Origin of the sequence: Streptomyces sp. NBC_01384, from assembly GCF_045040035.1 — a bacterium.
Classification (GTDB): Bacteria; Actinomycetota; Actinomycetes; order Streptomycetales; family Streptomycetaceae; genus Streptomyces.
On sequence record NZ_CP109560.1, the window covers coordinates 515244 to 572914 of the forward strand.

43 protein-coding genes and 6 pseudogenes (1 of these 49 only partly in view) are annotated in these 57671 nt (G+C 68.4%); 28 read left to right on the forward strand and 21 right to left on the reverse strand.

Annotated elements, in window-relative coordinates; genetic code table 11:
• The 6 genes from OG747_RS49970 to OG747_RS49995 form a co-directional block, all read right to left on the reverse strand.
• Positions 1-6602, reverse strand: the 5' portion of a protein-coding gene (locus tag OG747_RS49970; RefSeq protein ID WP_331744057.1) for a condensation domain-containing protein. It extends 55 nt beyond the left edge of the window; only the first 6602 of its 6657 coding nucleotides appear in the window; it begins with the start codon at positions 6600-6602; its stop codon lies off the left edge, out of view.
• Positions 6599-9601 (reverse strand): type I polyketide synthase, encoded by a 3003-nt coding sequence (locus tag OG747_RS49975; protein ID WP_331744055.1) that lies wholly within the window; start codon positions 9599-9601, stop codon positions 6599-6601. The genes OG747_RS49970 and OG747_RS49975 overlap by 4 nt, the downstream gene beginning before the upstream one ends.
• A 1-nt stretch (position 9602) precedes the next feature.
• Complete coding sequence (locus tag OG747_RS49980) at positions 9603-12887, reverse strand: amino acid adenylation domain-containing protein (RefSeq protein ID WP_331744052.1); 3285 nt, start codon at positions 12885-12887, stop codon at positions 9603-9605.
• Complete coding sequence (locus tag OG747_RS49985) at positions 12880-16206, reverse strand: amino acid adenylation domain-containing protein (RefSeq protein ID WP_331744050.1); 3327 nt, start codon at positions 16204-16206, stop codon at positions 12880-12882. Before OG747_RS49985 ends, OG747_RS49980 begins: the two co-directional genes overlap by 8 nt.
• 4 nt (positions 16207-16210) lie before the next feature.
• The gene (locus OG747_RS49990; protein WP_331744048.1) at positions 16211-18016 is read right to left on the reverse strand and encodes an amino acid adenylation domain-containing protein; all 1806 of its coding nucleotides are present in this window, start codon (positions 18014-18016) and stop codon (positions 16211-16213) included.
• Between the two features lie 631 nt (positions 18017-18647).
• Entirely contained in the window at positions 18648-19100 is a 453-nt protein-coding gene (locus tag OG747_RS49995) for an IS3 family transposase (protein WP_405886322.1), read from the reverse strand.
• Positions 19101-19287: 187 nt separating this feature from the next.
• Here OG747_RS49995 and OG747_RS50000 point away from each other — a divergent pair, with 187 nt between their 5' ends.
• Positions 19288-19950: a 4'-phosphopantetheinyl transferase family protein gene (locus OG747_RS50000; protein WP_405886324.1), complete on the forward strand. Its 663-nt coding sequence runs from the start codon at positions 19288-19290 to the stop codon at positions 19948-19950.
• Between the two features lie 429 nt (positions 19951-20379).
• Here the strand turns inward: OG747_RS50000 and ligA are convergent, their stop codons facing one another.
• Entirely contained in the window at positions 20380-22458 is a 2079-nt protein-coding gene (gene ligA / locus OG747_RS50005; protein WP_331744042.1) for an NAD-dependent DNA ligase LigA, read from the reverse strand.
• 407 nt (positions 22459-22865) lie between these two features.
• Here ligA and OG747_RS50010 point away from each other — a divergent pair.
• From OG747_RS50010 to OG747_RS50025, 4 genes and pseudogenes are all read left to right on the forward strand, one after another.
• Positions 22866-22988, forward strand: a pseudogene (locus tag OG747_RS50010) (XRE family transcriptional regulator); the annotation flags it as partial.
• 107 nt (positions 22989-23095) lie between these two features.
• Positions 23096-24364, forward strand: coding sequence for a hypothetical protein (locus OG747_RS50015; protein WP_331765109.1), 1269 nt, complete (start codon positions 23096-23098; stop codon positions 24362-24364).
• Between the two features lie 235 nt (positions 24365-24599).
• Entirely contained in the window at positions 24600-25244 is a 645-nt protein-coding gene (locus OG747_RS50020; protein WP_331744036.1) for a TetR family transcriptional regulator, read from the forward strand.
• A 79-nt stretch (positions 25245-25323) separates the two neighbouring features.
• Positions 25324-26880: an FAD-dependent monooxygenase gene (locus tag OG747_RS50025; RefSeq protein WP_331744033.1), complete on the forward strand. Its 1557-nt coding sequence runs from the start codon at positions 25324-25326 to the stop codon at positions 26878-26880.
• Here OG747_RS50025 and OG747_RS50030 read toward each other — a convergent pair.
• A complete protein-coding gene (locus OG747_RS50030) occupies positions 26778-27248 on the reverse strand; it encodes a transposase (RefSeq protein ID WP_331744030.1) in 471 nt (156 codons plus the stop codon). The two genes, OG747_RS50025 and OG747_RS50030, sit on opposite strands and share 103 nt — an antisense overlap.
• Before the next feature lie 272 nt (positions 27249-27520).
• Here OG747_RS50030 and OG747_RS50035 point away from each other — a divergent pair, with 272 nt between their 5' ends.
• Positions 27521-27754, forward strand: coding sequence for a hypothetical protein (locus OG747_RS50035; RefSeq protein ID WP_331744027.1), 234 nt, complete (start codon positions 27521-27523; stop codon positions 27752-27754).
• A 171-nt stretch (positions 27755-27925) separates the two neighbouring features.
• On the opposite strand, the gene OG747_RS50040 is transcribed toward OG747_RS50035, so the two are convergent.
• The 3 genes from OG747_RS50040 to OG747_RS50050 form a co-directional block, all read right to left on the reverse strand.
• On the reverse strand, positions 27926-28168 hold the full coding sequence (locus OG747_RS50040) for a hypothetical protein (RefSeq protein ID WP_405886326.1): 243 nt from the start codon (positions 28166-28168) through the stop codon (positions 27926-27928).
• 396 nt (positions 28169-28564) lie between these two features.
• Complete coding sequence (locus OG747_RS50045; RefSeq protein WP_405886546.1) at positions 28565-28885, reverse strand: integrase core domain-containing protein; 321 nt, start codon at positions 28883-28885, stop codon at positions 28565-28567.
• Positions 28885-29415 (reverse strand): TetR/AcrR family transcriptional regulator, encoded by a 531-nt coding sequence (locus tag OG747_RS50050; RefSeq protein ID WP_331765113.1) that lies wholly within the window; start codon positions 29413-29415, stop codon positions 28885-28887. The genes OG747_RS50045 and OG747_RS50050 overlap by 1 nt, the downstream gene beginning before the upstream one ends.
• 180 nt (positions 29416-29595) lie before the next feature.
• On the opposite strand from OG747_RS50050, the gene OG747_RS50055 reads away from it, so the two are divergent.
• From OG747_RS50055 to OG747_RS50070, 4 genes and pseudogenes are all read left to right on the forward strand, one after another.
• Positions 29596-29958, forward strand: a complete 363-nt coding sequence (locus OG747_RS50055) for a DUF4267 domain-containing protein (protein WP_331744018.1) — start codon at positions 29596-29598, stop codon at positions 29956-29958.
• 102 nt (positions 29959-30060) lie between these two features.
• Complete coding sequence (locus OG747_RS50060; protein WP_331744014.1) at positions 30061-30492, forward strand: ester cyclase; 432 nt, start codon at positions 30061-30063, stop codon at positions 30490-30492.
• A gap of 222 nt (positions 30493-30714) precedes the next feature.
• Positions 30715-31050, forward strand: a complete 336-nt coding sequence (locus OG747_RS50065) for an NIPSNAP family protein (protein WP_331765115.1) — start codon at positions 30715-30717, stop codon at positions 31048-31050.
• Between the two features lie 147 nt (positions 31051-31197).
• Positions 31198-32007: pseudogene (locus tag OG747_RS50070) on the forward strand (MFS transporter); the annotation flags it as partial.
• 251 nt (positions 32008-32258) lie between these two features.
• On the opposite strand, the gene OG747_RS50075 reads toward OG747_RS50070, so the two are convergent.
• Positions 32259-33269: an RNA-binding protein gene (locus OG747_RS50075; RefSeq protein ID WP_405886329.1), complete on the reverse strand. Its 1011-nt coding sequence runs from the start codon at positions 33267-33269 to the stop codon at positions 32259-32261.
• A 642-nt stretch (positions 33270-33911) separates the two neighbouring features.
• Between OG747_RS50075 and OG747_RS50080 the strand changes: the two genes are divergently transcribed.
• Together OG747_RS50080 and OG747_RS50085 are read left to right on the forward strand one after the other, a co-directional pair.
• Positions 33912-35153, forward strand: a complete 1242-nt coding sequence (locus OG747_RS50080; protein WP_331744006.1) for a glycosyltransferase — start codon at positions 33912-33914, stop codon at positions 35151-35153.
• Between the two features lie 49 nt (positions 35154-35202).
• Positions 35203-35307 (forward strand): annotated as a pseudogene (locus tag OG747_RS50085) (dipeptidase); the annotation flags it as partial.
• 495 nt (positions 35308-35802) lie between these two features.
• Here the strand turns inward: OG747_RS50085 and OG747_RS50090 are convergent.
• Both OG747_RS50090 and OG747_RS50095 read right to left on the reverse strand, forming a co-directional pair.
• Positions 35803-36498, reverse strand: coding sequence for an alpha/beta hydrolase (locus OG747_RS50090; RefSeq protein WP_331744004.1), 696 nt, complete (start codon positions 36496-36498; stop codon positions 35803-35805).
• 101 nt (positions 36499-36599) lie between these two features.
• A pseudogene (locus tag OG747_RS50095) lies at positions 36600-37091 on the reverse strand (IS5 family transposase); the annotation flags it as partial.
• 507 nt (positions 37092-37598) lie between these two features.
• Between OG747_RS50095 and OG747_RS50100 the strand changes: the two are divergent.
• The 5 genes and pseudogenes from OG747_RS50100 to OG747_RS50120 all read left to right on the forward strand — a co-directional run bounded on the left by OG747_RS50100 (position 37599) and on the right by OG747_RS50120 (position 41441).
• Complete coding sequence (locus OG747_RS50100) at positions 37599-38168, forward strand: hypothetical protein (protein WP_331744001.1); 570 nt, start codon at positions 37599-37601, stop codon at positions 38166-38168.
• Between the two features lie 181 nt (positions 38169-38349).
• Entirely contained in the window at positions 38350-38859 is a 510-nt protein-coding gene (locus OG747_RS50105) for a DinB family protein (protein ID WP_331743998.1), read from the forward strand.
• Between the two features lie 86 nt (positions 38860-38945).
• Positions 38946-39419, forward strand: a pseudogene (locus tag OG747_RS50110) (IS982 family transposase); the annotation flags it as partial.
• Positions 39420-39769: 350 nt separating this feature from the next.
• Entirely contained in the window at positions 39770-40240 is a 471-nt protein-coding gene (locus tag OG747_RS50115) for a hypothetical protein (protein WP_331743995.1), read from the forward strand.
• Positions 40241-40430: 190 nt separating this feature from the next.
• The gene (locus tag OG747_RS50120; RefSeq protein ID WP_331743992.1) at positions 40431-41441 is read left to right on the forward strand and encodes a sigma-70 family RNA polymerase sigma factor; all 1011 of its coding nucleotides are present in this window, start codon (positions 40431-40433) and stop codon (positions 41439-41441) included.
• Positions 41442-41700: 259 nt separating this feature from the next.
• Here OG747_RS50120 and OG747_RS50125 read toward each other — a convergent pair whose 3' ends face one another.
• The 3 genes and pseudogenes from OG747_RS50125 to OG747_RS50135 form a co-directional block, all read right to left on the reverse strand.
• Positions 41701-42108, reverse strand: a complete 408-nt coding sequence (locus OG747_RS50125; protein ID WP_331743989.1) for an SgcJ/EcaC family oxidoreductase — start codon at positions 42106-42108, stop codon at positions 41701-41703.
• 1519 nt (positions 42109-43627) lie between these two features.
• The gene (locus tag OG747_RS50130) at positions 43628-44977 is read right to left on the reverse strand and encodes an ISL3 family transposase (RefSeq protein WP_331743983.1); all 1350 of its coding nucleotides are present in this window, start codon (positions 44975-44977) and stop codon (positions 43628-43630) included.
• Between the two features lie 522 nt (positions 44978-45499).
• Positions 45500-45967: pseudogene (locus tag OG747_RS50135) on the reverse strand ((2Fe-2S)-binding protein); the annotation flags it as partial.
• A gap of 500 nt (positions 45968-46467) precedes the next feature.
• Between OG747_RS50135 and OG747_RS50140 the strand changes: the two are divergent.
• The 4 genes from OG747_RS50140 (at position 46468) to OG747_RS50155 (ending at position 49451) form a co-directional block, all read left to right on the forward strand.
• Complete coding sequence (locus OG747_RS50140) at positions 46468-47115, forward strand: isochorismatase family cysteine hydrolase (RefSeq protein WP_331743980.1); 648 nt, start codon at positions 46468-46470, stop codon at positions 47113-47115.
• A gap of 269 nt (positions 47116-47384) precedes the next feature.
• The gene (locus tag OG747_RS50145) at positions 47385-48143 is read left to right on the forward strand and encodes an SDR family oxidoreductase (protein WP_331743977.1); all 759 of its coding nucleotides are present in this window, start codon (positions 47385-47387) and stop codon (positions 48141-48143) included.
• 213 nt (positions 48144-48356) lie between these two features.
• On the forward strand, positions 48357-48593 hold the full coding sequence (locus tag OG747_RS50150) for a hypothetical protein (protein WP_331743974.1): 237 nt from the start codon (positions 48357-48359) through the stop codon (positions 48591-48593).
• 60 nt (positions 48594-48653) lie between these two features.
• The gene (locus tag OG747_RS50155) at positions 48654-49451 is read left to right on the forward strand and encodes a DUF6461 domain-containing protein (protein WP_331743971.1); all 798 of its coding nucleotides are present in this window, start codon (positions 48654-48656) and stop codon (positions 49449-49451) included.
• A 144-nt stretch (positions 49452-49595) separates the two neighbouring features.
• On the opposite strand, the gene OG747_RS50160 is transcribed toward OG747_RS50155, so the two are convergent.
• A complete protein-coding gene (locus OG747_RS50160) occupies positions 49596-50291 on the reverse strand; it encodes a Tn3 family transposase (protein ID WP_331743967.1) in 696 nt (231 codons plus the stop codon).
• Positions 50292-50385: 94 nt separating this feature from the next.
• Complete coding sequence (locus OG747_RS50165) at positions 50386-50994, reverse strand: TetR/AcrR family transcriptional regulator (protein ID WP_331743964.1); 609 nt, start codon at positions 50992-50994, stop codon at positions 50386-50388.
• A 46-nt stretch (positions 50995-51040) separates the two neighbouring features.
• Here OG747_RS50165 and OG747_RS50170 point away from each other — a divergent pair, with 46 nt between their 5' ends.
• Positions 51041-51505 carry an SRPBCC family protein gene (locus tag OG747_RS50170; protein ID WP_331743961.1) on the forward strand — a complete coding sequence of 155 codons (465 nt, stop codon included), beginning with the start codon at positions 51041-51043 and terminating at the stop codon, positions 51503-51505.
• Between the two features lie 437 nt (positions 51506-51942).
• On the opposite strand, the gene OG747_RS50175 is transcribed toward OG747_RS50170, so the two are convergent.
• Positions 51943-52695, reverse strand: a complete 753-nt coding sequence (locus OG747_RS50175; RefSeq protein WP_331743958.1) for a dienelactone hydrolase family protein — start codon at positions 52693-52695, stop codon at positions 51943-51945.
• A 173-nt stretch (positions 52696-52868) separates the two neighbouring features.
• On the opposite strand from OG747_RS50175, the gene OG747_RS50180 reads away from it, so the two are divergent.
• Together OG747_RS50180 and OG747_RS50185 are read left to right on the forward strand one after the other, a co-directional pair.
• On the forward strand, positions 52869-53111 hold the full coding sequence (locus tag OG747_RS50180; RefSeq protein WP_331765399.1) for a Ku protein: 243 nt from the start codon (positions 52869-52871) through the stop codon (positions 53109-53111).
• Positions 53112-53769: 658 nt separating this feature from the next.
• Complete coding sequence (locus OG747_RS50185; RefSeq protein WP_331743952.1) at positions 53770-54945, forward strand: recombinase family protein; 1176 nt, start codon at positions 53770-53772, stop codon at positions 54943-54945.
• Positions 54946-54986: 41 nt separating this feature from the next.
• Here OG747_RS50185 and OG747_RS50190 read toward each other — a convergent pair whose 3' ends face one another.
• Positions 54987-55337 (reverse strand): helix-turn-helix domain-containing protein, encoded by a 351-nt coding sequence (locus OG747_RS50190; RefSeq protein ID WP_331743949.1) that lies wholly within the window; start codon positions 55335-55337, stop codon positions 54987-54989.
• A 128-nt stretch (positions 55338-55465) separates the two neighbouring features.
• Here OG747_RS50190 and OG747_RS50195 point away from each other — a divergent pair, with 128 nt between their 5' ends.
• From OG747_RS50195 to OG747_RS50210, 4 genes are all read left to right on the forward strand, one after another.
• Complete coding sequence (locus tag OG747_RS50195; protein WP_331743946.1) at positions 55466-56212, forward strand: ANTAR domain-containing protein; 747 nt, start codon at positions 55466-55468, stop codon at positions 56210-56212.
• Positions 56213-56283: 71 nt separating this feature from the next.
• Entirely contained in the window at positions 56284-56841 is a 558-nt protein-coding gene (locus OG747_RS50200) for a hypothetical protein (RefSeq protein ID WP_331743943.1), read from the forward strand.
• A 38-nt stretch (positions 56842-56879) separates the two neighbouring features.
• Positions 56880-57374 (forward strand): hypothetical protein, encoded by a 495-nt coding sequence (locus tag OG747_RS50205; protein ID WP_331743939.1) that lies wholly within the window; start codon positions 56880-56882, stop codon positions 57372-57374.
• A gap of 98 nt (positions 57375-57472) precedes the next feature.
• Positions 57473-57628 carry a DUF6131 family protein gene (locus OG747_RS50210; protein WP_331743936.1) on the forward strand — a complete coding sequence of 52 codons (156 nt, stop codon included), beginning with the start codon at positions 57473-57475 and terminating at the stop codon, positions 57626-57628.
• Positions 57629-57671: the final 43 nt, after the last annotated feature.

The following is a 57671-nucleotide window of genomic DNA, read 5'->3' on the forward strand; positions in this document are numbered from 1 at the left end:
ACGTGCACGTTGCCAACCAATTCATCAAGAATTCCTTCCGCTGTCGTCCGTTTGTGGACGTTACTGCTGTAGTTGACCTGCATGACAAGTTCGCCGTTCACGATCGACGGCACGACGTCGAGCAGGTAGAGCCATTCACCGGTTTCGTCCTGCGGCGGCCCGTACGGCCCGCTGAAGACGTCGAAGAGCTCGGTTCCGGTCGGGGTGCCGCCGAACCCGAAGTCCCCCATGAAGTTCACACTCACCTGCGGTGGCGCGACCGCGGCGAGAGCGTCACGCACCTCGCTGTCCGGGCTGCAATACCGGAGCAGCGAATGACCGATCCCGTTCTGCCGGACGCGCGCGAGCTGGCCGCGGACGGCCTCCAGACCATCCCCTGGTGCTCGGACGAGAAGCGGGTAGTACACCTGGCACCAGCCGACGGTGCGCGACAGGTCGACATCGTCGAAGAGCTCTTCCCGGCCGTGCCCGGCGACGGCGATCGCGCAGTCCCTGCTGCCTGTCCGCTCGGCGAGCCAGCGCGCGACGATGCCGACGAAGAGGTCACCGAGCTTCATCCCGAACCCGCGGGCGACGGCCCGCAGGGCCTGGGTCTCGGACTTGCCGAGCCCGCGCCGCAGCGAGACGTAACTGCCGCAAGTGGGCCTGCCGTCCGGGAAGTCGACTGGTAGCCGCGCACCCGGGACCGCCGTCTGCTCCAGCCAGAACGGCAGCTCGGCGCGGACCTCGTCGGACGCCGCGTGCTCCTCCAGCCGGCGCGCCCACTCCTGCAGCGAGGTCGTCTTCGGCGGCAGTGAAGGCTGTTCCCCACCGGCGACCTGCCGGTAGAGCGTCTGGAGGTCTTCCAGCAGGATGCCCCGGGAGATCGCGTCGACCACGAGGTGATGCGGGACGATCAGCAGCCGTTCCCGGCCGCATTCCCCGGGCCGGAAGTGCACGGCACGGAGCACCGGGCCCTCGCCCAGGTCGAGCGAGCTCTGCGCCTGCGCGCACAGTTCTGCTATCTGGTCCTCGTCCGAAACACCGTGGCTCTCGAACGCCGGCTGCGGCGCCGCGGCGTGCTCCTGGTGCCACTCGCCCGCTTCGCTCCGGGTGAACCGCAGGCGCAGCGAATCGTGCTGCGCTGCCAGGTGTTCCAGCGCCCGGCGCAGGTGGTCGGGGTCGGCCGGTTCGCGGAGTTCGAGGTAATACGGGTGGTTGAAGTGCGCGACATTCGGGATCCCGGGGGCCACGGTCTCAAGGAACCAGCGTTGGCCCGGTGTCAGTGGAGTTGGCCCGTCATCAGGACCCTGCCCCGCAACCGTCGGCCGCGCCGCCGACGCCTCAGCCAGTGCCGCAACGGTGCCGTTCTCGAGCACCTGCCGGGGGGTCAGTGTGATCCCAGCCTGCCTGGCCAACGACACCGCCCGGATGGCGAGCATCGAATCGCCGCCAAGGGCCAGGAAATCGTCGTCGATCCCGATCCCGTCCACGCACAGCAGCTCTGCCCAGACGGCGGTGAGCCGCCTTTCGAGCTCGGTGCGCGGCGCGCGGTAGGCGACATCGGCGGCTCGAGAGCGGGCAGGGCCGATCAAGCCGAGGATCTCGCGCCCCGTGGTGGGCGTCTGGAGAGCGATCGCAACGGCGCCGGGTTCGGTCGGCGAGCCGATCGGGGGGTCGAGGTACCAGACGTGCGCCAGCAGCTCACGCAGCGCCAATGGGTCAGTGGGCAGCTCGACGCAGGGCGTCTCCGGGAACTTCTCGCGAAACGCCGCGCACGTCTCCGGGTCGGGGGCGAGCACCAGGTACTCTGCCCGGTCGCCAGTCGCGGCCAGCTCAGCGAAGTGGTCGATCATCGACAGCCCACCACGTACGACAGTGATCTCGTCCGGGTGGATCGGCAGGCGTTCGAGATTGAGCGTGCCCACATCATCCGGGGAACACAACGCCAGGGTGGCGCCGCGCCGCAAAGCTGGGCGCAGCAGGCGAAGAAGGGTGGGCTGCCAGCGCAGTGGGTCCACCACGATGGTCCGCACCGGCTTGACGAGGGCACGCCGCACGATGCGGGCAGTGACCGTGCCGAGCGCCGCGTAGAACTCCGGAGCGTACGGCATGTGACCAAGCGCGTCGGCCTCGTCGTCGTGCACATCGGTGACGTGGTACGGCTTGGCCGCGTGCGCGACTGACTCCACGATCACATTGCCGAGCCCGTCTGCGAACCGCCGCAGTCGCTCCTGGAGCACGCCGAAATGACGGTCCCAGGGGGCCGATACGAATTCCGACGACGGCGGGCAGAGCCCCACGACCAACGGCGTGGACGAGCCCTCCCGGAACGTGCGCAGCGCCGCACACAGCTCGTGCAGGCGCTGCTCGAGCCTGCTCACCGCTGCCGCGGAGGGTCGGTCATCGGCAGCTCCGTACCGCAGCCAGTCGTCCCAGCGCAGCAGGATCAGGCCGACCCCTGCAGGCGACCCGCTCAGCGCGCTGCCCGGATCGAGTAGCTGCTGGAACACCTGCCCGTACGGCGCGAACTCCAGCGCAGCCGGGATCCCGGCCATCCGCAGCCAGTGCTCGGCGGCGTCGCGCATCGGGTCCGCGGTGAATGAGCTGACCACGACGACCGGGAGTTCGTCGGCTGCCTGGACCGGCTCGGCCCTCCGCGGCGCCCAGTGTGCCGGCATCTCGATCGGCGTCAGTGCGCCGGTCCCGGCGATCGGCTGCTCCGGTCGCGCCGCCAGCTCGGCCAGCGCCTCTTCCAGCTCGGCGAGCATCCGCTCGGCGGTCGCGGCATCGAACAGGTCCGTACTGTAGGTAAGGCTCGCCGCGAGCCGGTCGCCTTCCCAGGACATGGTGAGGAAGAGGTCGAAGTCGGTGCCGGTCGCCGGCACGTCGCCGACGACGACCTCAAGCCCGTGCAGCTCTGGCACGATCTCGGGTTGGTCGAGGAAGTTGAACATGCACTGGAAGGCCGGGTGGTGGCCCGGGTCCCGGCGCCCGGCGACGGTCTCCACGATCTGGGCGAACGGCAGACGCTGGTGCTGGTAGGCCTCCACCACCCGCTGCTGGGTGCGGCGGATCTGCTCCGAGAACGAGCTCGCCCCGTCCACCGCCAGCCGCAGCGGCAGGATGTCGGTGAAGCAGCCGATCAGCGGCTCCAGCTCGGGCCGGTCGCGCCCACTGACCGGGGTGCCGACCACGAGGTCCTCGTCGAGGCTGTGCCGGCGTAGGAGCAGCGCGAACCCGGTGAGCAACGCGCTGAACAGGCTGGCATCCTCAGCCCCGCTCACCGCGCGCAGCGTGGGCCCGAGCTCGGGGGTGAACACACGCCGGCTGCGCGCCGCGTGTTCGGTGCGCACCGCGGGGCGGGCGTGGTCGGTGGCAAGGTTCAGCAACGCAGGTGCGCCGGCCAGGCGGTCGCGCCAGAACTCCTCGTGCGGCCGCGCGTTGCCGGTCAACTGCAGGACCTGCCAGGCCGCGTAGTCGGCGAACTGGATGTCCAGCGGGGGCAACGGCGACGGCTCTCCGGCCTGGAAGGCCGAATACAGCGCGGCGAGCTCGCGCAGGAAGACACCCCACGACCACGCATCGGACACGATGTGGTGCATGCCGAGCAGGAGGTGGTGCTCCTCCTCCGACACGCGAACCAGCCGGGCCAGCAGCAGGGGGCCCTTCTCCAGGTCGTAGCCCGTCTCGGCGTGTGACCGCAGATATGTATCGACCGCAGTGCCGTCGACGTCCGGTAACCAGCTCGCCATGCCCGACCGGATGACCGCGACCGGCCGGCCGTCCCGTCCGGTGAACGTCGTGCGGAGGACCTCATGCCGGGCAACGATCTCGTCGATGGCCCGGCGCAGTGCCGCGCGATCGAGCGGGCCCCGCAGGGCCAGCGACACCGTGATGTTGTGCCTGGTGGCGTCCCCATCGATCTGCGACAGCGCCCAGAGCCGCTGCTGAGTCGAGGATGGTGTCAGTTCACCGTCCCGTGCGACCGGGTCAATCCGGTCGCCGTCGTCGGCCAGCTCGACGAGCTCTGCGAGCCGCTCGATGGTCGGGCCGACCATGAAGTCTGCCAGCGACACGTGCTTGCCGAACTCCGTATGTACTCGCGACAGCAACTGCGTCGCGAGCAAGGAATGGCCGCCGAGAGCGAAGAAGCTCGTGGTGACCCCGAGTTCGTCCGGCGCCACGCCCCCGGGACAGATCAGGTCGTGCCAGAGCACGCTCAGCGCGCGTTCAGCAGGCGTCCGTGGCGGGACGATGGGCTCGTCAGCCGGGGCGACCAGGCGCGACACCGGGCGGGACAGCTCGGCGACAGTCGCCATGTCGTTGAGCCGCCGGGCGAGGTGGCCGAGCCGGTCCCCCGCGACGACGGCGGTTGCGGACTGGGCCGCGGGCCGGTCGAGTGGCCACAGCTGCTCGAGGAACCGCACGAGCCCGTCCGGTTCTTCAGGCACGGTCACGACCATGGCACCGGGCACGTCCCGCGGTTCGGGATGCAGCACGAGACAGCCTTGCCCGGCACCGTCTTCGAGTGCGGGCACGACGCGTCGGCCGTGCCGGGCCTGCTGTGCGAGGAATCGGGCCAGCGGGCCCGCCGCGTTCGTTCCCGCCCACGGCGCCGGGTCGAACACCACTGTGTCGATCGGACGGGCCAGGAACCCGTAGATCTCCCGTGCAAGCCGGGTTCCGATGGCGGCGAAGAACTCCGCCGTGTACGGAACGTGCCCGAGGTCGTCGGCCTCCGGGTCACCGACCGTCGCGGTCGGGTACCGCCGCGACCATTCGGCTGCCGGGATCACCGTGACCCCGCCAAGGGGCAGACACCGGGCGACCAGCCGGTCCTCCAGTTGCGCGAACAGCCCGTCCCACGGGTGCCCGCAGAACCGGCCGGACGCCGGAGTGACTCCGATGACCGCAGGGTCATCGGACCGCTCGCGGAACAGGGCGAGCGCGTCGAGCACGTCGTCGAGGGAGCGTTCGAGCACTGCGGCCTGCTCCGCGACGGCCAGATCGCTGCGGTGCCGCAGCGCATCCTCCCAGCGCAGCAGGACCACCTGGGGTTGCCCCGTCGACGCCCTGCTCGCGAGGTGCTGCACGACCTGGCCGTACGGCGCGATCTGGGCAGTGACGGGCTGCCGCAGGAAGCGCAGCCAGAACCCCAGCGAGTCCGCGGCCAGATCGGCGGTGAAGGTCGCCACGACCGGAATGGCACCCTGGCGCAGGCCGACCGCCTCGCGCAGCGTCACGTCCGGCGAAGCGGTCATCTCCGTCAGCACCCGCGTCAGCCCGACGAGCAGGTCATCGACCGTGTCGGGCAGGAACAGGTCGGCGTCGTAACCGACGAGACCACCGAACCGGTCGCCACGCCGGTCAAGCGCGAAGAACAGGTCGAAGTCGGACGAGCGGTTGTCGAGCGACTCGGCGGCGAACGTAGTGGAGCCGACGGTGAGCTGCTGCTCCTGGCCCGATTCGGTGACGCCCACCATGATCTGGAACAGCGGGTTGTGGCGCAGCGTCCGCGTCGGCGCCACGGCCTCGACAACCCGGGTGTACGGCACGCCCTGGTGGCCCATCGCCCACCGGAGCTCGTCGTGGACCCGGCGGACCAGCTCGCGCAGAGTGGGATTACCCGAGAGGTCCACCCGCAGCACCAGGGTATCCGCGAAACTGCCGATCAGCGGCTCAAGTTCGGCCAGGGTCCGCGCCGCCGTCGGTACGCCCAGCAGGACGTCGTCCTGGCCGGTTCGCCGCCCAACGAGCGCGGCGACCCCCGCGAGAACCACCGCGTTGAGCGTGACGCCGGTCTCCCGGGCGAACTGTATGAGACCGTCCGTGACCTGCGCCGGCGCGTCGAACGGCAGGTTGCCGCTGCGGTGCGTCTGCACGTCCGGCCGCGGGAAATCCGGGGTCACGGTGGACAACACCGGGGAATCGGCCAGCCGCTCCTTCCAGTGAGCCACCTGGTCGTCGGGCCGGCTGGACAGATGCTCGGCCTCCCACGCTGCCCAGTCGCCGAACTGCACCGGCAGCTCGGGAGGTTCCGTGCCGCCGTAAATCTCCACCAGCTCACGCACGAACAGGTCGGTGGAGCGGCCGTCGAACGCGATGTGGTGCACCGCAACGAGCAGTAGGTACTCGGCGACGTCCAGCCGGACCAGCCGTGCTCTGATCGGCGGCCCCACCGGCAGGTCGAACCGCGTGCCCGCGTGTGCCGCGGCCAGTGCGGCCAGCTCGCGGTCCGCTTGGGGCGTCCCGCTCAGGTCGACGTACGGCAGCCACACATCGGCCGAATCCTGCACCACCTGCCGGGGCTCGCCGTCGATCTCGACGAACACCGAATGCAGGACTTGGTGCCGGTCCACGACTGCGGCAAACGCACGTTCAAGTGCGCCGCGGTCGAGGCTGCCGCGTACGCGGACGGAGAACGCCATGGTGTAGGCCGGGTTCCCCGGGTCGAGGCGGTCGAGGAACAACAGGCGCTGCTGCGCTGCCGACAGCGGGGCGGCAGCCCCCGCACGCGGCGTGATCCTGCTCTTGCGCCCCTTCAGGCGGGCGAGCAGCTGACGGCGTTCCGTCGCGTTGAGACCGGCGAGACGCTGCGCCAGTTCTGAGTTCTTGGTCACCGCTGTCCCTTGCCTTCGTCTTCCAGCGCCAGATTCAGCTCCGCCTGCAGTTCCTCGGCCGACCAGCCGTCCAACTCGCCGAGCAGAGACTCCACCGAGGGCGCCAGCCCCTCGTCCACCGCTGCCGCCAGCGAGGCGATCGTCGGCGTGTCGAACAGCGCACCGGGCGGGATCTCGGCGCCGAGCGCCTCCCGCAGCCGTACGACGATCTGGGTGGCCAACAGGGAATGCCCGCCGAGTTCGAAGAAGTTCTCGTGGCGCCCGATCCGCGGGATGCCGATGTGGCGCTGCCAAACGTCGCGGATCACGCGCTCGGTGGCCGACTCGCCCGGGTCGCCCGCCGGGACCTCGGCGGCCGGACGTGCCTTCCGCACTACCGCGGCAGGGACGTCGTACCAGTGGCGCTGCCGCTCGAAGGAGTACCCGGGCAGCGCCGCCATCCGTCCCGGCTCGGTGAAACCGGCGACGTCGACAGCCGCGCCCGCCACCCATGCCCGGCCGAACGCAGCCGTCAGCGCGGCGGTATCGGTACCGGCCTCGCGCGGGTGGCGCAGCGAGCTCAGCACGACGTGACCGCCGGGCACGAGATCGTGCTGCCGTGCCAGGGTGGCCAGGGTGGTGCTGGGGCCGACCTCCAGCAGCAATCGTGATTCCCCGAGCACCGCCTGCAGTCCCTGGCTGAAACGCACCTGCTGACGGAGCTGGCTCGCCCAGTAGCCGGGATCGGTGGCCTGCTCGTCGGTCAGCGGCGCGCCCGTCACCCCGCTGACGCACTCGATCACCGGCGGACGCAACGCCACTTTGGCGACGTGCACGGCAAACTCGTCCAGGATCGGTTCCATCATCGCGGAGTGAAACGCGTGGGAGGTGCGCAGCTTCGTGGTGTCAACGCCGTCGCCGGCCAGGTCCGCGGCCAGCCGGTCGACCTCCTCCTGCGGGCCGGACACCACGCACAGCCGGGGCGCGTTGACCGCGGCCAGCCCGAGCCCGCCGGTCAGCCGCGGCGCCAGGTCGTCGGCCGGGCAGGAGACCGAGAGCATCCCGCCGGACGGCAGCGCCTGCATCAACCGCCCGCGCGTGGCGACGAGCGCGAGCGCGTCGGGCAGTTCGATCACTCCGGCCATGCATGCCGCCACGTACTCGCCGATGCTGTGCCCCACCATCGAGTCCGCGAACAGACCCCAGCTCTGCCACACCTTCGCGAGCGCGTACTCGACCGCGAACAACGCCGGCTGCGCGTACCGGGTCTGACCGACCGAGTCGGCACCGAGGATCTCGATCAGGTCGCGGTCGAGGTGGTTTCGCAGATGGCCGGCGCACTCGTCGAGATGCTCTCGGAACACGGCGTTGTCCTGGTACAGCCCGAGCGCCATCCCGGGGTGCTGCGCGCCCTGGCCAGGGAACATGAACACCACCTCGCGCCGCGCCGATCCAGCGGCGCCGGTCCAGCGCCCGTCCGGCGCGTCCGCGCCGAGGCGGGCGATGGCCTCGGCCTTGTTCTTGGCCACCACTGCCATTCGGTGCGGGAAGGCCGCCCGGCCGACGCGCAGCGTATCCGCGGCCTCGGCGAGCGGAACGTCCCGGCCGTCAAGGAACTCGGCGAGGCCCGCCGCACCGGCGGCCAGCGCCTGGGGCGACCGGGCCGAGAGCAGCAGAAGTTCCTCGGGAGCCGCGGCCCGAACGGCCTTCGCGGGCGCCGCCGGAGCCTGTTCCACGATCGCGTGAGCGTTGGTGCCGCCCATCCCGAACGCGCTGACCGCGGCCCGTCGCGGTCCGCCGAGATCCGGCCAGGGCATGGCCTCGGTGGGCACGAAGAACGGGGACCGGTCAAGTTCGAGCGCGGGGTTCGGCGTCTCGAAGTAGGGGCTCGGCGGCACGACGCCGTGCTTCACCGCGAGGATCGCCTTGAGCAGACCGGCGATCGACGCCGCCGAGTCGAGATGTCCGAGCTGGGCCTTCACTGAGCCGATCGCGCAGTAGCCGGTCTGCTGCCCGCCGTACGCGTCCGTCAGCGCGGCGATCTCTATCGGATCGCCGAGCGGCGTCCCAGTGCCGTGCGTCTCGACGTACCCGATGGTCGCCGGGTCCACGTCAGCGATCTCCAGGGCGGAGCGGATGACGGCCGCCTGCCCGGTAACGCTCGGCGCGGTGAAGCCGACCTTGCTCGCTCCATCGTTGTTGAGCGCCGTCCCCTTGAGTACCGCGTGCACGGTGTCACCGTCCGCCAGCGCGTCGGCCAGCCGCTTCAACACGACCAAACCGACCCCGGCACCCGGCAGCGTGCCCTGGGCCCGCGCGTCGAACGGCAGGCACGTCCCTTCCGGCGAACGGATACCGCCAGGTTGGTACTGGTAGCCCTCGGTCTGCGGGGGTCGCACCGAGCTGCCGCCCGCCAGCGCGATGTCGCAGTCCGTGGCAAGCAGCGCCTGACAGGCGAGGTGCACCGCGACAAGCGAGGTGGAGCACGTCGTCTGGACGGCGACGGCGGGCCCGTTCAGGTTCAAGTGGTACGCGGCTCGCGTGACGAGCGTGTCCGGCTGGTTGGCCAGCAGCAGCTCGTGCTCGGTGACGTCGCGCATCACGGCGTCGTTGGGCAGCAGGTGGCGGAGCAGGTACGTGCTGAAGCTGCTGCCCGCGTAGACCCCGACGCGGTGGTCCCCTCGGGTCCTGGCATAGCCGGCGTGCTCCAGCGCGTGCCACGAGCATTCGAGGAAGATCCGGTGCTGCGGGTCGAGCACCGCGGCATCACGCGGAGAGAGCCCGAAGAATCCGGCGTCGAAGCACTCCGCGTCGGCCAGCACACCCGCTGAACGCACGTAGCCCGGCTGCTCGTACACCTCTCTCGGCACGCCCGCTTCCGCCAACTGCGCGTCGGTGAGGGTGCTGAGGGCGGATTCGCCGCCGCGCACCAGATCCCAGTAGGCGTCGATGGAATCCGCGCCCGGGAGCCGCGCCGCCATCCCGATGACAGCGATCTCCAGACCAGTGAACTCGTCCATGTCAGGCTCCCTTCGCGCCGGGTGCGGCCCGACGTGAGCGTTCGAGTAGCAGCGCCCGGGACAGGCGGACGGGTTGCGCCGTGCGGTCGGCCAGGCCGTCGTCACCGAGGTGCTCGGCGAGCCCTCGGACGGTCGGGTAGCGGAACAGCGTGACCGCTGTAACGGTGCGCCCGACCTCCTGCTCGATCCGGCTGCGCAGTGTGGTGATGAGCAGCGAATTGCCGCCGGCGTCGAAGAAGTTCTCGTCGACGCCGATGTCGTCGGTCCCGAGGACCTGCTGCCACGCCGCGAGGATCTGCTTCTCGAGTGCGGATCCCGCAGGTTGCGCGCGGCCGTTGCTCGAGCGCACCGGCTTGTGCCGGGCCAGCGCCCGGTAGTCGACCTTGCCGTTCGGCGTCATCGGCACCGCGTCCACCCGGACGAAGGCCGACGGCACCATGAATTCGGGCAGGAACTCCCGCAGTGCGCGGCGCAGCTGCGCCGGCTCGGCCGCCTCGGCCGAGTCGGACACCACGTACGCGATCAGGCGCATGTCACTGACGGGTTCCTCAGTGATGGCGACAGCGCAGGTACGAATCCCCGGCTGGGCAAAGAGCGCTGACTGGATCTCCCCCAGCTCGATCCGCAGCCCGCGGACCTTCACCTGGCCGTCGAGCCGGCCAAGGAACTCCAGCCTGCCGTCGGGCCGGTACCGCACGATGTCCCCAGTGCGGTACATCCGGGCACCCGGCCGGTCGCTGAACGGGTCGGGGACGTACTTTTCCGCCGTCAGCTCCGGCCGGCGCAGGTAGCCGCGGCCCACCCCGGCGCCCGCGACACACAGCTCCCCGGCCGCACCGGGCTGCACGGGCAGCAGCCGCTGGTCGAGGACATAGACGTCCACGTTGGGCAGCGGGCGGCCGATCGGCACGGGATGCTCCCCGGGCACGCACACGGAATGCGTCGCCCACACCGTGATCTCCGACGGGCCGTAGCCGTTGATCAGCCGCCGCGACGCCCAGTCCGCAGCCAGCTGCGGCGGGCACGCCTCGCCGGCGACCAGCAGTGTGTGCAGGGTCGGCACGTCATCGGGTTTCATCATGGCCGCCACCGTCGGCGGCAGCACCGCCATGGTGACCCGCCCGGCGTTGATGGTCTCGACCAGGTCGGCACCCGGCTGCAGCGCCTCACGCGGCGCGAGGACCAGTTCGGCGCCGACGGCGAGCGAAAGCGCCACCTCGAACACGTACGCGTCAAAGCTCGACGACGCGAACTGGAGCACCCGGTCGTCCGGGGTCAGCCTGAACGCCTCACGCTGGGTCAGGGCCAGGTTGCGCAGACCGGCCTGCGTGAGCATCGTCCCTTTAGGGCGTCCAGTGGAGCCCGATGTGTAGATGACGTAGGCGAGATTGTCGTCCTCTGCGCGACGCGCGGGCCGTTCCGCCGATGCCCGCCGTACCTCGCCGGCCACCTCGTCCAAGCACACCGTCCGGACGGCCTGAGCCGACTTTTCGCGGAGGGCCGTTGTCGTCAGCACCATGCTCGCCTGAGAGTCGGCGACCAGGTAATCCAGCCGCTCCGCCGGGTAGGACGGGTCGAGCGGAACGAACGCTGTTCCGGCCTTCCACGCCGCCAGCGAGCACACGACGAGGTCCACCGAGCGGTCCAGCAGGATCGCCACCAGGCTGTCGGGCCCGGCACCGGCCTCGATCAGCCAGTGCGCCAGCCGGTTGGCCCGCTCGTCCAGTTCGGCGAAGCCCAACCGCTCGGCCCCGAAGGAAACCGCCGGGCCGTCCGGACGCCGATCCGCGTGCTCCTCGATCAGCTCGTGGACGAACTGGCCGCCACTGTCCATGCGTGCGCCGCGGCCCCAGCCGCGGAAGAGCCGGTCCTCCTGCTCGGCGTCGAGCATGGGGAGCGTCCATACCGGTCTGTCCGGATCGGACAGACCGGACACCAGCAGCACCCGCAGGCACGTGATCATGTCGCGCACCGTCGCGGCGTCGAACAGCAGGCTGTCGTACTCGACACTGCCGCTGATTCCTGACTCGCCCACCCTGAACGACACCGTCACGTCCAGTTTGGATGTTCCGCTGTGGACTCGCATCGGCGTCACGGTAACGCCGGGCAACTGCAGGCGTCCGGTGTCGTCCTCGGTCGTGCAGGCCACTTGGAACACGGGGTGGCGGGTGGCGTCGCGCGTCACCCCGAGCCGGCTGACCAGCCGGTCGAACGGGAGATCCTGGTGCGCCAGGCACGACGTGAGCTCGTCCCGCGTGCCGAGCACCATCTCGCGGAAGCTCGTGGTGGGCGACAATGTGCTCCGAATCGGCAGCACGTTGACGAACAACCCGACGACGTCCGCGGCCTCCTGACGCGTGCGATTCGCAACCGGCGTGCCGAGGAGCAGGTCATCGGTACCGCAGAGGCGGTGCAGCACCGCGGCGAAAGCGGCCAGCAGCACAGTGGTGCGGGTCATGTCCTCGGTCTCGCAGAAGCGTGTGAGGTCGGCGGCGAGGCTCTCCGGCCAGTCGAACCACTCCACGGCCCCCACCGCGGACACTCCGACCTGGCGGGGACGATCGATCGGCAGCTCCAGCAACTCGGGCGCGTCGGCCAGCCGTTCCGCGGCCTTTGACGCAAGCTGGTCCGGGGCGTCGCTGCGCAGCCATTCCTGGTGCGACCAGACGAAGTCCGAGTACTGCCACGACGTTGGCACCGCCGTCGCGGCATGGCCTTCGCGCCGTGCTGTGTAGAACGTGGCAAGGTCGTCGAAGACGATCCCCATGCTCCAGCCGTCACACACGAGATGGTGCAGCGTCAGCAGGAACACCGCGTCGCCCTCGGTGAGTTGGAGCAACCGGGCTCGCACCAGCGGGCTCGCGGCGAGGTCGAAGCGCCTGCGTGCCTCGTCGGCGACCAGCTCGGCGACCATCGCTTCGCGGTCCGCCGCCGCTGTCAGATCCTCGACCTCCAGCTCGATCCCGGCTTCCGGCAGCACCACCTGGAGTGGCTCGCCTTCGGCGTCGAGAAACACCGTGCGCAGCGATGCGTGCCGCGCGGTCAGGTCGGTGACCGCGCCGCGGAGCGCGTCGACGTCCAGTGGACCCCGCAGCCGCAAGGCGAACGGGACGTTGTACGGGTCCGAATCCGCGTGCAGCTGCGCCATCAGCCACAGTCGGCGCTGCGCCGACGACAGCGGGTGGATGTCGAAGTCGTTGCCCCGCTCGGCCGCCACTGAGAGCAATGCTGCCCGCTGGGTGGCACTCAGCTCGCGGAGCCGATTGAGCAGGCTTTGCTCAGTCATTGAGATCAGGCCCTGTCTGTAAGGTGCCGGAGAGGTGGTCGAGCAGGTCACCGACGTTCCGCCGGGAGCGGGTAGGAGCGGCGTCGGGCGTCGCACCACTCGCGCGCAGCCCGTCGACGGCGGCGGCGAAATCGGCGAGGACGGGGTTGTCGAACAGCGTCCGGAACGGAATCTCGGCCCCCAGCTCCGAGCCCGCCCGCAGCACCGCCTTGATCACCTTCAGCGAATGACCGCCGAGCGCGAAGAAGCTGTCATGCTTGCCGATCCGCTCGACGGCCAGCTCGTCGTACCAGATCTTCGCGATCCGCCGTTCGGTCTCGGTGTCCGGCTCGGCGCCACCGGTGCCGGCCGTCGCCCGCGGCGCAGGGTCGGGCAGCGCCCGTACGTCCACCTTGCCGTTGCTGGTCGTCGGCAGTTCGGCGAGCGTGACGAACGCGTCGGGAACCAGGTAGTGAGGCAACCGCTCGCGCAGGAACTCCCGGACCTGATCCAGCGAACCCGCCGGATCGGCGAGCACGACGTAGGCGACCAACGTCGCGCCGCCTGCAGAGTCCGCCCGCGGCAGCACGACGGCGTGGCGCACCCGGCCCGACCGCACCAGGCAGTCCTCGACCTCGGCCGGTTCGATCCGGAAGCCGCGGACCTTCACCTGCCGGTCGACGCGGCCGAGGAACTCGAGCGCGCCGTCGGAGCGGCGCCGGGCCCGGTCACCGGTCCGGTACATCGTGCCGCCGTGGAAGGGGTTTGCGACGAACCGCTCCGCGGTGAGTTCCGGCCGGTTGGCGTACCCGGCGGCCACCTGGGTGCCGCCGATGTACAGCTCGCCTGGCATGCCCTCGGCGACTGGATTGCCGCGATCATCCAGGATGTACACATTGGTGTTCGCGATCGGGTGCCCGATCGGCACCACCGGCCCCGGATCGCCCGGGTCGCACCGCCAATGACAGGCATCGACCGCCGCTTCGGTGGGGCCGTACAGGTGATGCAACGTGGCGTTTGTGGCCGCGAGCAGCCGCTGGGCGAGCGCCGTCGGCAATGACTCGCCCCCACTGGCGATGCGTCGCAGCGACGGGCAGTCGGTGACGTCGACCGCGGCCAGGAAGACCTCCAGCATCGACGGGACGAAGTGGACGGTCGTGACCCCCTCGGCCTTGATCAGCGTGTGCAGGTACGCCGGGTCCTTGTGCCCGTCCGGCCGGGCGAGCACAAGGCGGGCGCCGGTCACCAGCGGCAGGAGGAACTCCCCCACCGAGACGTCGAAGCTGTACGGCGCCTTCTGCAGCACGACGTCGGTGCGGTCCAGCTCGTATGCCGAACGCATCCACCGCACGAGGTTCGCGATCGCCCGGTGGCTGTTGACGACACCCTTGGGCCTCCCGGTCGTGCCCGAGGTGTAGATCACGTAGGCGGGATCGTCCTCGTGCATCACCGGGGCACAGCGATCCGCCGAATCGTCAAGGGTTTCGGCGACGTCGAGCACAGTGTCCACCTTGGACGGAACCCGGCTCGACGCCGCCGCGTGGGTCAGCACCAGCCGGACCTCGGCGTCGGCAACCATGAAATCCAGTCGGGCGCGCGGGTAGTCGGGATCCAGCGGCACATACGCAGCACCGGCCTTGAGCACCCCGAGGATCGCGGCCGCCAGCTCGAGGGACCGCTCGAAACACAGCCCGACCCGGTCGCCGCGCCCGAAGCCGAGCGCGCGAAGCCGGTTGGCGATCCGGTTGGCGCGCTCGTCCAGCTCCAGGTACGTCCACTGCCCGGCCTCGGCCGTGACTGCGATCGCGTCAGGCGCCCGGTCCACCTGGAGTTCGATCAGGTGGTGGACTCCGTCAACCGCCCCGAAGCCGACTTCCGGGCCTACGCCGGCGCCGAGCACCGCCTGCCGCTGTTCCGGCGTGAGCAGGGGAATCTCGGCGATCGGCCGCCGCGGATTCGTGATGAGGCTTTCGAGGATCCGGACGTACTGCTCGGCCAGCACCTCGATCCGGTCCCGGTCGAACAGGCTCGTGCAGTACTTGATGAACCCGACGCTCCCGGTCGCCGACTCCGGGAAGTGGATCTCGAAGTCGAACAGCGTCTGCCCGCTGTGCCACTCCTCGAAGGCGAACGACGTCCCGTCGGCGTCGAAGGTGTCCAGTTTGGGCGGCGAGGTGAACACCATTTGGAAGACCGGCATGACGCCGGGGACGCGCTCCGGCCGCACGGCCTCCATGACGTCCCGGAATGGGGGTTCCCGATGTGAGTACGCATCGAGCGCAGCGTCGCGGACTGCGTCCAGCAGCTCGCGCCCCGTCACGCCGGCCGCACATCGCAGGCGCAGCGCCAGCATGTTGACGAAGTAGCCGACCACGTCCTCATCGACGTGCGGGGTACGGCCCGCGGTGGGCATCCCGAGCACGAAGTCGTCCGCTCCGGAGTGGCGGTGCACGAGCACGGCGAACGCCGCCAGCTGAACCATCAGCGGCGTGCAGCGCGCCTCGGCAGCGAACTTCCGTACGGCGGTGCCGAGTTCGTCGGACACCACAAACTCGACGCTGTCCCCGTCGTAGGTCGGGTGCGCCGGCCTACGCCGTGCGAACGACCATTCGACCGGCTCCGGCGGATCGGCGAGCGCCGACTTCCAATACGCCAGGTCGTCCTTCTTGCTGCGCTTGCGGCGCCTGCCCGCGAGCTCGTAGTACCCGGTCGGCACCAGTTCGAGCGCGACTTCCGCGCCGCTCATCAGCTGTCGGTAGGCCGCGACGAGTTCCCGCTGCAGAACCCGCAGGGAGTAGCCATCGATGGCGATGTGGTGGATGACCCAGCAAACCAGGTACTCGTCGTGGGCCAGGCGGGCCACCAGGCAGCGCCACAGCGGGCCGCTCGCGAGGTCGAACGGCTTTCCGGCCTCCGCGATCACCCATGCGCGCGCGACCGAGTCCGGGTTGGCTTCGGCGCGTAGATCCTTCTCGACGAATCTTCCTTCGGGCTTCGCCGCGGGCACTGCCATCAGCTGCTCGTCGATCAGGGCGAAGCCGGACTGCAAGGTCTCGTGGCGCGCCGCGACCGCCTTGACGGCCTCGCACAGGGCGGGAACGTTCAGGTTTCCGGAGACCCGTGCTACCAGCGGGACGTTGTAGACGCCCATGCCCGGCGACAATGCGTCGAAGGACCACACCTGTTCCTGGCCCGGTGTCACGATCCGGGCGCCGCCCGGCGTGGTCTCCGGCTCGGCCTCCTGAGGTGGGGTGAGGTCCTGGTGGAGTCGGTCGAGCAGTGACCGATCACGGGAGAGGCCCCGCAGCAGCTCGCCGAGAGCCGGCCTGGTCGTTCCCATCGCGTCAGTTCTCCTCGTTCGCTGCCCGAGCCAGCTCCAGCACCAGACCCGCCGTCCGGGCGGCGTCTTCGCACTGCCTATCGAGGTAGTGGGCCTGGTCGGCCACCGTCGGCCGGTCGAACAAGAGCCGGATCGGCACGTTCGTGCGGAAGATCTCCCCCAGCAGATCGGCGGCCCGCATGGCCGTCAGCGACGACGCGCCCAGGTCAAACACCGGCTCGACCACGCTGAGCTCGTCGAGTTCGAGCAGGTCGAGCCACACCCCGGCGACCACCTCCTCCACGACGGATCGCGGGGCCACCGGCTCGGCACCGATGAGGTGGCGCGCTACCGGCAACGCGGCGACCGCGGTGCGGTCCACCTTCCCACTCGGCATGGTGGGCAGCCGGTCCACGACCACGTACTGGGCGGGGATCATATGGCTGGGCAAGGTGGTCCCAAGTAGGTCGTGTACCTCGCGGCGGCTCGGCGCACGATCGTCGGTCAGCGTCAGGTACGCGGCCAGGAATGATTCGGCCTCGCCGGCGCGCAGGATGACGACCGCGTCCTTCACCCACTCGTGCCCGCGCAGGATGGCTTCGATCTCGCCCAGCTCGATGCGGTAACCGCGCAGCTTGACCTGCTGGTCTGCGCGCCCCAGCGACTCCAGCCTGCCGTCCTCGGTCCAGCGGGCCAGGTCGCCGCTGCGGTACATACGCTGCCCGGGGGTGGTGCTGAACGGATCGGGCAGGAAGCGCTCGGCAGTGAGGTCCGGCCGGTTCAGGTAGCCGTTGGCCAGGCAGTCGCCTGCCAGGAAAATCTCCCCCGGCTCGCCGACCGGGACGGGCTCGAGGTCCTCGTCGAGCAGATATGTGCGCACATTCGGCAGGGGCCCGCCCAGCGTGACACGGCGGCCCTCGGTCATCCGGAGCGCGTGGGTGTACACCGTGGTCTCGGTCGGGCCGTAAGCGTTCCACACCCGCGTTCCGGCGTTCTGCAGCGTTTCGGAGACGTCCGGAGGGAGGGGTTCGCCGCCGGACACGACGGTGATCGACGGGCCGCCGCGCCAGCCGGCTGCCAGCAGCATCCGGTGCGTCGTGGCCGTGCCTTGCACGACGGTCACCCCGCCGCTGTGCACCGCCTCCGCCAGGGCCGGACCGTCGGTGGCGGTCGCGCGGTCGACCAACCGGATTGTCGCGCCGACCGACAGCGGGATGAAGATCTCGAAGACGGAGATGTCGAAGGACAGCGGTGCCTGGGCGAGCACGACGTCGGCGGCAGTCATGCCGAGCTGGGCCGCCATCCCGGTGACGAAGTTCGTCATGGCGCGGTGGGGGACGGCGACGCCCTTGGGTCTGCCGGTCGACCCCGAGGTGTAGATGAGGAACGCCGGCTGGTCGGGGTTGACCTTCACGGGGACCGGGTCCGGCGGGGCCTCGTCGGCCAGGATCACGGGCCGGAAGCCCGGGCACAGCCGGGAGAGCAGCGCGGACTGGGCGTTTTCGGTGGCCACAACGGTGACTCCGCTGTCGGCCATCATGTAGTCAAGGCGTTCCGCCGGATAGGACGGATCGAGCGGAAGATAGGTTGCGCCGGCGCGGAGCACGCCGAGCACACAGGCGATCATCGAGGGCGATCTCTCCAGGCAGACGCCGACGATATCCCCCGTTCGAACACCCGAATCGCGCAACGCCGCAACCCAGCGCACCACTTCCGTTTCCAGCTCGCCGTGGGTCAGCGATCGCCCCTGGAACAGAACGGCCGGGGCGTCCGGTGATAATCCCGCCCATTCAGCTGCGAGTTCGTGTGCGAATAAGTCGGGATAACCCATTGATTGCGCCTCCGAAAGCACATCCGGCCAACGAGCCGGTAAGTCCGAATACGAGAAGGAGTCGACTTTTCGCCTACTGGGTTGCCGAATGCTCGAAGACGCTGGGCGGTACTGACCGCGTCACGAACTAGCCCTGCCATGTCGTAGACCTCTTGGTTGCCTCGCTGCGCGGCCCTGGACCGCGAGTGGCTGAGCAACGACTACGGCCAACATCTGAAACCCACAATTCCGATCACAGGCCGGGACGGCGACAGTCGCCAACGATGGGCGCGCGACAGACATGACAGACCTCCGGAACCACGAACACCGACCCCCTGTGGGGTGTTCGGGAAGGCCATCCTCTGCGCACGCGCCGAGCCCGTCGAGATCCACTCTGCACTGAGCGTCGCATTATGTTCGAATTTGCGAAAGGATCTTGAAGGAGTCTTTACACGGTAGGGTCCTGGCGAAGGGAGGCGGCGATAACCAGGGCGATCCCCTGCGAGTGGGCGCCGGGGCCGTCGGAGGCGTACCCTGCGTGGATCGATGGCTCCTTCACGCATGTCATGCGGCAGCGGTTTTGTCAATCCCCTCGTGGCGTGGAGAGTTCCATCGATGGCTCCTTCACGCATGTCATGCAGCAGCGGTTTTGTCAATCCCCTCGTGGCGTGGAGAGTTCCTGCGCTGCTTCTTGCAGGACCTGCTCGGCCCAATACCGCCGTTCGAATTCCACCGGGCTGACGAACCCGCACACGCTGTGCAGCCGACGTGTGTTGCAGAAGTCTGCGATCCACGTGCCGAACTTGATGCGGGCTTCGGCCCGGGTGCGGAAGGGCTGCCGGTGGACGCACTCCACCTTCAGCACGCGGATGCGCTTGTCCTTCTCCCGCGCCTCGGCCCGCAGTCGCTCCAGCTCCTCACGCTCGGGCCCCCGCAGACGGCCGGCGGGTGACGGCGACGCCGCCGGGGCGTCCGAGGTGGGCGAGCCGTTCCGCTTCACCCACGACACCCACGAGTGCAGAGTCCCGGGACTGATGCCCAGTTCCCCGGCGACCTGCGGGATCGTCTTCCCGGTCTCCCTGACGATCCGCACCGCACCACTCACGGAACCCGGCGTCATACACGCGTTGCCTGAATGCCATGACTCCCAACTTCCCTTGCTGCCACGGTCTCCACGGCACGAGGGGAAGCACAAGGCGGTGGAGCCCACCACCTGGGACGGCTCCGAGAACTCGGCTGCCAGGTCACCGCCGAACCTCCTGCAGCCTATAGATCTGCGATCATGGAGTGTTGTGCGAGAGGAAGTGGCGGCGTGGGTCCTCGAGGTGCCGGAAGCCGGGGTAGCGAGCTTGCCGGGACTGTGTCTGCTGGATGTCGCGGAACGCGAGCGTATGGCAGCCTTCGTGCACGAGGCCGACCGGGTGCAGTACGCGTTCGCGCACATCGCCTTGCGTAAGGCGCTTGGGGATTGGCTGGGAATGGCGCCTGCGAAGCTGAGCTTCGCGCGGGAGGCCTGCCCCTGCTGCGGGGGGCCGCATGGGCGGCCGATCTTGGCTGCCTCGAGCGCCGCGCCCGTAGAATTCTCGCTCTCGCACGGCGGGAGGATGGTGGCGATCGCTCTCGCCCGAGTGGCGGTTGGTGTGGATGTGGAGCCCGTCCCGGACGAGCAAGTGGCCACCAAGGTGAGTGCACGGCTGCACCCGGATGAGCGCGCCGAGATCGAGGCGTGTGAAGTGCCGGAGCGCGCGGCACGCTTCACGCGATTGTGGGCGCGTAAGGAGGCCTATCTCAAGGCGTTGGGCACCGGGCTGGGCCGCGACCTGAGTGTGGACGACTGTCGGCAGGACTTCCCGGGATGGTGCATTGCTGATCTCGAGGTAGCTGCCGATCACCGTGGCGCGGTGGCCGTGCGATCCGACAGCGGCTGCCAGGTGCGACAGCACTGCTCGCTCTGAACCGTTCCGGATTCGGTAGAGACTCTGGTAGGCGGCGGTCCATCAGCGGAACCTCCTTCCAGGGAAGATCCTTCACCAGCGTGTGCATGGTGGGGTGGTTGGCCTTGAGCACGGCGATGAGGTACGCGTCTTTCTCCTCGACCAGAAACTTCGCGTGGTCGGCCTGGTTCAGCAGCGCGTCGAAGGTCACCACCGCGCCGGTCAGGTCCAGCGGGTCCAGCAGTGGCCGGAACGCGGTGATCTCGTTGCTCTTGGCACCGACCTCGCGTTGGGCGGGCGAGCACAATGCCGTCGCTGCGCGGTGCGGAGAGCAGGTGGACGCGGCGGCCGTCGGCTCGTTCGTACTGATCGGCGAATGTCACCCCGAAGATCCCGGCGCACGTAGCATCGGGATCTTTGAACAGCTTCTGCAGTACGGGGGGGGGCGGGTCAGCCGAGGTAGTCCGCGACGAGGGCGGCGAACTCGTCCGGTGTGGCCAGGCGGATCCCGAGGTCCTCTGCCTTGGCCCGCTTGGATCCAGCGTTCTCTCCGGCCACGAGCAGGGTCGTCTTCTTCGAGACGCTGGAGGAGGAGCGGCCGCCGGCCTGCTCGATGAGCTCGTTCATCTCGTTGCGGGTGAGCTTTTCCAGTGGTCCCGTCATCGCGCCAGTGACCACCACTGTCATCCCCGCCAACGGTCCGCCCTCCGCCGTTCCCGCGGTACTGGCACCGACGGCATCGGCAGACGGCGGAGTGGCGCCGGGCTCGGTCATGTTCACCCCGGCTGCGGCGAGCTTGTCGATGAGCGGGGCGAGTTCAACGAGCTCGGCGACGATGGACGGCGCCTTCTCCGCGCCGATGCCCTCGACCTGCTGCATCGCCGTGGCGTCGGCGGCGCGGATGTGGTCCATGGTGGCGAAGTGCCGGGCGATCCGCCGTGACATGGACCGACCCGTGCCGCGCACGCCGAGCGCGCACAGCACCCTGGACAGCGGCTGCCCCTTTGCCGTACTGATCGCGGCGAGCAGGTTGTCGGTGCTGGTCTCGCCCATCCGTTCCAGCCCGAGCAGCTTCTCACGGGTCAGGGTGAACAGATCGGCGAGATCGGCGACCAGGCCGGCCTCCACGAGCTGGACGACGCGCGTGCCGCCCAGGCCTTCGATGTCGAGCTGGTCACGTCCCGCGGCATAGGCGAGGGAGGCCACCAGGTGGCAGTTTCGGCCGTTGACACAGCGCCAGCGCTGCTCGCTGCTGTCGATGCCGGAACCGCAGCGCGGGCACACTTCGGGGAACACTATGGGCTGCTCGTCGCCGGTGCGCAGGTGCGCGACCGGGGCCTCTATCCGGGGGATGACGTCACCGGCGCGGTGGACCATGACGTGGTCGCCCAGACGCAGGTCGCGTCGGGTGATGTCGGCCGGGTTGTGCAGGGTGGCGTAGGTGATGGTCGAGCCCTCGATCTCGACCGGCTCGAGTACGGCGCGCGGGGCGATGATGCCGGTCCGGCCGACGTTCCACTCGACCTCCAGCAGCCTGGTGATCTTCTCCACGGCCGGCAGTTTGTAGGCGATCGCCCACCGTGGCGCACGCGACCCGGATCCGGCGGCCTGCTGGTCGGCGGCCAGGTCGGCCTTGATGACGATCCCGTCGATACCGAACGGCAGCTGGGCTCGCAGCGCGGCAATCTCCTGGACACGGGACAGGACCTGCACGGCCGTCTCGACGACGACGCCCGGGGCTGCGGTCTGGGCGGTGGTGTGCACGCCGAACCCTGCCATCAGGTGCATCAGGGCACTGTGGGCGAGCTCGCCCAGCCGTCCGGCCAGAGCGGCGTCGGTGTCGGGCAGCGCCAGCAGGCCGTAGCCGAAGAACGTCATCGACACCGTGTAGGCGCGGTCCTTGGCCCGCAGCGTGCCCGCAGCCGCGTTACGCGGGTTGGCGAACGGCTGACCGCCGTGCGCGGTGCGCACCTCGTTGGCGTGCTCGAACTGGACCGCCGTCATGAGGACTTCGCCGCGCACCTCCACCGTGACCGGCTCGGCAAGCACGTCGGGCAGACCCTCGATGGTGCCGATGGCATGCGAGACGTCCTCCCCGGCCGTCCCGTCCCCACGGGTGACCAGCCGCGTGAGGCGGCCGCGGCTGTAGCGGGCGGCGATCGCCAGACCGTCCAGCTTCGGCTCCACACTGAACCGGGCGACATCACGGCCGATGCGTCGCCCCAGGGACGCCGTCCATGCGGTGAACTCCTCCGCGGAGAACACGTTGTCCAGACTCAGCATCGCCACCGTGTGCGGGACGTCGCCCTCGACCGCACCGCCCGCGACCTTTCCCGTTGGTGACTCGGGCAGCACCTGATCGGGGTGCTCGGCTTCCCACGCCGCGATCCCACGCATCAGCCGGTCGTAGGCGTCGTCATCCAGCGGCGAGGTGCCGCCCGCGTAGTAGGCGGCCGCGGCCTTCACCGCATCCTCGATCGCCTGCGCATAGGCGGCGGTATCCACGATCACTGCAGCAGGTGTTGTCATGACCGGCATCCTGCCGCCCACCACTGACAACGGGCCCCAAACCAGAGGGCATCATCGACTACGGGTACTCCGACACCAACATGTCGGACTACGAGGAGGACCACCTCGTGCCGCTGGAGCTCGGCGGTGCGCCCCGCGACCCCGGCAACCTGTGACCCGAACCGCACTACGGCACGAAGACCGCCTACACCAAAGACGGCACCGAGACGAAGACGAAACTGAAGAACGCCGTCTGCAACGGCACCATCACCCTGTCCGCCGCGCGTAGCGCCATCAAGAACAACTGGACCACAGCGCTCCAGGTCACCGGCATCGGCTGACCTCCGGTGAGGCCGTAGGCCGCGCCTCATGATGGGATCCAGGGGGGACCGGCTGCGCCCATGCGGCGCCGGAGCCCAACAGCTCTGTCCCAGGAGCGCGGCGCGAGCGACCAGGGTCTGCAGGAGATCGCCGCCGAAGCGCTCAAGGAGGTGTACTTCCAGGACGGCAGCCGCCGCGCCGGCAGCCTGGAGGAGATGCGCTTCACCGATCGGGCGCAGCGGACTTCTGCGGTCCCCGGTGGTTCTCTGTGTGCAGCCTGCCAGAACATGAGCCGCCGTGCTGGCAGCGTGGCCACCCCGTCCCCCAATATCGGGGCGTGGACATCTGGTTCCGATTCATCACCCGTCGGCAGGCGGACCGGGAGACCGAGAACGAGCGCGCCTGGCACCACTACGTCCTCCTGCGCGTCCACGAAATACCGGGGCTCACCGCACAGGAGCGCGGCGAGATCGTCCCGGCCGCCTACCACGCCTGCTCGGACGGACACCTGCCGCTGTGGAGCCAGGAACGACGCAGTGCCGCCGCCATCGCGCTGGCGCTGCTGTTTGCCCTCATAGGCTGCGCCGGTCTGCTCTGGTTCGTTAACGAGGGCGTCCGCACCGAGTTGGGGAGCTGGCTCGTATCCCACGTGCCGGCGGAGGGCCTGGGTACGTCCGTCCGTACCCAGGCGCTGATCACCGGCCCGCTCATCGGCCTCGGCGCCCTGCTCATCCGCTTCACCACGTCCATGCGAATACTGCGCTCCGCCCTCGGCGACGGTAGCCGGGTCACCTGGGGCCTTCCCTACGCGACGATCCCGCTGATGGCCGTCGTCCTCGTCGGCTGCCCATGGGCCGCGGTGACCATTGCCGACGTCTACGCGTCATGGCCCACCGGATGGAACATCCTCATCGCCCTGGCCCTCGTGTTCGGCGCGGTGCTGGTCCGCGTGTTCCTGGTCGTCGCCGGCTGGATGGAGTCCGTCCGCCCCGCCCCGTGGAACCGTAGCGATGACGAAGCGATCCGATCCCTCTTTTTGAGCACCGTCAACCTGTACCAGTCACGCGACTACTGGGACAGACCTTCAGAGATCGCCTACCTGCGTAACCACATCGATGCCAGTGCCCGCCGTGTTGAGAACAACCGAATACCTCTCCGTGCGGTCCGGTTCCGCGAGCGCGGCCTGCGCACCGAAATCCGACACAAGCACGGCAAGTTGGCCGAACAGCTGCGCCTGCACAGCCGCTCCCTCGCTCAGGTCCACTCCCTGTCCGACTACGACCGCATCTGCGACTCCCTGCGGGCAGGGCTGCTCGCCGCAGTCAGATCTGATTGGGACGAACTGCTGCGACACGCACCCGAGCTGACTGCCGCCTCACAGCTTCGGCGTGCCCTCAACAGGCTCACCGGCCCGGCCGTACTCGTCGCCGCGGGGCTCCTCATCCCCCTTCTCCCGGGCGTCGGACCCGTGCCTGGCGACAGCGTACGCATCCTCCTGCTTGCCTCCGGAGCCCTCGCCCTGCTCCCAGCCGCTACCACCAATCTGGCCCGCAGCGACGTCCAAAGCGCGCTGGACAAAGCCCTGTTCAGCAAGGACAAGACCTAGACGAGTGAGTCCGATGTGTGACTGTGCACGACAGCTGGCGGCATGAGCTGACTTGGGATGATGTCGCAGGGAAGGGTCTCGCTGGAGCAATGCGGCTTCGCCCGGCGATCCCAGGAGTCGCCGCCGTAGTTGCCGACCTGCGCTTTCGCTGCGGCTGATCGGCACTGGCACGCCGAGCCGAAGTTGCGTGGCACGCATTATTGCGTATCCCGCAGTTTTCTGTAGAGTGGTGCTCATGGCGATCAACCAACCGCAGGGCTCCGACTCCGAGACGGGGCTGCGGGAACGCAAGAAGCTGGCGACCCGGCAGGCGTTGAGCTGGGCAGCTTTGCGTCTTGCGCTCGAACGAGGGCTTGAGAACGTGCGGGTGGAGGACATCGCGTCCGAGGCAGGCGTTTCGCCACGGACGTTCAACAACTACTTCTCCAGCAAGTACGAGGCCATCGTCTCCAGGCATGTCGACCGGGTGCAGCAGGTCGCTGTGGCCCTGAGGGCGCGCCCGGCCGACGAACCACTGTGGGACGCAGTCATCCACGCCGCACTGTCACCATTCGGCAGTGAAGAACGCAGCCCGGACCCGGAATGGACCAAGGGCGTCCGTCTGCTGCTCGGCGAACCCGCGCTGCAGGGCGAGATCCTTAAGGCGGCCATGGCTGCGGACAGTGAGTTCGCGGTGGCGGTGGCCGAGCGCACCGGCACCGATGTCGATCGAGATCTCTATCCGAAACTTGTGGCCGCCGCCGTGCTGGCAGCCCAGCAGGCGGCGAGCGATCAGTGGTTGCGCGCGGATCCGCCGGTTCCGCTGCTGCCGCTGCTGCGCGACGCCTTGAAGCTCCTCGCTGCCGGCCTGCCTGACCCGTCGGCCGGTCACTCCGGATAACAACGACGAGCCCTGCATCACCCAAACCGCAGGCCCGCATCGGGGCTGCGTTTGCCATGCCTTCAGAAGGAGGATTTCGATGACATTAGACGTTGTCATCGCCGGTGGCGGCCCGAACGGGCTGATGCTGGCGTGCGAGCTCAGCTTGGCCGGCGTGCGGCCGGTCGTCCTGGAACGGATGACCGAACTCAACGCGGAGCCCAAGGCCAACGGCCTGGTCGGGCAGGTCGTCCGGCTCCTGGACCACCGTGGCCTGTACCAGCGGTTCGGCGGCGGCCCCGGTGCGCCCCAGCCGACCCCGCAGTACATGTTCGGCGCGTTCCCGTTGAACCTGGGCATGCTGGACACCAACCCGATCTGCATCCTGCCCATACCGCAGCGACGGATGGAGCAGTTGCTCGCGGACCGGGCGCACGAACTCGGCGTGGAGATCCGATACGGACAAGAACTGACCGCGCTGTCCCAGGACGACGACGGTGTAACCGTGGAGGTCCAGGGCCCTGACGGTCCGTACCGGTTGCGCACCCGCTACCTGGTCGGCTGCGACGGCGGCCACAGCACTGTCCGGAATCAGGCCGGCATCGGCTTTCCCGGGGTAACCGCGTCGGGCCTGGTGTCCCGAACCGCGCATGTCACGCTTCCCGACTCGGTGCTGACACCAGGAACCGGCGAACTCGGCATCCCCGGATTCGGCAGGATCCGACCGTTCACCTTCACCCGCACCGAGCAGGGCGTCTTCGTCTTCGCCATGCTGGAGCCCGGCAAACCCCTCATCAGCACGATCGAGTGGGACCAACCGCCGAACGACGACGACGTGCCGACCGCGATGACCCTCGAGGAACTTCGGGACAGCGTCAACCGCGTGCTCGGCGTCGACCTGCCGTTCGGCCCACCGAGCGCACCCGGCCCACACCTGCTTCGGCGCCTCGCCGGCGGGAACACCCGGCTCGCCGAGCGATACCGCCACGGCCGGGTGCTGCTGGTCGGCGACGCCGCACACGTCCACTCCGCCGTCGGCGGACCAGGCCTCAACCTCGGCCTGCAGGATGCGGCCAACCTCGGCTGGAAACTCGCCGCGCAGGTCCAGGGTTGGGCCCCGCCCGGCCTGCTGGACACCTACCACAGCGAGCGGCACCCCGTGGGCGAGCGGGTCTTCATGCACTCCCAGACACAGACCGCGCTCATGGCGCCCGGCCCGGGGGTTACCGCAGTTCGCGAACTCTTCGGCGAACTCCTGCAACACAAGGACAACGTCCAGCACATCGCGGACATGATGGCGGGCACCGACATCCGCTACGACATGGCACCCTCACATCCACTCGTCGGACGCTTCGTCCCGGACCTGCCATTGGTCACCGACACCGGGCCGACGCGGGTCGCGGAACTCATGCGGGATGCCAGGCCCATACTGCTCGATTTCACCGGGCGCTCCGCCCTGGCCCACTTGGCGGTGAGCTGGAAGAGCCGGGTGGACGTGGTCGCCGCCGCCTGCCAGGAACCATCCGTGGACGCGCTACTCATCCGTCCGGACGGTTACGTCGCGTGGGCGGCGGCACCCGACGAGCCGACCGAGCAGGTCCACAAGGGACTCCAGCTCGCATTGACGACCTGGCTCGGCGCACCCAACTGCGACTGAGAACTTGCGCCCTCCAACGCCGGAGGAAGCTCAAGGTCCGCGTAGACGGACAGCGCCGCGGGGAAATACTCCCGCAGCATGGTCCACAGCCGCAGGAAGGTGCGGGTTCGTTCCCAGATCAGGGTCTGGCGGGCGCGGGCGACGACCTTCACGGCCTGCGCCCGCTCGCTGTCCCCGGCCACCGGCCGCAGCTGGACCCGGTCGATGCGGACCATGTCTGCGAGCGCGTGCGCGTCGCCCTTGTCGCTCCTGGCGCCGGGACGTGCCGTACCTCTCCCAGAAGCCTGCCTCAGGTTGATCGCATAGACCTGGCAGCCCGAACCGATCAAGGCCTGCGCCCATGAGCCGTGGTCGGTCTCGATCCCCACCACCACCCCGGCCGGATCCAGGTGGGGACCTGAGCGTAGTCCTGGCCCTTCATGGGGTGGACTGCTGCGGCGGGTACGTCGATGGCGACTCGATACCACCAGCGGCCATCTGTGTCTCGTCAACGGGCCTGGAGATCCCCCTCGACGATGCGCCCACCGGGCAGGGTGACTGCCCCACACCGAGCCGCAAATTCGTTCACATGTTCGATATCTGCGCTGCATTGCCCGTCGGTGCCCGTGACTTTCGGCAGTGACCGCCCGTTGCTGAGATCATGATGAAGCGAAGCATCCTCACCACTGCCGTTCTCGCTGTGGGCACGGCCCTCATTGCCGCTGTACCAGCACACGCGGGAATCGCCGACGGCGTCGTCAACAACGCCCACGTCCTCGACGACATCTCACTGCTGAACACGGCCATCAACAGCGACTCGCAGACCAGCCAGAACAACAACGCCAACACCCGCGCTGACGGCCAGGGGAACAACGCCACAGGCCAGCACTCGTAAGACATCCGGGACAACAACCGGTACCGGGCTGTGACCTGCGCACACTGGCCTACCGCCATCCGCTGGTTGGCTGTTCCCCGACGCTGTATTCGGGTGGCCCGAGCGCGACGTCCGCCCGGCATTCCTCGCAGGCCACTGGAAGGTGCCGCCGGGCGATCTCGCCGCTGTCTGTCATCCAGCGCCTCCGCGCTCACGGCGGGTGATCCGCAGCCGCATGGCCTGCCACAGTTCACCAGCACCGCGACTGCTGTCCGGGCGGTCGGCGTGCCCGACCGGGCAGCACGCGTTGTGCGCGACCTTGGCACTGCCGTAGTCGCGGTGATGCGCGCCCGGCCAGGCGATGCCACTGACGAGATGGAAGAGTTCCGCCTGGGCGAAGAGACGTGCAGGGAAGTCACCGGGGATCAGTGCCACCCAGGCCCCTTCTTCTTCTGCCGGATCGCCCCCGACCGTGACCACGGGACGCCAGGATTTCCCGTACTGGGTGGCACCGCCGAAATCCAGCGTCCGGTGCCGGTGCGTGGGCAGACCGCACTCCGGGCACGGCACCGTGATCCGGCGTCCCCACCCCGGTACGGCTACCGCCTCCCCGGCAGGCGCGGGCGAAGGACGAGAGGCGGGCGCATCGTCGGGAAGGGGCAGCGCGTCCACTGGCAATCGCCTTTCAGAAAAAGGAAAAGGTACTGCGAGTCCGTCAATGATCGCGGCTCACCGGGCCGTTGGGTGCATCAGGCACGGAAGTGACCAGCGTGTCCTTGGAGACCTCGAACCCCTTGCTGAAGTTCCCCCCTGATCTTGGACAGCGGGTTTCTACGCTGCGGGGGTGAAGTCTTGTTGCAGCCTGGCTCGGGTTTCGAGCGGGGTGAGGTACCCGAGCTCGGGATGCCTGCGGAGCCTGGTGCGGTTGTATTCAACCTCGATGAAGCAGAAGACGTCAGCGCGAGCCTCGGCCCGCGTCGCCCACACTGCGGTGCCGATCTCGGCCTTAAGTAGGGCAAACCAACTCTCCGCCGCGGCGTTAACGTAACACGAGCCCACTCGGCCCATGCTCTGCCTCATATCCAACTCCCGTATCACCGTACGGAATTCACTGCTCGTGTACTCCCCGAACTCAACCGGTCGTCGCAACATCACCGGGTCAGTATGTGGTGGGCGTGTTCCAGTCGGCTCTGTACGCGCGATTCCGGCTGGCGTCCACCCATCTGGAGGGTGGCAAGGCCGTGCAGGGTTGCCCAGGCGACTTCCGCCCTGGTGTGGTCGGGTCCCGGGAAGGCTTCGTGGATCGCCGCGAAGGCACGCCGTAGCGGTTCAGGGGCGCTCCCGGTCCCGAATCCCAGGCCCGAGGGCATCGAGAACATGGCCTCGTACAGGTGGGGCCGCGCTACGGCGAACTCGAGGTAGGCGCGCATGCGCGCCATGGGCTCGGCGTCGACCGCTTCGAGCGCTTCGGCGATTTCGGTGAACCCGCTGAGGGCCACGGCGTCGATGAGTGCCTGTCGGCCGGAGAAGGCCGAGTAGAGCACCGGCTGCGTGACGCCGATCCGAGAGGCGACCTGGCGCATCGTCACCGCCGCCCAGCCGTCCGACTCGGCGAGCTCTCGTGCGACGCGGATGATCTGAGCGCGCCGCAGGTCCAGGTCAGGAGCCGGTTTGGGGGACATGGCAATGACCATAACACGGTTACATATCGGCGCTAGCGAACGGTGGCCCGCTCGCCCGGCCGGCTTGCGCGGCACCCGGCGGCGTCGGCGGACGCGCCGTCGGCGATGCGGAAGCGCGCCGGGCAACCGTATGCTAACGTCGTTATCGAACATCGATAGATAACGTGGAAAGGATTCCTCATGGTGATCGCCGCTCTCGTCGTCGCGCTCCTCGGCTGTGCCTTCATTCTGTTCATCGGCGGCCGGTTTCTGCTGGCCCCCCAGGTCGCGATGGCCGGATTCGGGGTGCCCGAAGACAGCCTCCGTGCCTTGACCAGCATCAAGGGCGTTCGCGACATCACCTCTGGAGTGGTGCCACTCGTAGTCCTCGCGGCCGCCGGCTCCCATGTCTTCGGCTGGGCCATGCTCGCCGCGGCAATCACCCCGATCGGAGACGCCGTCATCGTCCGGACCAACGGAGGAACCCTCCGCGATGCGCTGAGTATCCACGCGGTCACAGCCGTGCTACTCATCACCGTCGGCCTCATCCTCGCGCTCGCGTAGCGCGGACGCGGGCCACCCCGGCGACCCGACCCGCCAGGTCCTCGTCACCGTCATCACGTGCATGCCCTGCCCAGTCCGTTCCGTCACCAGAAAGTCAGTCTCATGACTACTCCGAACCAGCCCGGCACGTCCGCAGTCACCGGCTCCGACACGCGTTCCGGCTCGGGCATCGTCGACGTCGTCCGCGCCTTCTACGAGCCGTTCCGCACCGGCGACACCACCGTCTACGGCGAGATCCTCGCCGACGACTGGATCGACATCCCGCTCGCCCCCGGCCAGGAGCAGGGGCCCGCAGGCATGGCGGCACAGATCGCGGCATTCCGCCGGGCGATGCCCGACTACGACGTCACGCACGAGGACCTTGTCGTCGGAGGCGACCGGGTGGCCGTCAGGAACACGGTCAGCGGAACGCATCAGGGCGCCTTCATGGGACACGAGCCCACCGGTCGGCGCATCGAGATACGCACGATGGACATCCACTGCGCGACAACCGGATCGTCGTCACCTGGCACCTCGAAGACTTCGCCGGCCTGATGGCGCAACTCACCGCCCCCACCGACGTTCCCGTCCCGGTGGCCTGGAGCTAGCGCCGCATCAGGGTCACGTCCGTCCGGCCGGATCTCCGACCGGACGGCGCGGCACACGGCAACACCTCGCCACTGCCGTCCCTGCGGCAGCCTCCAGCTGACCCTTCAGCCCGCACGTCCATGCCGGCCCAAAGCCGGGATGACCCTCAAAGGACGGAGAACCATTCCCATGCTGTACCAGCTCAGGACCTACACCCTTCGCACAGCCGAAGCGCTCGACGCCTACGCGAATGTCCACTGGCCACGGCATGTGCCGAGCCTGCGCCGTTTCGGCGTCACCACCCACGGAGTGTGGACAGAACCAGACTCACCCTCGCACCGGCTGTTTGCGCTGGTCTCCTACCCGGACGGCGCGGAGCCCGCTGAGGTCGTCCGCACGTTCCTGGCCAGCGCGGAGCAGGCCGCCGACATGGAAGGCTTCGATCTCTCCGACCTTGTGGGTGTCGAAGAACTCCTCCTCGTACCCCGCCTTGACATGACGCCCGGCCTCGCCCCAGGAAAGTAGGCCACCTCCTCGACCGAACCTCCTGGTGGCAGGTCACGCGCCCTCAGGTACGCGTCCTCGGCCGCGCGATCATCCGTCGGCGACGTGTGAGGCGGAGCCGGGGTCAGGAGTCAGTTTGACGTGTCAGCATCAGAAACAGGCTTTGGGGTCCGCGGGCGTGTGGTCGGGGCGCTGTCCGTCGCAGGTTCTCTCGCCCTCGTGCTCGGTGTTCCTGCCGGGACCTGGCTGGGCCGACAGAGCGACTGGCAGGTGCCCGTCGCCATGCTGGCGGCTCTGGGACTCGTCTCTCTGGCGACGATCGCCGTTCTGCTGCCGACCTCGCGTCCGGAAGAAGAACCCGCCGCCTACGCAGCCAGTCCCGACGTCCGGCGGTTCGGGACGGTGCTGGCGACCGGGACCCTGTCCGCCACCGGGGCGTTCACCGGATACACATACATCGTGAAGTTCCTGGGCGACGTGAGCGGGTTCTCCCCGAGCACGGGCAGCGCCCTGCTCGTGGTTTTCGGTGTCGCCTGCCTGGCCGGGGTGAGCATCACCGGGGCGTTGCTGGACCGCTTCCCGCAGTCCGCGCTACCCACGGCCGTAGCCACGCAGGCGGTGGGCATGCTCGGCTTGTACGCGGTCGGCACTCATCCAGTGGCGGCGGTGATGTTCCTGGCCCTCAGGGGCGGAGCACTCGGGCCGGTCTTCATGGTCACCCAGAACGAGATGCTGCACTGCGCGCCGGGCCGCACAGATATCGCCCTCGCGGCGAACTCCGGCGCCTACAACGCCGGCATCGCGGCACGCGCCGCAATCGGGGCACTGGTCCTGCCGCTCGCCGACGTGCGAGGCGTCTTCCTCGCCGGCGGGCTGCTGACCGTCGGGGCCTTCGCAGTACTACTCGGCAGTCGGCTGCTACCTGCGAGCCCGCTTCAACACTCCCGCGGCCAGTTCTTCGTTGACGACCTGCGTTGACGAGACTGACCTTACGTCCCTCAGCCAGTCACACTCGTCTGGCCTGGGCAGACAGGCGCCAGATCTAGATAAGCACCGTCACCAGGCCAAAAGAAATGGCGCCGCTCCACAGCGGTCGGGGCATCACAGACCTCCACGACAACCCCGAGCCCCACCAGCTGTGGGATCTCAGATCCCGTGGCCGAATCTCAGGGCCAGTGGCCACCCGGTGGCCGATCGGCCACGAATCTGAGACAGGCCGGTCGGAGCGCTCACCCTTTGGGCTGACGAAGTGCCCAGTCGCGGTCGCTCGGCGTCGGCTCGGTCCGCCAACGAGCCCGTAGCACTCCGTCGTTGTCGGGCATGACAGCAGTGCACAGAGGCACACGTTCACCCGCATATACAGACAGGAGTGCGGCAGCATGGGCACTGGATATTCGGGAGGCCAGTTCCAGGAACTCGTCCTCGTCGGCGATGACGCTGCGGATGTTGCCGCCGTCGTCGTCCTGCCACACGCCTTCGACGAGGCCATCAGCGGGCAGGGCTCGCAGGACGGCGTCGATGTCGGTGGACAGGGGTGGCCAGACAGCGAGACGGGCCCGGGGAGCCAGTCCAACGCGAACCGGGGCAATGGTGTCGATGGTGAGGTGGTGCCATCGTGAGGCTCCGTCGAGATACGTCTCTTCCAGGATTCCTGCGTGGCCGGTGGCGACTGTCCTGTGCAGGTCGGCCCAGAAGTCATCATCGCCGGGCCGCTGGATGACCTGCGCTTCCTCCTCGGCCTCGAAGGCGTACGGGGAGGCGTCCAGGCGCTCGGGGAACAGCCCGAGCTCGCGGGTGCAGGCCAGCGCTTCCTCGCAAGGCCGGCTGCTGCTGATGTAGAGGTACTGGTCCCACCCCACGTGGGCTGCGAACGAGTCCTCCGCCTCCAGTCGGCACCAGGCACCGCTGTCGCGCAGCATGACCCGCACCAGGTCCAGCGCGATATCGAGCAGCACCTGCGCCCCGTCGTGGAAGCCGGCCTGGCCCGACGGGAAGAGTCCTTCCAGCCCGAAACCATCCACCGGAGGCTCGACACCGAAGTGCGCGAGGGAGGGAACCTGCGGTTCGCGTACGACCAGGTGATCGATGCCGGTGTCCGCGGCGAATGCCGCGACCGTCCGAAGATAGGCCGCCTCTACCTCGCCGTGGTCGCCAACAGTGTCCTCAGGACCGGTGTAGTGGCCATGTCCGTCGCGGTCAGCGGGGTTGTACTTGGTGACGCGGTACACGTAGGTCAGCACGGGCCTCATCCTTCCGCACAGGCCCGACGCCACGCCGAGGAAATGCCAGGGCAGTTGAGACACCGAAGTAGGGACACTCTCTGAGACACGTCCGAAAGTGCCTGGTCAGCGTGATGCCCTATGCCACGAGTCGCGAGGTCCTACACCACCAGCTGTAGGGCCTCGTTTTCCGTGTCGGAATCTCACGGCCGGTGTCGGATGGATGTCGGATACGACAGTGGCGTGAGACAGGTCCATGGGTATCGAACTCCGCCCACCCGGCGGACGCCGCGCCGTGAGCCAAACCTGCCACCTCGGGACCACCCAGGCAATCCTCGCCGTCCAGTTCGCCGCCCTGGAAAGGGACTTGGACGCTCAGCTCTGCATCCGCCCTCGCCGGGGCGAATCACTCCGCCCACCCAGGCCAGCAGGCTGCAGCCGTAGGCCCGGGGGAGATCCTCCTGGGCGGGCGGTACCGCCGTACGCGGCGCGCCGTTGCTTCGTGAGGAGGTTGTCCGTCCAGAGCGGACGGTGAAGGGAAAGGGGAGTACCCACTCCTTTCCACTCTCAACGTATAGCGCACCCGGGGGCTTGCGGCAAGACCCCGGTCGTGCCGCAGAATCGCCGACCGAGGTCAGAATCTGCGGAAACGGGAGTCGCGAAATGCGTGTGTTGTTGTCGACGTATGGGTCGCGCGGGGATGTCCAACCGATGGCGGCACTCGCGGTGCAGCTGCGGGCACTCGGGGCGGAGGTGCGGGTGTGCGCGCCGTCGGACGAGGAGTTCGCGAAGCTGCTGGCCGGTGTCGGCGTGGAGCTGGTGCCGGCCGCCGAGCCGGTGCGCACGCTGGTGACCGGGACGACGCCGCTGACGCCGGAGGGCCTGCCCCAGCGCGCGGCCGCGTTGGTCGCCGCGCAGTACGACGCGGTCGCCGCGGCGGCCGAGGGATGTGATGCGCTGGTGGCGACCGGCCTGGTCCCGGCTGTGGCCGGCGCGCAGTCGGTGGCCGAGAAACTGGGCATCCACTACGCGTACGTGAGCTACTTTCCGACCATGCTGCCGTCGCCGCACCACGCGCCGCACCCGCTGCCGGGCCGGCCGTTCCCACCGGACATGACTGACAACCGGGCGCTGTGGGACCTGAACGCCCAGAGCTTCAACGCGCTGTACGGCCCAGGGCTTAACGCTCACCGGATGTCGATCGGCCAGCCACCGGTGGACGACGTCCGCAGCCATGTCTTCACCGACCGGCCGTGGCTGGCGGCGGACCCGGTCCTGGGGCCGTGGCAGGAGTCAGCGGACCTCGACGTCGTACAGACCGGCGCGTGGATCCTGCCGGACGAACGCCCGCTCCCGGAGGGGCTGGTGGCATTCCTGGACGCCGGCGAACCGCCGGTGTACGTGGGCTTCGGCAGCATGCCCATGCACGCGTCGACGGACGTCGCCCAGGTGGCCATCGAGGCGGTCCGCGCGCAGGGCCGCCGCGTACTCGTCGCCCGAGGCTGGGCCGACCTGGGCCTGATCGACGACCAGGACGACTGCTTCACCGTCGGCGAGGTCAACCAGCAGGCACTGTTCGGCCGGGTGGCCGCAGTCGTGCACCACGGCGGCGCGGGCACCACGACGACGGCCGCCCGGGCCGGCGCGCCCCAGGTGGTCGTACCCCAGATCGTGGACCAGCCGTACTGGGCCGGCCGGGTGGCCGAGTTGGGCATCGGCGCGGCACACGACGGACCGACTCCGACCTTCGAGTCCCTGTCGGCCGCGCTCAAGGCGGCCCTGACCCCCGAGACCCGCGCACGAGCGAGGGCCGTGGCCGACACGATCCGTACCGACGGGGCGACGGTGGCCGCGAAGCTGCTGCTCGACGCGGTCAGCCGAGAAAGGCCGCCAGTATCCGCGTGAACCACGCGGGATCGTCGAGCCGGGGAAGTGCCCGGCGCCTGGCTGCACCGTCAACTACCCCACAAAGTGGTGGCACTGGTCATACGGAGACCGCTACCGGGCCTTGCAGGCAGGAGCGGCAGACGCCCACTACGGGCCCGGGGAGCTCGACTGACCGCAGACTCACAAAGGCCCCGACCATAAGTAGTCGCCTTGGGTGCAGGTGCATGCTGCAGAACCCGGCCTGCACCGGAGGGAATGACACGTTTCCTGAGACGAACTCGCCATGACATGACGTGAGACAGCCTGAAGAGCCGCAGGTCAGGGTGATGCTCTAGGACACGGTTCACGAGATGCTGCACCAACGTATGAGCCCCCGACACGGCCCGCTTCCCGAGGCCGCCGACGCGCACCATCGCCGACATCGCCGCAGGCTGGACGGGTGGACTGGCCCGTCTCCGTCGCCCTCGCCCAGTCCGTACCGGAACTGCCCACCGGAACGGACTGGAGCTGGCGGAGGACCACCAGCCCCGTCACGATCACCGGCGAGATCAACCTGCGCGGTCTGCCCGAGCTGCTGGTCACAGAGATCATCTTCGGACTGCAGGAGCGGACGCGGTCCGGGGCCAAGACCAAGGACCACTCGCTTAGGGCGTGTATCGGAAGTGGATCAAGTCGTAGTGGCGAGTTCGACGAGGTGCCGGGCTGTGGCGGCAGGATCGATGATCTGATGGAGGTGTGCGCCGGGCAGGTGTGCCACACGCCAGCCGCGTTCGCGCGCCTCGACGGAAAGGTCGTCATACGGAGGGCCGAACAGCAAGTAGGAGCAGGGATGGTCGTCCCAGCCGTCGGGGACCGGGATGTGCTGCTCGTAGTAGGACAGCGGCAGGGTGGGCTGCTCCTCAGTGACTGTCTGTCGCACCTTCGGGTCAGAGAACATGGGTGCGACGTCTGCCTCGTCCCACCAATCGGTCCAGCGCGGCAGCCTGCCGTTCACAGCCATCGGGCTGAGGAACTCCAGCAACTCTGGTGAGGCGACAGGGGTCGGTCCGATCTGGGCCGGCAGCGCGGCATCGACGAAGATCGAGCTGGTCACCGGATGGTCGAGGCCCGAGCGGATCGCCGGGAGAAACAAGCCTGCGTTGCTGTGCGCCACCAACGTGACGGGGCTGCCGGCCGAGACCTGCCGGAGGTCGTCGCGGACGGCGTTGACGATGCGGGGCCAAAATGGCGGAGCACCGGCGCCTATGCGCAGCAGGGACGGCACCCGTACCTGGTATCCCGCCGCCGTCAGGTGTTCGGCCACAGGGTGCCAGGTCGAGGGTCCGACGGACGGACTGTGCACGAGAACGAAGATCGGCTGCATGTGACGATCCTGTCGCCTATGCCATCGGAGCCTCGACGGTCTTGGCTGACAGCAGAACGCTTGGCTTCGAAGAAGCTCACGCGCCGCCACAACACGCCCGTTCACAACCATTCGTTGATGGCGGCGATGAGGACGGTGGCTTCGTAGCGGACGGCAAGCTTGTCGTATCGCGTAGCCACGGCCCGGTTCCTCTTGAGGCGGTTGATGCCGCACTCGACCGCGTGCCGAGCCTTGTAGTCCTGCGGGTCGAACTTCGGCGGCCGACCGCCGCGCGAGCCGCGTTTCTTGCGGTTGCGGGCCTGGTCGGCCTTGTCCGGGATGGTGCAGCGGATCCCGCGCCGTCGCAGGTAAGCACGGTTCTTCCGGGAGGCGTACGCCTTGTCGGCGCGCACGCGATCGGGTCGGGTGCGCGGCCTGCCCGGCCCAAGACGCGGGACACGGACCTTGTTCAGGACGGGCTCGAACTGCGGGGAATCGCCCCGCTGCCCGGCCCTGATCACGATGGACATGGGCTTCTGGCCCTGTTCGACGGCCAGGTGCAGCTTGGTGGTCAGGCCGCCGCGCGAGCGCCCGAGCCCGTGATCGTCCGGCTCGCAGCCCGTCCTCGTCTACGACAACTACAAGTCCCACCGCCACCATCGACGTCTGCCCGTCGCCGCGGCGACCGCCGCGCTGATCACCCGGCAACAGCAAGTTGTGCGCCGACGGTTTCCGAATACTCCCACGAAGGACCTGGCGCTGCTGCCCACGCAGATGCGCAAAGGCGCTGCCACCGTCGTGGAGATCCGCCTCCGGCTCTGCGTATGAACCCGCGAGGGTATCGCTGTCACCAGGGACTTGTACGTTACGAGCGATCTGCGACCGGCCGACAGGAAGACACCATGACGCACAGCTCGAGACCTTCGACCAAGGCGATACTCGATGCTCTGCCGGACCTCGCGCCCTTTGCTCGCGAGGCCGTTGTGCTCCGCCCAGAGCGAGGAGAGCCGACGGCACGGGACAGCTCGATCGGCGGGCCGCTGCTCTGGCCCGATGACGAACCATGGCCTACGTGCTCGCTACCCGACGAGACGGACCCCACAGGACTACCTGCGACGGCGATGGTGCCGGTCGCCCAGATCTTTGAGCGTGACATGCCAGGACCATGGTGGCCCGCCGGCGCCGATCTCCTGCAGATTCTGTGGTGCCCCAACGAACACTGGGATCCCCCCGCACAGCAGGCCGACGTCAGCCCGGTCGTTGAGGTGCGATGGCGTCGCGCGGCTGACATCGGCCGCACCGTGGCGGCGTCACCCTCTCCTTCACGGCGCTCTGAGGACGGTCATCTGCCACAGCCATGCACGATCATTGGTGAGCCGCTGGCCGATTTCCCCTTTCGTGAGGAACTGCCTCCCGAGTTCCGACCGGCCCTGGAAGAACTGGCGCGAAGGACTGGTGACGGCGGCGACGTGATCACCCGTGTCGGGGGATGGAAGCTTGGCGGGTGGCCGACATGGCATCTGACGCACCCGATGGTCTTCCGATGTGACACGTGCGCCACCGAGATGAGGCTGCTGTTCACCGTGTCCAGCGACGACGTGACTGAGGTCGTCGTAGGGCGTTGGGGCGACCTGCGGATCTTCATCTGTCCCGCCGACCACCGCCATCCCTTCCAGGTGGATCTGCACTGACTAGATGATCGATTCCAAGGGGTAGTTGCGGCTGCGGGTGACCGATGAGCCTTGCTGATTCCTGTGACCGGAGCCCTTCGTGGTGACTGAAAGTCAGGTCCGGTTGACGGGCCTCGTATGGGGACAGCCGACGGGAGTAGATTCTGGCCATGACTGCAGGCGCGAATGAGGAGCACGGCCAGTGACCGGCGACAATCGCATAGGACCGCCCAGTTTTGGAAGCGAACGCGACATGCTGCGGGCTTTTCTCGACTACCACCGTGCGACCCTCGCCATGAAGTGCGAAGGGCTTACCGACGAGGAGCTGCGGCAGCAGTCGATGCCGCCGTCCACGCTTTCGCTGCTCGGTCTGGTGCGGCACATGGCGGAGGTGGAGCGTGCTTGGTTCCGTCGAGTGTTCGAGGACAACGACGCTCCCATGGTCTGGTCCGATAAGATCGACTTCCAGGCGGCCTACGACGCGAGCGCGTCGACCAGGGATGAGGCGTTCGTAGCCTGGGAGGCCGAGGTGGAGAACTCCCGCCGTATCGAGCGGGAGGCCGAGTCCCTGGACCAGGCCGGGTATCAGCCAAGATGGAGCGAGGAGGTATCGCTGCGGATGGTGATGGTGCACGTGCTCCTGGAGTACGGCCGCCACAACGGGCACGCGGACTTTCTGCGTGAGGGTGTCGACGGGACAGTGGGCGCCTGAGTCCGCAGGAGCCACCGGTCTCCCATTGCTGATCCATTCCGGAGAATCGCCCGCGCGGCTGGAAGGAGGGGGTCCAACGTCAGTGTGTGAAGACAGAGTTGGACTCCCTCACCATCGCGCTCTATGTGAAGACCGACGATCTGCTGAAGGATTCGCCGCAATGGGCCCCGTGGCGGCCGGCCGGGGGCATCGCGCCGCGGCTCAGCGACGCGGAGCAGATGACGCTGGCGATGATGCAGGTCATGTTGGGCTTCACCTCCAAGGCCCGGTGGTTGCGGCACGCCCGCGCGCACCTGCGGCATCTTTTTCCCTGCCTGCCCCAGCAGCCCGGCTACAACAAGCGATTGCGCAAGGCGGCTGATCTGATCCGGCGCCTCACCCGCACACTGGCCCGCGACACCACGCTGTGGACCGACGATGTATGGGCGGTGGACTCCACGCCGGTCGAGTGCGGCCGTTCCCGCGAGACCGTCAAACGCTCCGACCTGGCCGGATGGGCCCAGTACGGGTACTGCGCCAGCCACTCACGCTACTTCTGGGGACTGCGGCTGCACCTGATCCCCGCGTAACAGGGCGGTTCGTAATTCTTTGAGTGGTCCTGTCGTCGCCTGATGGTGTGGGGTGCGGGCGGAATCTGCCGGCCTGCGGTCGCTGATCCGGTGGTGTGACGAGGTGAGCGAACGCGCGCCGTACCCGAGCGACTTGTCGGACGAGCAATGGTCGTTGATCGAGCCAGTGATCAACGCGTGGCGGACAGCATCACCATGTCTGCCTACATCGAGGACGGAGTATTGTTCAACAACGTCGTGGTCGAGAACAGCCCGGATCGGCAGACGACATGCTGAGGGTCGAAGAGCTGGAGGCCGTGCTTCCGTCGATGACACGGTGGCGTGTTCCTGGGGGGCGTAGCGTGGACTGGGCTGCCCTTGAGGCGGGCCTCGGGACGGCGCTGCCCTCGGACTTCCGCTCTCTGGCGGAGGCGTATCCGATCCTGGTCGTCGACAACTTCCTGAGCGTGTCCGTTCCCCGGCCCGGCACCGAGGCGCTGTGGGCGTCCGAGGCCAGGAAGGACGAGATCCTTCAGGATCTGTACGAGATGGGGGACACTGAGGGTTACGTTCCCTTCCCGCAGCCGGGAGGCCTGATCTCCTGGGCGGAGTCCAATTGGGGGGATAGCTTCTACTGGAGGACGAGCCCCGCGGACCCGGACGCATGGCCGGTGGTCGTCCGCGGAGACAACGGCGACTGGTCGGAGTTCCCGGTCGGTGCCGTCGAGTTCCTGGCCGGCGTGTACGGGCGCACCATCGACGTGCCGGGTATGCCCGAGGACTTCCCCAGCGACTACCCGCAGGTGCTGGGCCTGGACGACCGCATCGACTGATCGGCAACTGATCCGCAGGCACATGTGAACAGCGACCAGCCCGCTGAGGGGCCGCGACGTCTGCCAAGCCCTCGACCACGAACTGTTGCCGAAGAACAACGAAGGCACCCGCGCCACCGGGTCGTACCCCCGCGCCCCTTCCGCAGTAGCACCTTGGCGGAGGTCGGGGTACGCCTATGGTCCTTGCGATATGGTCGCTGCAGCTGTGGCACCGGAGAGGCAGGGGACGATGGCGCCCGTCGCAGAGGATTTCGACCAGCGGATCAACGAGTACCGGTCGGAGCTTCTGGCGCACTGCTATCGGATGCTGGGATCGGTCCACGATGCCGAGGACCTGGTCCAGGACACCTACCTGCGGGCGTGGCGGGCCCGGGACCAGTACGACCAGGATCGGGCGTCTGTCCGCACCTGGCTGTACCGCATCGCGACGAACGCCTGCCTGACCGCGCTCGAGGGCCGGGGCCGGCGTCCCCTGCCGTCGGGCCTGGTGGCCCCGAGCGAGGACCCGTCCCTGCCGCTGGTGCGCGGTGAGGTGACCTGGCTGCAGCCCCTGCCGGACGCGCTGCTCGGGGCGGACCCGGGGAAGGGCGCGGTGGACCGTGGCTCGCTCCGGCTGGCGTTCGTCGCGGCGGTCCAGCACCTTTCGGCTCGTCAGCGGGCCACGCTGATCCTGCGCGATGTCCTGGACTTCTCCGCAGCGGAGTCGGCCGAGATCCTCGGCATGTCGACGCCGGCGGTCAACAGCGCCCTGCAGCGCGCCCGGGGGCAACTGCGCGAGGCCGGAGTCCCCGAGGACCAGGTCGCCGAACCGTCCGAGCAGGAGGTGCGCGCACGGATCGACCGGTTCGTCGAGGCCTTCGAGCGCGCCGACGTGGCCGCGATCAAGCAACTGCTGACCCACGACGTGCTGCTGGAGATGCCGCCGATGGTCAACTGGTTCATCGGCCGCGAGCACTACGGTACGTTCATGGACTGGGTCTTCTCGATGTGCAAGGACTGGCGGATGGTGCGGACCGCAGCCAACGGCCAGCCCGCGCTGGCGGCCTACTGGCGGGTCGAGGGCGGTGGCTACCACCTGCACACCCTGCAGGTGCTCAGCATCACCGCGGCCGGGATCAGCCGCAACACGGTGTTCCAGGACGCCGAGGTATTCGCTGCCTTCGGGCTTGCGGAGGAGTTGGCCGGAGCACACTCGGAGTAGCCGCCCCGCGCCCAGTGCCGTGACGGTTCCGGTGGGCGGCGCTCGCTGCCCCGGGACCCGTGCTCGGCTGGCCGGCGAGGTCCCCGATTGCCCCCCGAGGTCCGTGGTCGGCGGAGAGGCTGGCGATGCATGAGGCGCCTACTGGGCCTGGCGGCTGCGCCTGCCGAATACCTCATCCACGCTGGTTGGAGACTGCGCCCCGTCCTGGTTGACCGGACGGGGCGCAGTCCGCTCAGCGCGAACCCGTGGGGGTCATGCGTCAGCTCGGCACAACGGCCGGACTGTTGTGGTAGGCCACGAGCAGCCAGGCGCCGTCACGCTTCTCCAGCACCCAGGTCGCGTACACGATGCGCTCGGCGGGGACCTCGGACTCGCCCGGGAACTTGATGCCGGTCTCGCTCACCACGACCGCGGCCGTCTCGCCCAGGAAACGGATACTGTCCAGCTTGTCGATGCTCGTGCTGCCCTTGAGGAAGGACGCGAAGCCTGCGGCCATGTTCTCGCGGACGTCCTCCTTGGACCTGCGGTAGGAGCCGGGCAGGATCGCGGTGGCGTCGTCCCTGTAGTCCGCGACGAAGGCGTCGGCGTCGCCGGCGTCCCAGGCCTTGTAGATGCCTTCCAGGACGCCCTTGATTGCGGCCTCGTCGTGCGATCGGGTCACGGTCATAGTTCTCTCCTCGTGGCTTGGATTCCTCATGGCCTGTGACAGGCCCACCAGTACATACCGGTGGGGGCCCCGGAACTCATCGCACCGGGCTGAAGTACTTTGGATGCGGTTCGTTTCGAGTGGAGCTCGTGATCAAGCAGTGAGGGCGTAGTTCTGCTGGTCGGGGGTGGGGAGGATGAGCTTGCTCATCTACCCGACGCGGGCTACATGCGTGGTCGCCGCCTCCGCCGGCCCGCGTGCAGCGTCTTCATGGCCTCCGCGAAGGTGACGGCACTCCAGAGGGAACCAACCCCGTACAGCACTGCCGAAGTACTCCCATTCTGGCCTGCTAGCACGAAGGCAGAGGCAATCCCCGCGAACCGCAGTAGGAGCACCGCGCAGAAGAAAGGTGCCAGAGCTACAGCGATGATCTCCGTACCCGAAACGCCGCGCCGGGCCAGTCGGGCAAGGTGGAGCAGGATGCCCCGGCCAGCAGCCTCGAAGAGGAGTGCGGCCCCGAAGAGCCACCAGAAAACCTGCATGCGCGCCCCCACTGTCCGCTGACTCCAATCGTCTGACCTCGGCAGTGAACAGACCTGAGTACGGGTACTCAGCTCGAAGCGCAGAACATTCCAGTGCAGCACTGCTTGTCTCTGCCTTGAGGGCGAAGCGGGGCGTCTGATGGGTTCACTGTTGGAGGAGTTGGAAGCCGAGCTCGCTGAGGTGTCCGGGAGGCTGGAGCCGGCCCGGACGGGGCTGGAGCGGTGACCCACCCTCCGAGCTCCAGGCCCTGATCGACGCGGTCACCACCGGACACGGCATTGATCTCTACTGCCGGATTTGACGAACTACCGGTAGGCCCCGGAGCACGGCGGCGAACCCGCTGGGCTCGCGGCCGTCACACTCCACGACCCGCTCGCGGCGGCGGCGCGGTGCCCGGGCCTCCCTCTCTGCCAGCCTTGGGTGAGACGCCCCGTTTCTACAGATCGCCCTCTCGAAGACCGAGAAAGAGCGACTCCTTCTCATCACCCCCGAGCTTGCCGATGTTCTCAGCGTTCTGATCACCCGAATTCGGCAGCCCAATGGAAGCATTCCATCCATTCCGACCTACGACATGTACGAGAATGTATGGAATCCACCCATGCCGGTCCTATATCAATGGTCCGTTAGTGGTGAACACCGCGCCATGGCCCCAAACTTCATCCGGAGGGCGCTGAATGACACACTAAAGGATTCGGGCATCCTCAGAAACGATGGGAGCCCTCTACAGTTTCAACCCCATGACTTCCGCAGGATGTTCATCACCGATGCCATTCTCGGCGGCCTGCCTCCGCACATCGCCCAGGTGATTGCTGGCCACGACACCACCCCCCGGATCATGCCCACTACAGGGGGGAACAGTCATGCCGGACCGGAGGCCGGGAGCCCCATTGCGGGGCCACGAAAACGGTAACGGGGGACCCAGCTCGGCGCGCTCGGCCACCGGCAAGCCGTCAGCTGAAGGCCATGGTGAGTGACGCAGAAATGGGGGTCTTCGAATTTAGTGGGGGTGCGCCTCCCGTCGGCTCCGCCGAGTGGTTGCACAGCGTGAGCGCAGGCGTTGGTTCTCTCGGTTCCTGAAGCCGAAGGCGTTGCGCGCTTCGAGCTTGATGAGGCGGTTGTTGCCTTCGGAGGCGGCGTTGGTGATCCCGGTGGTCAGGTAGGTCTCGATGCCGTCCCACCACTGCTCGACGGTCTCGGCAAGGGTGACGAGTTCGGGCAGGTGGGCGTGGTCGGCGACGTGGGAGAGGAAGCGGTGGCGGGCGGCGGAGATCGCGGAGCGGTCGGGGGCGTGGTGGGTGCGGCTGACGGCCAGGTGGAGGAGGTCGCGCAGCAGTTCCTTGGCCTGCCAGGCCGCGTAGATCTGCCGGCCGTAGGTGCCCATGTGGTCCAACTCGGCCTTGAGTAGAGCGAGTTGGTCCTCGCTGAGGTCCTCTTTGTTGCGGCGCAGGAGTTTGCGGACGGTGTAGATGCCGTCGCCCTTGCGGGCTCGGCGGCCGTGTTGCTTCCAGGTGAGGCGTCGGCGCAGGTCGGCGAGGTGGCGCTGGGCGAGTTGCACGATGTGGAAGCAGTCCACGACCACGGTCGCGTGCGGCAGGGCACGCTGGACGGCGGCGCGGAAGGTGGAGCACAGGTCGATGGCGACGTAGCGGACCTGCTCGCGCCAGGTCGCGGGCTGGGAGGTGAGCCAGTCAGCGACCGACGCCGCGTTGCGGCCCTCGACCTGGCCGAACAGGCCGCGTCCGCCGATCGCGTCGACGAAGCCGATGTGCCAGGCGTCCGCGAGGAGTTCCCACTTCCCGCTGGCCGGGTTCTGCTTCCACGCCGGCTTGCCCCGCCGGGTCTCGTCGATCCCGATCGCCGAGGTCGCGGGCGGGGTCTCGGGCAGGGCTTTCGCAGCGTAGTTCTCGAAGCAGTGCTGCACGATCGGCCAGCTCAGGTGCAGGTCGCGGCCGGCCTGCACGACGGTGCGAGAGCCGTCGCAGACCGCGGCCCCCGCCGCCCGGCGCAGGGTTGTGGTGGTGCGCATCCCGGCGGGGACCGCGCGGATCGCCTCGGTGAACGAGCCGCGTGGGCAGGCGGGTTCGGTGCAGCGCCAGCGCGCTTTGCGCCACCGGATACTCACCGGGCGCCCACCACAGGGCAGGTGCCTGGGTCGGGTGGTGCGGTAATCCTTCAGCCGGGTGGCGAAGACCCCGCACGAGGGGCAGGCCCGGGCGGGGTCCTCGGCCGTGACGACGTACACCGTCGAACCACCCGATCCATCGTCCTTGACCTTGATCACACTCACCCCCTCCAGCCCCAGAAGTCGCGTGGCCGCCTCGTTGGTCCCGGTATCGTCGATGTTCAAGCCCGTGGGGTTTCATGATCGGTTGCGTAGAGAACAACCATGATCACGAAGACCCGCGGGCTCCTTGCGCCCGGGGTACCGCCACCCCAACTACCTCACGCAGAGTGACCGGCGAGCCCGCCCGTCACCGCCGCACCCCCATCAAGTTCGAAGACCCGACAAACCGGCAGTGTGATCGGAATCGCACTAGGCGGCACGATCATGTCGATCATGTACCGACGTGCGATCGAACCTTCGCTGGAGGGTGCACCCGGTCCGGTGCAGGATCAGGCGCGAGTTTCCGCCGAACAGGCCCGCCACGTCGCCACCGCTATCCACCGGCCCTCTCTTGCTCAGGCTGCTGATAATGCGTTTATCCATGCTATGCACGTCGGCGCGAGCTGGATCGCGGTCATCGCACTCCTCGGAGCAGCTGTGCTGCTGATTACCTTGCCTGCTGTCGGAAAGAAGAAGGGTCCGATACCGGAGCCGGACTACGAAGAGGCCCGCAGCTCCGAGTGTCAGACACCTTGGAGTTCTTCTTAGTTCGGAGAAGGCGCCGCAGCGACAGATGTTCCCGCTCATGTACTCGCGGATCTCCTCGGGCGTGCCGGCTCTGCCCTCGGACATCAGGGCCAGTGCCGACATGATCTGTCCCGGCGTGCAATAGCCGCACTGGAAACCGTCGTGCTTCAGGAACGACTCCTGCACGGGGTGCAGGTTGCTCTCATCGCCGACGCCCTCGATGGTCGTCACCTCTCGCCCGTCGCACTGGGCGGCGAGTGTCAGACACGAGAGGATGCGTTTGCCGTCCACGTGGACCGTGCAGGCCCCGCAGGTGCCCTGGTCGCAGCCCTTCTTCGTTCCGGTCAGACCCAGCCGGTCGCGGAGGGCGTCGAGCAGGGTGACGCGCGCATCCGTGCGCAGGGGATACTCCCCGCCATTGACGCGCAGGGTGAACTCCGTTTGGGAAACGGCTCGTACTGCGCCTGGCTTCGGCTGCGATGTCATGGCATCCCCGGTTTCCGGCGCGCCCCGATATCTGCCCCATGGGCAACCGCACGCGTAACGACAACCGAGTGCGACCACCACTTCCGCAGGACACACGATCAGTGGGCCGGCGTCCTACCAGCGCGGACCACCGTAGGCAGTGACCACCCAACGCGGTCCACGCTGCGCGTCCCCGCGCAGCACCGCATCCAGGCCCGTCCCGGCAGGCCACGACCTCCGACTCCGGGCCACAGACGAGTCACGGGCAGGAGCGAGCGGGCATCCGGACCGGACGACGCGCACCGCTGGACGATCACGCGGGAACGGCTTTCCGTCCACCGACCGGTCCAGCTCACCTGGCCGGGTACCACCCGGCGCGGATGCTGCTCGGCCGGACGAGTGACAGACTGAAGCTCGAGTTGGCGGTCTGCGTCAGAGGACCTGGGGCCTGTCCTGGCCATCCACTCTGTCTTGCATCCCAGCAGCGATCGATCCGTTCGCTGACCAGATGGGAACTGTTCATGACTTCTGAAGCGCCGTACCCCCCGGACCAAACCGCTCTTCTGATCGTCGACCCGTACAACGACTTCCTTTCCGAAGGCGGCAAACTTTGGCCCCGAGCAAAGGAAGTGGCGGAAGGCGTCGGCCTGCTCGACCACATGCGCACCATGCTCGCCACGGCCCGCAGCCGGGGCTTTCGCGTCTTCATCGTGCCCCACCACCAGACGACGCCGAACGACTACATCACGTGGGACCACCCGTCCCCGACCCAACAGCGCATCGTGACCCAGCAGACCTTTGCCGAGGGCAGCTGGGGAGCCGAGTGGCACCCCGACTTCCACCCCCGCGAGGACGAGCTCGTCATGCGCCAGCACTGGGCCTCGAGCGGCTTCGCGAACACAGACCTCGACTTCATGCTCAAGCAGCACCACATCCGGAAGATCCTGCTGATCGGTATGCGGGCCAACACCTGTGTGGACACAACCGCACGCTTCGGTCAGGAGCTGGGCTACCACGTGACCCTCATCCGCGACGCCATCGCCTCCTTCAGCTGGGAGGAGATGACAGCGACATTCGAGCTCAACGCGCCCCTGTACGCCCACGCCATCCTCACAACAGATGAGTTCGTCGACATCGTGAACGGCGGGGCCGGCAAGGGCTCCCCGTAGTGCCAAATCCCCGGCATCCGGGTCTGGCCGGCCGGGCGCTGGGCTGGTCGGCCTCAGCGGCTCGCGCCTACGGCTCCTGCGCATCCCCGGCGCGCAGGAGCGCAGCGCGAACGTCTCAACCGCGAGGCGCGGGGCCGCCATTGGTGTGGAGGGGTGAGCGCCGGGGCGGGAGCACAACAGGAGAACGAGGGCCCAAAAGAAGTGGAGGCGATCATACGGGGCGAGCGGAGGGGCGTACGGAAGCCGTGTTCTGAGGGTGGTGACCCCCTGTGAATGGGACCGATGGAGGAGCCGGTGGAGCGCGCGGCGGCCTGGCCGGGCAGACGGTCGTGGTGGTGGGAGGCAGCGCGGGCATCGGTCTGGAGACCGCGCGACAGGTGCGTGCGGCCGACGGCGAGCTGGTGCTCGTGGCGCGCGACGCCGAACGCCTGAAGCGGGCGGCGGACGAACTGAACCCGCTGAGCACGGCCGCGTTCGACGCCCAGGACACCGACCGCCTGGAGCGCTTTCTCGGAGAGCTGCCCGGGCAGGTCGACCATGTGATGGTCACGGCGGGCAGCCCGTCGTACACCCCCATCGCCGAACTCGACCTGACCGAGGCCGGGCATGACTTCGGCTGGCGTATCGCGATGATGCTGGCGGTGGCGCGGGCGAGCCGGGAGAAGGTCAGGGCCGGGGGAACGCTGCTGTTCATCGGCGGCACCGGCGGCCGGCGGCCCGCGGCCGGGATGGCCGTGATGGGCGCCCTCACCGCGGCGCTGCCGGCGCTGACCGCCAACCTGGCACTGGAGGTCGCCCCTGTCAGGGTCAACCTCATCGCGGCCGGGTTCGTGGACACACCGCTGTCGGCGTCCCTCCTCGGTGACCAACTGGAGGCACGACGCGAGGAGTTGAGGAAGACGCTGCCCATTGGCCGAGTGGTCGGACCGGCGGATGTTGCCGCCCTCGCGCTGCACATCATGACCAACGGCGCCCTCACTGGCGCCACGTACGACATCGACGGCGGCCAGCAGCTCGTCGCACACTGACCGCCCACTGCCCTCGGCCCAGGCCGCAGCCGGCCGTCGAGCGCGCGGGCTCCCGCAGGCAGCACCGGCTTCGTCCGGCGCCTTTCGTGATCAGCCGCCGGCGAAGTGGGCGAGCGTCCACATGCGGTCTGATCGAACGCGCGTCTACGCTGGAACACGGCACAGGTCTCCTACCGGCGGGCGGAGGAGATCTTCGAGGAGAACACCCGTCTGTTGGCAAACCCGCTCGCCTCACCCGAGGACATCGAGGACCTGGACGGCTGGACCTTGCACCGGCTCCGGCACAGCGCGCTGACTCACGACGCCGAGGCAGGCACCTCCACCCCGATGCTTCCGGCCCGCTCCCGCCATGCTTCCGTCCGTTCCCTGGAGCGGTACGCACGACCAGGTGTTGACGCGGTCGCCCGGCACGTTGCCGAGCGCGACCCGGCTGCACGCCGACGCGGGTGAGCGGGAGGCGGAGCGGCGCGGGGTCAAAGGGGTGTCAGTGGTGGCGGCAGACTGTGGGGCATGACTTTGGTGACCGCACAGGATTACGCCTGGATACGTTCCTCCCCGGTGTTCCGCAACGCGATAGAGGGCGGATACGGCCTGACCCTGGTACGGGGCGTCGCCCCCAGCGACGTACTGCGTGTGATGGGGGCGGAGCCGCAGGGCACGTGCGCGGGCGTGGACGCGCTGATCGAGCGGTATATGGACCAGTGTGATGCGACGGACTACTGGGACGACTCCTTCATCGCAGGCACCTTCACCGTGCCGGGCACGGACGGCGATTGGACGCTCGTCCTGCAGTTTGACGGCGGCGTGGGGATGCGGCCGCGCTTCCTGGAGGCCCTGTCGGCGGCCGGGCGATCCGTGACGCATTCCAGCAACGGGGGCGCGCCCATCGACCTGTTCCACTGGTACGAGGCCGGTGAGCTTCGGACCAGCTTTGAGTGGCCCATCGACAGGTACGGCAGCACCCCAGACGAGCTGGTCCCCTTGATGCGTGAGATCGGTTTCGACCTGACCGAGGACGGCACCGGCCCGAGCACCGACACCAAGGCGGCGGTCCTCGCCCTCGCCGAGCGGCTGACCGGTGTACGGCTCACGGAGGAGCTGCTCAAGGACGCCGAGTACCACTTCGGGCATGTGCCGGAGGAGCCCGCCGAGGAGTGGACCAAGTTCGTCATCGACATCACCGACGCTCACGGGGAACGGTTCTACAAGGAAGTTACCCGTGAGGAGGTCGAGGCCGCTTCGGCACGTGCCCGGGCCGAAGCGGAGGCGCCGATCGTCATCCTCGGGCCCTCGTCGCCCGCTCCCTGACTCTCACGCCGGCCAAGGCCGGAGCGCAACCGCGGCCCTATGACCCTGCTTCGAGCCCTGGATGGAGGCCGTTCCGCACGATGGTCATCTCGTGCGAAACGGCACCGTCGTCCACGGCGCTGATGAACCCCTAGACCGCTCCCGTCACGGCAGGGCAGCGGCCGGTGCGCCCTCGGGAGTACGCGGGCCGGGCACGATGGCTGACCGGACGGTCAGGTCCAGGTCGAGGCGCCTGTTCATGTCGAGCTCGAACCGGCCGTAGGGGTTCACGTGGGTCCAGAACAGCGGGGACAGCGCCCGCCGGTCCGCGTCGGTGAGGGTGTCGGCCCACTTCGGATCGGCGAGGATCTGCTGCATCAGCAGCGTGTTGACGTGGACCAGGGCGGACTGGAGCAGGTGGAGGGCGAGCATGGACACCTCCTGGGACTCCTTGTCCTGCCCGGCCAGGTCGCCGTCCTTGCCGTAGAAGAGGTCTTTGTTCGCGCTGTTCCAGTTCTCCACCACCTGGAGGCCCTCGCGGATCTCCTGCCGCAGCTCGACGTCGGCGAGGTAGTCGCAAACGAACGAGGTACGCACCGCCCGGCCCAGCTCCTCGATCGCCTGGTAGGTGGGGTGCTTCGGGCCGCCGCGGGTAAAGCGGCGCAGGACCTGCTCGGCCTCGGCGGTACCCAGGCGCAGGGCTGTGGTGTACTTCACGATCTGGTCATACTGCTGGCCGATCAGGTCCCAGCTGATCGTCCTGGCGGACAACACCGGCGCGAGGTGGGGCCACTGGTCGTCCTCCCCGGCGGCCGGCCGATATGGCTTCGCGGAGCCGATGTTCTTCAGCCTCGGCATCATGCGAAGCAGGTCGAGGCGTACGTCCGCCTCGGCGACCGTTGTTCGAACGGTGGTCGTCGTCCGGCCCAGCCGCTTGCCCTGATCGGCGACTCCGTCACTTCAAGCCGTAGTACAGCCCGAGGAAGTCCTCCATCGCCGCGTTGACGCCGTCGCGGTCACCGGTGGCGAGCAGGTCGAGCAGCAGACCGCGGACGGTGGCGAGTCCCAGCCTGGCGCGGTTCCGGGCCACGGCAGGGTCCGCCCCTGCGGCGACCTCGGCGGCCACGAGCGGCTCCAGCCAGTCGTTCACGAGCCCTTCGAGGACCGGGGCAGCCTCGGGACGGCCCCGCAGCGCGTGCCCGTAGATTTCGAAGAAGAGCCGCTCCTGGCCGGCCAGTCGAGGGTCCGTCAGCTGCTGCCAGAGGAGCCGCGCGGCATCGGCGGGTGAGAGACCGGGTTCCAGGCTGAGCCGGGACAGCAGATCACGCTGGCGCTGCTCCGACGTCCGGACGATCTCGACGAGCAGGTGTTCCTTGGAGCCGAAATAGTGGATCAGCATGCGGTGACTGACGCCGATCGCGGCGCCCAGGCCGCGCAGGCTCAGGTCCGTGATGCCGTGTGCCGCGACGTAGTCGACGGCCGCGTTCACCAGTTGAGCACGCCGGTCCCCGTCCGTGCCGGGCGCTGCCCGGCCCTCAGGATGTGAGCCGTCCGTATTCACCACGTCATGAGTGTACCAATTGGTACATGCCCTATGTACCGTGTGGTACATGAAGTCTGTCACCGTGTCGATCGACGTACCGCAGACGCCCGAGCAGGTCTACGACTTCCTCGATGTCATGGCACACCACGAGCGATTCACCAACCACTACCTGACCGACTGGCGCTACAGCGGCCCCGGCCGCGGCATCGGATCGTGCGCCACGGTCACAGTCGCGCTGGGCGGCACGAAGACCGACGTCACCATCGAGGTCGTCGAGGCCGACCCACCGCGGCGCGTCGTCGAACGGAACGTCAGCGCGGCCGGCCGACGCGTGGCCCACGGCACCTACACCATCGAACCGCTGCGGACCGCCGGGAGTCACGTGTCGTTCACGTATGTCTGGGCGCGCGCCCCGCTCGCCGACCGCCTGCTGGCACCCGTCGTCCGGGCCACGATGCGGCGCGCCAACCACACGGTCATGCGACGCCTGGCCACCGAGTTGGCTCGCCACGTCTCCGCTGCCGGATCCTGACGTTGGTACATGTCGGCCGTTCGGTGTCAGGCTCGCACACATGCGCACGCCACCAGCAGCGCCACCTCAGACCCCGAACGGAATCAGGCCGCTGGGAATCGGGGCCTCCCACCTGGCCTGCACCGGCTCACTGGTCATGCCGACGCGCCTGACTGGAGCAACCCGGCTCCGGTTCTTTGCGCAACTCGACGTCCGGCGGAAACGCCACAAGTCTCCCGTCTTCCTAGGGATACCCCCAGTCGACCGGATCGCCGGCCGCACCGGCTGAACAGATCACTCCGTCCTGAACTGCTGCAACTACGAACGGCCAAAAGCCCGGCCGGCGGACAGTCTCCGCCGGCCGGGCTAATCCCATGGCGTGGCTCCCGCAGACGTCCTGTTAGCCCATTCTGCGGCATTGGCCACTCCCACGAGGGGGACGAACAGCAGGTTGCTTCTTACAGAGCCGTCTGTTTCAGGGTGCGGCCGAGGAGGGGGAGCAGGCGGTCCCAATGGCGCTGTAGTGCGGCGGGGTTGAAGGCGTCGGTGTCGGACATGGTGAAGCCGTGGATGGTGCCGGGGTAGATCTCGGAGGTGTAGTCGACACCCGCGGCGTCCAGGGCCTGGTTGAGCTCGCCGAGGGCCTCGGGCGTCATGTCGGTTTCGGCGTGGCCGAGGTGGACCTGGGCGGTGAGCTTGGAGAGGAGGCGGTGCAGGCTGTCGGGGCCGTCGGCGCCCACGGGGCCGTGGAATCCGGCGACGGCGGCCACCTGGCCGGGGTGGGCCGCGGCGGTCCGCATCGCCAGGAGGCCGCCTATGCAGTAGCCGGTCACCGCGACCGGTCCGGCGCCGACCTCGGGCTGGGTGGTGAGGAACCTGAGGTAGGCGTCTGCGTCGCTGAGGACACGTTCGGCGGTGTGCGCCTCGATCAAGGGCATCAGCTGGGCGATGACCGCGGGCCGGACCTCTTCTCCGATGTGCTCGGGAAGTTCGATCAGCGGTGCCGGGCCGTGCCGGTAGAAGAGGTTGGGGACGAGCACGTAGTACCCGTGCCCGGCCAGTTCGCAGGCCATCTCCCGCAGCACGGGCCGGATGCCGAAGCCATCCGCGTACATCAGCACCCCCGGGTGCCGCTCGCCACGGTCGGGGAAAGCGGCGAAAGCGTCGGCATGGCCGTCCGCGGTGGGAATCTGCAACGTCTTGGTGGGCATGAATTCTCCTGTCGTGGTTGGTGTGTCGAGCCTGTGATCAACACGACAGGAGGTGGAGCCCGCGCAGCAGCGCAAGATCCTCGATCCAACAGCGGGCCCGCACCGGCCCGTACGGCCCTCAGAAGAGCACCGGGTCACCAATCCGTGTGTGGCGCAACGCCGTCCCGGTAGTCATGGCCGCACAGCGTAGCCCACCGGCCAAAAAGCCGACGGTACTTCGAAACACTCCCTGGTTCGGAGAAGTCTCGTACGGGGAGATGGGCCGGGGGTACGAGATGCCGGACGGCAGGGTCATCCCGGTCTCGGACGAAGAGCTGCGGGCCCTGCCGCTGCCACGGCGCGCGATCGAGCTGATCGCGTTCATCCCAGCCGCCGACGTCGACGCGATCCGCATCAGCCCTGGCTATTACCGGTAGTTCGTTCCGGCAGTAGAGATCAATGCCGTGTCCGTGGTGACCGCGTCGATCAGGGCCTGGAGCTCGGAGGGCGGGTCCTTGTCCGTCCAGGCTCGCCACCACCGGTTGAGGGTGACGGCGTGGGTGAGCCAGAAACGGATGGCCCGTAAGGCCTTGGGCCAGCAAGGCAGTTGGGGCTGGTGGGGTATGGCTGGGCCCCCTCTCTGGCCCCCCGTTGGGGCACGGGTCCGGCGTGGTGGCATCCAGGGGTCCGGGTGGGGCGAACCACTGGTCCCAGCAGAAGGAGAAGGCGCAGTTGACCAGGGTCTGGTGGCGGCGGACGGCGCGGTCGGAGCGGACTTGGAAGTCGGCCCGGCCGAGTTCGTCCTTGACCTGCTTGTAGCTCTGCTCGATCCACGGCCGCAAGCCGTAGAGGCGGACGATCTCGGCGAGGTCGGCCAGCGGGTGCGGGCCGGTGGCGGCGTGGGGTGCGTCGGGGTGGGGCAGGTTGGTGGCCAGGTACCAGGTGGCCTTCTCCGGCAGACCGGCCGGGTCGGTGGTGGCCACGGCCAGGCGGCAGGGTGAGTGGGGGCCGTATCCGCCCAGGCGGGCATCAGCGGCCCACCAGGTCTCGGTGTGTCCGTCGCGGAGGTCACTCCGTGCTCATACCATCGGTCCCATGCGACGACCCAGGCCCCACGAGCCGACCATAACCCCAGGTGAGCCAGCGGCTCTCTACTGCCGGATATCCCAGGCGGACGACGACGACCAGACCGGCGTCGATAGGCAGGAACGTATCTGCCGGGAGATCGCAGAACGCCGGGGCCTCACCATCGACCCTGCCCACGTCTTCGTCGACAACAGCCGCTCGGCCTGGAGCCGGGGCCGCAAGCGGCCGGGCTGGGACCAACTCCTCGAACGCGCCCAGCGGCGCGAGTTCCGGCACGTCATCGCCTACCACCCCGACCGGCTGATGCGGCAGCCCAGGGACCTGGAGGAGCTGCTCCAGGTCTCGGACGAGCACCAGATCATGCTGCACGGCGAGGCGAACCGCCGGAATCTGTCGGACCCCGACGACCGGTTCATCCTGCGGATCGAGGTAGCCCACGACTGTCGCTCGTCCGACGACACCTCGCGACAGCTGAAATCGGCGCTGAAGGAGCGCGCTGAGACCGGCCTCCCCCACTCGGGCAAGCGCCGCTTCGGATACGAGGCCGACGGCATGACTGTCAGGGAGGACGAGGCCGAGATCGTCCGCGAGGTCTTCGACCGCTACCTCAAGGGGCAGAGCCCAAGCGCGATCGCGCTGATCCTCCACAAGCGTGGCATCAAGACCGTGTACGGCAAGGAGTGGACGCAGGGCACGGTCCGCGCCCTCCTCGACTCCCGCCACGTCGCCGGCATCCGCATGCACCAGGGCGAGGAGGTCGGCCAGGGCAAGTGGCCCGCGATCATCGACCAGGGGATGTGGGAGGAGACGCGAGCCCGGCGCGAGTACCGGTCCGCCGTCCACGAGACCAACCTGGAGCTGCGGCGCTTCTACCTGCTGCGCGCCGCCCCAGCTCAGCTCCGCCATCCGGCAGCGCTCCACCACAACCTTCGGCGCCTTTCTGGCCGACGCCAGGCGGTGGACCACCGCTTGCTCGCCCTCGTCACGGCCCGGCCGCGCCCTCAGCACCACTACCCAGCACCCGCCCCCGAGCACCCGCAACTGCCCCGCTACCAGCAGCTATACCCACCGAAAGCGGAATCCAGCACTAGGGGGTGTCCGATGGGTGGGCCCTCGCGCCGTCGCCTACAGGTTCCATCACGGTCTCCTCGTCGTCGGACAACCAACCGGCGGCTCATTCCCTGACCGGCGGGCAGAACTTCTAGGTCGCGGCAGACCGCATCCCCTCACGAACCGGGCCGGGCATGGTCGCTGGCGCCGTGGCGTTCGTCCTCGTCCCTGGCCAGCATCGACAGCAGGCAGGCCACGGTCACGCCCTCCTCGGCCGGGTGGCGCAGCACCTTGTCCGGGTCGATGCTGTACCGATTGGAGCGGCCGTGGCGGGTGTGGGAGAGGTATCCGTCCTGCTCCAGGTCCGCGATGATCTTCTGGACGGCCCGTTCCGTGAGCCGGCATCGCGCCGCGATGTCACGGACCCGCGCGTGGTGGTTGTCGGCGATGCTGGCCAGCACGCGCGCGTGATTGGTCAGAAACGTCCACCCCGTGTGCGGCTCGGGCACTCCATGGACTTCCGTCACGACTCCATGTTACGACCACACGTTCACGCACCCAAAAACACGAAGATAAATTCGTGTAGGGGTTGACGTGTCACGTAGAGGCGGCTGAGCCTGGAGAAGAACAACCCGGAGGACCGGAGGAGGCGAGCATGACGACGCTACCGTCCCCGGACACACCGCTCGTCAGCGACGAAGCCGACCGCACACCGTCGTCCACCGGCGCGCTGCCGGTGCAGGCAGGGCCGGCCGGGATCCGCGTGACCGTCACCGTGAGCGGAGAGTTCTGCCTCGACAACTGCCAGAGCCTCCGGCACGCCCTGCGCGATGCAATCATGCGGTCGGCCGAGGGTGTGGACCTGGACCTCAGCGAACTTCACTTCGCGGACTGCTCTGCACTCAACGTGCTGCTGGCCGCTCGCCGCGACGCAGTCGCGGCGGGGAAGACGGTCACCGTCACCACGGCCAGCCCCGCCGTCGAACGACTGCTGACCTATACCAACACCCACAGCCTCTTCTCCCCCGCCCACGAGCATGCTGACCCGCCCGCCCGAAAACCCGGGCCGCCACGCGAGGAAACCGACGACGACCTCCTGCGGACCGAAGTCGTCCAGCTGAGGCGCGCGCTGCGCACCCATCCGGACATCGACCTGGCACGCGGCATCCTCATGGCCTCTTTCGGTCTGAACCCCGACGAGGCGTGGCAGGTACTGGTCACAGCGTCCCAGAACACCAACACGAAACTGCACCGCCTCGCCGAGGACGTCGTCACCACCGTCCAAGGCGCGCCCCTGCCCGGCCCGGTCCAGCAGCAACTCACCGCAGCCGTCGCCAGAACACGCAACACCGGCGGCGGACCGGCATTCGCTGTCAGGGAGGTTTGGGCCGGCGGGATCTGAGCTGCCGGGGTCGGTCTTGAAACTCCCTGCTGCAGGCGCCAATTTCGCCTATCCACGAGGAGGTCGGTCAGATGTCTACCGGCATGCTTTTGGCGATCGTCATTCCTGTCGCAGTGGTCGTCGTGCTGATTGCCGCGGCCCTGGCTCTTTTCCTGCGGCACCGGGCTCTGCGCCAGCGCTTCGGCCCCGAGTACGAACGGACCGTCGACGGCGCCGACAGCAGGCTCGCCGCCGAGCGGGAGCTCAGCGCACGCGAGAAACGGCACGACAAACTCGACATCAAGCTTCTGCCCGACCGTCTCCGCGAGCGCTACTCACGGGACTGGGACAATGTGCAGCACGAGTTCGTGGACCGGCCCGAGGACGCCGTACACGACGCAGACCATCTGGTGACCTCCCTGATGCAGGACCGCGGCTACCCCACCGAAAGCTACGGCCAGCAGCTCAAGGATCTCTCCGTCGAGCACGGCCGCACCCTCGAGCACTACCGAGCCGCTCACGAGATCGACACACTCAGCGCGAGTCACAAGGCCACCACCGAGCAACTGCGCAGCGCCATGGTGCACTACCGGGCGCTGTTCGACGAACTTCTCTCCGACGGCGGCCAGACCCGCCACGCCCCGGCCTGACCTTCGGGCAGCCGGGACCGAACGGACACGGAGGAGACATGCAACGCGACGACACACCGCACACTCGTGACAGCGGGCTGTCCACGGAGGACCTCGCCCAGCCCCGCAAGGCCGACGCAGCGTCGAACACCCCTCCACCGCCCCCGGTCTACCCGAGCGAGGGCGACGACAGAACGGATGCGGCTGACGACCTCGCGTCCCGCGACGGGGCCACCCCCGTAGCGGACGAGGCGGTGGGCGCACGGACCACAGACGCCGACGAGATGCCGCAACTGCTGACATCCCAGGACGAGGAAGGCTTCCGCAAAGAGTGGGAGAACATCCAGGGTGCCTTCGTTGACGATCCTCGCCAGGCGGTACAGGCCGCGGACAACCTGGTCGCCAAGGTCATGCAGACGCTCGCCGCGACGTTCGACGAGCACAAGAAGAACCTCGAAGAGCAGTGGAGCCGAGGCGAGCAGGTCGACACCGAAGCTCTGCGCAGGGCCCTGCGCCACTATCGCTCGTTCTTCAACCGCCTGCTCACCACCTGACAAACACACCCGTGAGGCGAGGCGCAACGGGTCCAGGAAGTGAACGGCATCCCGCCTCACAGCGGCCGGCACACCGGCCGGAGAGAAAGAAGAACGCCGTGATCGCACTTGGCATCATCCTGCTCGTCGTCGGATTCGTCCTGAACATCGGAATCCTGTGGACGATCGGGATCATCCTGCTCCTCATCGGAGTCGTCCTGTTCATCCTCGGTTCCGTCGGCCACGCGGTCGGCGGCCGACGCCACTACTGGTAGAGCACGCCTGTACAACTTCCCTTCCAGCAACACCGGCCTGCCC

Bases quoted from the DNA above. Each gene is read 5' to 3' on its own strand.
- OG747_RS49975 (WP_331744055.1), bottom strand. From the start codon at position 9,601: ATGGACGAGTTCACTGGTCTGGAGATCGCTGTCATCGGGATGGCGGCG.
- OG747_RS49980 (WP_331744052.1), bottom strand. From the start codon at position 12,887: ATGACTGAGCAAAGCCTGCTCAATCGGCTCCGCGAGCTGAGTGCCACC.
- OG747_RS49985 (WP_331744050.1), bottom strand. From the start codon at position 16,206: ATGGGAACGACCAGGCCGGCTCTCGGCGAGCTGCTGCGGGGCCTCTCC.
- OG747_RS49990 (WP_331744048.1), bottom strand. From the start codon at position 18,016: ATGGGTTATCCCGACTTATTCGCACACGAACTCGCAGCTGAATGGGCG.
- ligA (WP_331744042.1), bottom strand. From the start codon at position 22,458: ATGACAACACCTGCTGCAGTGATCGTGGATACCGCCGCCTATGCGCAG.
- OG747_RS50020 (WP_331744036.1), top strand. From the start codon at position 24,600: ATGGCGATCAACCAACCGCAGGGCTCCGACTCCGAGACGGGGCTGCGG.
- OG747_RS50025 (WP_331744033.1), top strand. From the start codon at position 25,324: ATGACATTAGACGTTGTCATCGCCGGTGGCGGCCCGAACGGGCTGATG.
- OG747_RS50035 (WP_331744027.1), top strand. From the start codon at position 27,521: ATGATGAAGCGAAGCATCCTCACCACTGCCGTTCTCGCTGTGGGCACG.
- OG747_RS50045 (WP_405886546.1), bottom strand. From the start codon at position 28,885: ATGTTGCGACGACCGGTTGAGTTCGGGGAGTACACGAGCAGTGAATTC.
- OG747_RS50050 (WP_331765113.1), bottom strand. From the start codon at position 29,415: ATGTCCCCCAAACCGGCTCCTGACCTGGACCTGCGGCGCGCTCAGATC.
- OG747_RS50055 (WP_331744018.1), top strand. From the start codon at position 29,596: ATGGTGATCGCCGCTCTCGTCGTCGCGCTCCTCGGCTGTGCCTTCATT.
- OG747_RS50060 (WP_331744014.1), top strand. From the start codon at position 30,061: ATGACTACTCCGAACCAGCCCGGCACGTCCGCAGTCACCGGCTCCGAC.
- OG747_RS50065 (WP_331765115.1), top strand. From the start codon at position 30,715: ATGCTGTACCAGCTCAGGACCTACACCCTTCGCACAGCCGAAGCGCTC.
- OG747_RS50080 (WP_331744006.1), top strand. From the start codon at position 33,912: ATGCGTGTGTTGTTGTCGACGTATGGGTCGCGCGGGGATGTCCAACCG.
- OG747_RS50090 (WP_331744004.1), bottom strand. From the start codon at position 36,498: ATGCAGCCGATCTTCGTTCTCGTGCACAGTCCGTCCGTCGGACCCTCG.
- OG747_RS50100 (WP_331744001.1), top strand. From the start codon at position 37,599: ATGGTGCCGGTCGCCCAGATCTTTGAGCGTGACATGCCAGGACCATGG.
- OG747_RS50120 (WP_331743992.1), top strand. From the start codon at position 40,431: ATGGTCGCTGCAGCTGTGGCACCGGAGAGGCAGGGGACGATGGCGCCC.
- OG747_RS50125 (WP_331743989.1), bottom strand. From the start codon at position 42,108: ATGACCGTGACCCGATCGCACGACGAGGCCGCAATCAAGGGCGTCCTG.
- OG747_RS50140 (WP_331743980.1), top strand. From the start codon at position 46,468: ATGACTTCTGAAGCGCCGTACCCCCCGGACCAAACCGCTCTTCTGATC.
- OG747_RS50155 (WP_331743971.1), top strand. From the start codon at position 48,654: ATGACTTTGGTGACCGCACAGGATTACGCCTGGATACGTTCCTCCCCG.
- OG747_RS50160 (WP_331743967.1), bottom strand. From the start codon at position 50,291: ATGATGCCGAGGCTGAAGAACATCGGCTCCGCGAAGCCATATCGGCCG.
- OG747_RS50170 (WP_331743961.1), top strand. From the start codon at position 51,041: ATGAAGTCTGTCACCGTGTCGATCGACGTACCGCAGACGCCCGAGCAG.
- OG747_RS50175 (WP_331743958.1), bottom strand. From the start codon at position 52,695: ATGCCCACCAAGACGTTGCAGATTCCCACCGCGGACGGCCATGCCGAC.
- OG747_RS50180 (WP_331765399.1), top strand. From the start codon at position 52,869: ATGGCCGCACAGCGTAGCCCACCGGCCAAAAAGCCGACGGTACTTCGA.
- OG747_RS50185 (WP_331743952.1), top strand. From the start codon at position 53,770: ATGCGACGACCCAGGCCCCACGAGCCGACCATAACCCCAGGTGAGCCA.
- OG747_RS50195 (WP_331743946.1), top strand. From the start codon at position 55,466: ATGACGACGCTACCGTCCCCGGACACACCGCTCGTCAGCGACGAAGCC.
- OG747_RS50200 (WP_331743943.1), top strand. From the start codon at position 56,284: ATGTCTACCGGCATGCTTTTGGCGATCGTCATTCCTGTCGCAGTGGTC.
- OG747_RS50205 (WP_331743939.1), top strand. From the start codon at position 56,880: ATGCAACGCGACGACACACCGCACACTCGTGACAGCGGGCTGTCCACG.